The organism is Nonomuraea sp. NPDC004186, from assembly GCF_053603495.1.
Genome location: NZ_JBSGFQ010000077.1, coordinates 1 through 56,442, shown reverse-complemented (window position 1 = coordinate 56,442; position 56,442 = coordinate 1). Strand labels below are relative to the sequence as shown.

Annotated in this window: 51 protein-coding genes (1 of these 51 only partly in view); 19 read left to right on the top strand and 32 right to left on the bottom strand. The window is 70.8% G+C overall.

Annotated elements, in window-relative coordinates:
- Positions 1-1,678 carry the 3' portion of a N,N-dimethylformamidase beta subunit family domain-containing protein gene (locus ACWEPL_RS44070; RefSeq protein WP_452439708.1) on the top strand. 386 nt of this gene lie to the left of the window's left edge, so only the last 1,678 of its 2,064 coding nucleotides appear in the window; the start codon falls outside the window, past its left edge; it ends in the stop codon at positions 1,676-1,678.
- 167 nt (positions 1,679-1,845) lie between these two features.
- Here the strand turns inward: ACWEPL_RS44070 and ACWEPL_RS44065 are convergent, their stop codons facing one another.
- The gene (locus ACWEPL_RS44065; RefSeq protein ID WP_363974230.1) at positions 1,846-2,367 is read right to left on the bottom strand and encodes an antibiotic biosynthesis monooxygenase; all 522 of its coding nucleotides are present in this window, start codon (positions 2,365-2,367) and stop codon (positions 1,846-1,848) included.
- Entirely contained in the window at positions 2,364-2,924 is a 561-nt protein-coding gene (locus ACWEPL_RS44060; RefSeq protein ID WP_452439707.1) for an RBBP9/YdeN family alpha/beta hydrolase, read from the bottom strand. Before ACWEPL_RS44060 ends, ACWEPL_RS44065 begins: the two co-directional genes overlap by 4 nt.
- Positions 2,925-2,984: 60 nt before the next feature.
- On the opposite strand from ACWEPL_RS44060, the gene ACWEPL_RS44055 reads away from it, so the two are divergent.
- Positions 2,985-3,587, top strand: coding sequence for a TetR/AcrR family transcriptional regulator (locus ACWEPL_RS44055; protein ID WP_363974224.1), 603 nt, complete (start codon positions 2,985-2,987; stop codon positions 3,585-3,587).
- A gap of 138 nt (positions 3,588-3,725) precedes the next feature.
- On the opposite strand, the gene ACWEPL_RS44050 is transcribed toward ACWEPL_RS44055, so the two are convergent.
- Genes ACWEPL_RS44050 through ACWEPL_RS44035 form a run of 4 tightly spaced genes read right to left on the bottom strand, consistent with a single transcriptional unit; the run spans position 3,726 to position 8,263 of the window.
- Positions 3,726-5,654, bottom strand: coding sequence for an NAD-dependent epimerase/dehydratase family protein (locus tag ACWEPL_RS44050; RefSeq protein WP_452439706.1), 1,929 nt, complete (start codon positions 5,652-5,654; stop codon positions 3,726-3,728).
- Positions 5,639-6,586 carry a methionyl-tRNA formyltransferase gene (locus tag ACWEPL_RS44045; RefSeq protein ID WP_452439704.1) on the bottom strand — a complete coding sequence of 316 codons (948 nt, stop codon included), beginning with the start codon at positions 6,584-6,586 and terminating at the stop codon, positions 5,639-5,641. Before ACWEPL_RS44045 ends, ACWEPL_RS44050 begins: the two co-directional genes overlap by 16 nt.
- A complete protein-coding gene (locus ACWEPL_RS44040) occupies positions 6,583-7,272 on the bottom strand; it encodes a PIG-L deacetylase family protein (RefSeq protein WP_452439703.1) in 690 nt (229 codons plus the stop codon). The genes ACWEPL_RS44045 and ACWEPL_RS44040 overlap by 4 nt, the downstream gene beginning before the upstream one ends.
- Positions 7,259-8,263: an NAD-dependent epimerase/dehydratase family protein gene (locus ACWEPL_RS44035; RefSeq protein WP_363974213.1), complete on the bottom strand. Its 1,005-nt coding sequence runs from the start codon at positions 8,261-8,263 to the stop codon at positions 7,259-7,261. Before ACWEPL_RS44035 ends, ACWEPL_RS44040 begins: the two co-directional genes overlap by 14 nt.
- A 176-nt stretch (positions 8,264-8,439) precedes the next feature.
- Between ACWEPL_RS44035 and ACWEPL_RS44030 the strand changes: the two genes are divergently transcribed.
- The 3 genes from ACWEPL_RS44030 to ACWEPL_RS44020 all read left to right on the top strand — a co-directional run bounded on the left by ACWEPL_RS44030 (position 8,440) and on the right by ACWEPL_RS44020 (position 13,371).
- Complete coding sequence (locus ACWEPL_RS44030; RefSeq protein ID WP_452439702.1) at positions 8,440-9,588, top strand: amidohydrolase family protein; 1,149 nt, start codon at positions 8,440-8,442, stop codon at positions 9,586-9,588.
- A gap of 80 nt (positions 9,589-9,668) precedes the next feature.
- The gene (locus ACWEPL_RS44025; protein WP_452439701.1) at positions 9,669-12,473 is read left to right on the top strand and encodes a glycoside hydrolase family 2 TIM barrel-domain containing protein; all 2,805 of its coding nucleotides are present in this window, start codon (positions 9,669-9,671) and stop codon (positions 12,471-12,473) included.
- Between the two features lie 88 nt (positions 12,474-12,561).
- Positions 12,562-13,371, top strand: coding sequence for a class I SAM-dependent methyltransferase (locus ACWEPL_RS44020; RefSeq protein WP_452439700.1), 810 nt, complete (start codon positions 12,562-12,564; stop codon positions 13,369-13,371).
- An 88-nt stretch (positions 13,372-13,459) separates the two neighbouring features.
- Here the strand turns inward: ACWEPL_RS44020 and tuf are convergent, their stop codons facing one another.
- Together tuf and ACWEPL_RS44010 are read right to left on the bottom strand one after the other, a co-directional pair.
- Positions 13,460-14,635: an elongation factor Tu gene (gene tuf, locus ACWEPL_RS44015; protein WP_452439699.1), complete on the bottom strand. Its 1,176-nt coding sequence runs from the start codon at positions 14,633-14,635 to the stop codon at positions 13,460-13,462.
- A 967-nt stretch (positions 14,636-15,602) separates the two neighbouring features.
- The gene (locus ACWEPL_RS44010) at positions 15,603-15,950 is read right to left on the bottom strand and encodes a hypothetical protein (protein ID WP_452439698.1); all 348 of its coding nucleotides are present in this window, start codon (positions 15,948-15,950) and stop codon (positions 15,603-15,605) included.
- Between the two features lie 124 nt (positions 15,951-16,074).
- Between ACWEPL_RS44010 and ACWEPL_RS44005 the strand changes: the two genes are divergently transcribed.
- Both ACWEPL_RS44005 and ACWEPL_RS44000 read left to right on the top strand, forming a co-directional pair.
- Positions 16,075-17,289, top strand: a complete 1,215-nt coding sequence (locus ACWEPL_RS44005; RefSeq protein WP_452439697.1) for a helix-turn-helix domain-containing protein — start codon at positions 16,075-16,077, stop codon at positions 17,287-17,289.
- Between the two features lie 30 nt (positions 17,290-17,319).
- Positions 17,320-17,796, top strand: coding sequence for an NUDIX domain-containing protein (locus ACWEPL_RS44000; protein WP_452439696.1), 477 nt, complete (start codon positions 17,320-17,322; stop codon positions 17,794-17,796).
- Between the two features lie 293 nt (positions 17,797-18,089).
- Here the strand turns inward: ACWEPL_RS44000 and ACWEPL_RS43995 are convergent, their stop codons facing one another.
- Together ACWEPL_RS43995 and ACWEPL_RS43990 are read right to left on the bottom strand one after the other, a co-directional pair.
- Positions 18,090-18,503 carry a hypothetical protein gene (locus tag ACWEPL_RS43995; RefSeq protein ID WP_452439695.1) on the bottom strand — a complete coding sequence of 138 codons (414 nt, stop codon included), beginning with the start codon at positions 18,501-18,503 and terminating at the stop codon, positions 18,090-18,092.
- 190 nt (positions 18,504-18,693) lie between these two features.
- Positions 18,694-19,398, bottom strand: coding sequence for a hypothetical protein (locus ACWEPL_RS43990; RefSeq protein ID WP_363974200.1), 705 nt, complete (start codon positions 19,396-19,398; stop codon positions 18,694-18,696).
- A 480-nt stretch (positions 19,399-19,878) separates the two neighbouring features.
- Here ACWEPL_RS43990 and ACWEPL_RS43985 point away from each other — a divergent pair, with 480 nt between their 5' ends.
- The gene (locus ACWEPL_RS43985; protein ID WP_452439694.1) at positions 19,879-22,113 is read left to right on the top strand and encodes a hypothetical protein; all 2,235 of its coding nucleotides are present in this window, start codon (positions 19,879-19,881) and stop codon (positions 22,111-22,113) included.
- A gap of 214 nt (positions 22,114-22,327) precedes the next feature.
- Here the strand turns inward: ACWEPL_RS43985 and ACWEPL_RS43980 are convergent, their stop codons facing one another.
- The 6 genes from ACWEPL_RS43980 to ACWEPL_RS43955 form a co-directional block, all read right to left on the bottom strand.
- Positions 22,328-22,981, bottom strand: a complete 654-nt coding sequence (locus tag ACWEPL_RS43980; RefSeq protein WP_452439693.1) for a DUF998 domain-containing protein — start codon at positions 22,979-22,981, stop codon at positions 22,328-22,330.
- A gap of 93 nt (positions 22,982-23,074) precedes the next feature.
- The gene (locus ACWEPL_RS43975; protein WP_452439692.1) at positions 23,075-24,310 is read right to left on the bottom strand and encodes an RNA polymerase sigma factor; all 1,236 of its coding nucleotides are present in this window, start codon (positions 24,308-24,310) and stop codon (positions 23,075-23,077) included.
- Positions 24,303-24,635: a YciI family protein gene (locus ACWEPL_RS43970; RefSeq protein ID WP_363974909.1), complete on the bottom strand. Its 333-nt coding sequence runs from the start codon at positions 24,633-24,635 to the stop codon at positions 24,303-24,305. The genes ACWEPL_RS43975 and ACWEPL_RS43970 overlap by 8 nt, the downstream gene beginning before the upstream one ends.
- 96 nt (positions 24,636-24,731) lie before the next feature.
- Positions 24,732-25,217, bottom strand: a complete 486-nt coding sequence (locus ACWEPL_RS43965; protein WP_452439691.1) for an N-acetyltransferase family protein — start codon at positions 25,215-25,217, stop codon at positions 24,732-24,734.
- A gap of 61 nt (positions 25,218-25,278) precedes the next feature.
- Positions 25,279-26,220 (bottom strand): serine hydrolase domain-containing protein, encoded by a 942-nt coding sequence (locus ACWEPL_RS43960; RefSeq protein WP_452439690.1) that lies wholly within the window; start codon positions 26,218-26,220, stop codon positions 25,279-25,281.
- 29 nt (positions 26,221-26,249) lie between these two features.
- The gene (locus ACWEPL_RS43955) at positions 26,250-27,515 is read right to left on the bottom strand and encodes an MFS transporter (RefSeq protein WP_452439689.1); all 1,266 of its coding nucleotides are present in this window, start codon (positions 27,513-27,515) and stop codon (positions 26,250-26,252) included.
- 140 nt (positions 27,516-27,655) lie between these two features.
- On the opposite strand from ACWEPL_RS43955, the gene ACWEPL_RS43950 reads away from it, so the two are divergent.
- A complete protein-coding gene (locus tag ACWEPL_RS43950) occupies positions 27,656-27,937 on the top strand; it encodes a hypothetical protein (protein WP_452439688.1) in 282 nt (93 codons plus the stop codon).
- 788 nt (positions 27,938-28,725) lie between these two features.
- On the opposite strand, the gene ACWEPL_RS43945 is transcribed toward ACWEPL_RS43950, so the two are convergent.
- Entirely contained in the window at positions 28,726-29,919 is a 1,194-nt protein-coding gene (locus tag ACWEPL_RS43945) for an MFS transporter (protein ID WP_452439687.1), read from the bottom strand.
- Positions 29,920-30,133: 214 nt separating this feature from the next.
- Positions 30,134-31,378, bottom strand: a complete 1,245-nt coding sequence (locus ACWEPL_RS43940) for a hypothetical protein (RefSeq protein ID WP_452439686.1) — start codon at positions 31,376-31,378, stop codon at positions 30,134-30,136.
- A gap of 799 nt (positions 31,379-32,177) precedes the next feature.
- Here ACWEPL_RS43940 and ACWEPL_RS43935 point away from each other — a divergent pair.
- Positions 32,178-32,684: a DUF2690 domain-containing protein gene (locus ACWEPL_RS43935; protein WP_452439685.1), complete on the top strand. Its 507-nt coding sequence runs from the start codon at positions 32,178-32,180 to the stop codon at positions 32,682-32,684.
- 305 nt (positions 32,685-32,989) lie between these two features.
- On the top strand, positions 32,990-33,436 hold the full coding sequence (locus ACWEPL_RS43930) for a hypothetical protein (protein ID WP_452439684.1): 447 nt from the start codon (positions 32,990-32,992) through the stop codon (positions 33,434-33,436).
- A gap of 406 nt (positions 33,437-33,842) precedes the next feature.
- Here the strand turns inward: ACWEPL_RS43930 and ACWEPL_RS43925 are convergent, their stop codons facing one another.
- Both ACWEPL_RS43925 and ACWEPL_RS43920 read right to left on the bottom strand, forming a co-directional pair.
- Positions 33,843-34,184, bottom strand: coding sequence for a VOC family protein (locus tag ACWEPL_RS43925; RefSeq protein ID WP_355196072.1), 342 nt, complete (start codon positions 34,182-34,184; stop codon positions 33,843-33,845).
- A gap of 191 nt (positions 34,185-34,375) precedes the next feature.
- Positions 34,376-35,587, bottom strand: a complete 1,212-nt coding sequence (locus tag ACWEPL_RS43920; RefSeq protein WP_452439683.1) for a cytochrome P450 family protein — start codon at positions 35,585-35,587, stop codon at positions 34,376-34,378.
- A 673-nt stretch (positions 35,588-36,260) separates the two neighbouring features.
- Between ACWEPL_RS43920 and ACWEPL_RS43915 the strand changes: the two genes are divergently transcribed.
- Complete coding sequence (locus tag ACWEPL_RS43915) at positions 36,261-37,166, top strand: alpha/beta fold hydrolase (RefSeq protein ID WP_452439682.1); 906 nt, start codon at positions 36,261-36,263, stop codon at positions 37,164-37,166.
- A gap of 32 nt (positions 37,167-37,198) precedes the next feature.
- Here the strand turns inward: ACWEPL_RS43915 and ACWEPL_RS43910 are convergent, their stop codons facing one another.
- Positions 37,199-37,873, bottom strand: a complete 675-nt coding sequence (locus ACWEPL_RS43910; protein ID WP_452439681.1) for a TetR/AcrR family transcriptional regulator — start codon at positions 37,871-37,873, stop codon at positions 37,199-37,201.
- Positions 37,874-37,991: 118 nt separating this feature from the next.
- On the opposite strand from ACWEPL_RS43910, the gene ACWEPL_RS43905 reads away from it, so the two are divergent.
- Both ACWEPL_RS43905 and ACWEPL_RS43900 read left to right on the top strand, forming a co-directional pair.
- On the top strand, positions 37,992-38,195 hold the full coding sequence (locus tag ACWEPL_RS43905) for a hypothetical protein (protein WP_452439680.1): 204 nt from the start codon (positions 37,992-37,994) through the stop codon (positions 38,193-38,195).
- A gap of 53 nt (positions 38,196-38,248) precedes the next feature.
- Positions 38,249-38,638: a VOC family protein gene (locus ACWEPL_RS43900; protein WP_452439679.1), complete on the top strand. Its 390-nt coding sequence runs from the start codon at positions 38,249-38,251 to the stop codon at positions 38,636-38,638.
- A 130-nt stretch (positions 38,639-38,768) separates the two neighbouring features.
- Here the strand turns inward: ACWEPL_RS43900 and ACWEPL_RS43895 are convergent, their stop codons facing one another.
- The 4 genes from ACWEPL_RS43895 to ACWEPL_RS43880 form a co-directional block, all read right to left on the bottom strand.
- Positions 38,769-39,362, bottom strand: coding sequence for a hypothetical protein (locus ACWEPL_RS43895; RefSeq protein ID WP_452439678.1), 594 nt, complete (start codon positions 39,360-39,362; stop codon positions 38,769-38,771).
- 127 nt (positions 39,363-39,489) lie between these two features.
- Positions 39,490-40,590, bottom strand: coding sequence for an o-succinylbenzoate synthase (gene menC, locus ACWEPL_RS43890; protein ID WP_350727943.1), 1,101 nt, complete (start codon positions 40,588-40,590; stop codon positions 39,490-39,492).
- Complete coding sequence (locus ACWEPL_RS43885; protein ID WP_452439677.1) at positions 40,587-41,360, bottom strand: GNAT family N-acetyltransferase; 774 nt, start codon at positions 41,358-41,360, stop codon at positions 40,587-40,589. Before ACWEPL_RS43885 ends, menC begins: the two co-directional genes overlap by 4 nt.
- Positions 41,361-41,467: 107 nt before the next feature.
- Positions 41,468-41,974, bottom strand: a complete 507-nt coding sequence (locus ACWEPL_RS43880; protein WP_452439676.1) for an acyclic terpene utilization AtuA family protein — start codon at positions 41,972-41,974, stop codon at positions 41,468-41,470.
- A gap of 60 nt (positions 41,975-42,034) precedes the next feature.
- On the opposite strand from ACWEPL_RS43880, the gene ACWEPL_RS43875 reads away from it, so the two are divergent.
- Positions 42,035-43,105, top strand: coding sequence for a hypothetical protein (locus tag ACWEPL_RS43875; RefSeq protein WP_452439675.1), 1,071 nt, complete (start codon positions 42,035-42,037; stop codon positions 43,103-43,105).
- On the opposite strand, the gene ACWEPL_RS43870 is transcribed toward ACWEPL_RS43875, so the two are convergent.
- The 6 genes from ACWEPL_RS43870 to ACWEPL_RS43845 are packed head-to-tail and all read right to left on the bottom strand — an operon-like array spanning position 43,102 to position 49,320.
- Complete coding sequence (locus tag ACWEPL_RS43870) at positions 43,102-44,106, bottom strand: M24 family metallopeptidase (protein WP_452439674.1); 1,005 nt, start codon at positions 44,104-44,106, stop codon at positions 43,102-43,104. The genes ACWEPL_RS43875 and ACWEPL_RS43870 overlap by 4 nt on opposite strands.
- Positions 44,103-45,011: an ABC transporter ATP-binding protein gene (locus ACWEPL_RS43865; RefSeq protein ID WP_350727948.1), complete on the bottom strand. Its 909-nt coding sequence runs from the start codon at positions 45,009-45,011 to the stop codon at positions 44,103-44,105. Before ACWEPL_RS43865 ends, ACWEPL_RS43870 begins: the two co-directional genes overlap by 4 nt.
- On the bottom strand, positions 45,008-45,784 hold the full coding sequence (locus ACWEPL_RS43860) for an ABC transporter ATP-binding protein (RefSeq protein WP_350727949.1): 777 nt from the start codon (positions 45,782-45,784) through the stop codon (positions 45,008-45,010). Before ACWEPL_RS43860 ends, ACWEPL_RS43865 begins: the two co-directional genes overlap by 4 nt.
- Positions 45,781-46,659 carry an ABC transporter permease gene (locus ACWEPL_RS43855; RefSeq protein WP_350727950.1) on the bottom strand — a complete coding sequence of 293 codons (879 nt, stop codon included), beginning with the start codon at positions 46,657-46,659 and terminating at the stop codon, positions 45,781-45,783. The genes ACWEPL_RS43860 and ACWEPL_RS43855 overlap by 4 nt, the downstream gene beginning before the upstream one ends.
- Complete coding sequence (locus ACWEPL_RS43850) at positions 46,656-47,726, bottom strand: ABC transporter permease (RefSeq protein WP_452439673.1); 1,071 nt, start codon at positions 47,724-47,726, stop codon at positions 46,656-46,658. Before ACWEPL_RS43850 ends, ACWEPL_RS43855 begins: the two co-directional genes overlap by 4 nt.
- A 13-nt stretch (positions 47,727-47,739) precedes the next feature.
- On the bottom strand, positions 47,740-49,320 hold the full coding sequence (locus ACWEPL_RS43845; RefSeq protein WP_452439672.1) for an ABC transporter substrate-binding protein: 1,581 nt from the start codon (positions 49,318-49,320) through the stop codon (positions 47,740-47,742).
- 109 nt (positions 49,321-49,429) lie between these two features.
- Here ACWEPL_RS43845 and ACWEPL_RS43840 point away from each other — a divergent pair, with 109 nt between their 5' ends.
- Positions 49,430-50,083: an Lrp/AsnC family transcriptional regulator gene (locus tag ACWEPL_RS43840; protein WP_363974119.1), complete on the top strand. Its 654-nt coding sequence runs from the start codon at positions 49,430-49,432 to the stop codon at positions 50,081-50,083.
- A 4-nt stretch (positions 50,084-50,087) separates the two neighbouring features.
- Here ACWEPL_RS43840 and ACWEPL_RS43835 read toward each other — a convergent pair whose 3' ends face one another.
- The gene (locus ACWEPL_RS43835) at positions 50,088-50,432 is read right to left on the bottom strand and encodes a hypothetical protein (RefSeq protein WP_350727953.1); all 345 of its coding nucleotides are present in this window, start codon (positions 50,430-50,432) and stop codon (positions 50,088-50,090) included.
- A 356-nt stretch (positions 50,433-50,788) separates the two neighbouring features.
- On the opposite strand from ACWEPL_RS43835, the gene ACWEPL_RS43830 reads away from it, so the two are divergent.
- The 3 genes from ACWEPL_RS43830 to ACWEPL_RS43820 all read left to right on the top strand — a co-directional run bounded on the left by ACWEPL_RS43830 (position 50,789) and on the right by ACWEPL_RS43820 (position 56,332).
- A complete protein-coding gene (locus ACWEPL_RS43830; RefSeq protein ID WP_363974117.1) occupies positions 50,789-51,817 on the top strand; it encodes an alcohol dehydrogenase catalytic domain-containing protein in 1,029 nt (342 codons plus the stop codon).
- Positions 51,818-51,885: 68 nt separating this feature from the next.
- Positions 51,886-54,618: an ATP-binding protein gene (locus tag ACWEPL_RS43825; protein WP_452439671.1), complete on the top strand. Its 2,733-nt coding sequence runs from the start codon at positions 51,886-51,888 to the stop codon at positions 54,616-54,618.
- Positions 54,619-54,802: 184 nt separating this feature from the next.
- Positions 54,803-56,332: an MFS transporter gene (locus tag ACWEPL_RS43820; protein WP_452439670.1), complete on the top strand. Its 1,530-nt coding sequence runs from the start codon at positions 54,803-54,805 to the stop codon at positions 56,330-56,332.
- Positions 56,333-56,442 lie beyond the last annotated feature (110 nt).

Genomic DNA, 56,442 nt, shown 5'->3' with positions numbered 1-56,442 from the left:
GATCGAGGAGTGGGAGCTCGGCCTGCTCCGCTGGCTCGGCCCGGCGGGCTACACCGTCGACTACTGCTCGGGCCTGGACCTGCACGGCGGCCTCGACCTCCTCTCCCGCTACCGGCTCCTGGTCATCAACGGCCATGACGAGTACTGGTCGTGGGAGATGCGGGACGCGGCGGAGGCATTTGCCCGCCGTGGCGGAAATATCGCCATATTCTCCGGCAACACCTGCTGGTGGCAGGTCCGCTTCGAGGACAACCTCCGTACCATGGTCTGCTATCGCGACGCCACCGCCGACCCCATGGCCGCCACCGACCCCGGCAGGGTCACGGTCGAGTGGCCGAGCGACCCCGTCAACCGGCCCGAGAACACCCTCACCGGCCTCTCCTTCAGGAACGGCGCCGGCTGCTGGGTGGACTCGCGCGTCATGTCTCAGGAGTCCTACACCGCCAGATTCGCCGGCCACTGGGTCTTCGAGGGAACGGGGCTCGCGGACGGTGACACGTTCGGGAGAGGCGCGATCGGCTACGAGACGGACGCGGCCGACCTGGAATGGGTGGCCGGCGTCCCCCGGGCGACCGGTCGTGACGGCACGCCCCCGTCCTTCGTCGTCCTCGCCACGGCCGACCTGTCCCACTGGCGCCGCTACGGCAAGGGCGGGGCCGCCACGATGGGCCTCCACCGCCTCGGGTCGGGCACCGTCTTCAACGCCGGCACCATCAACTGGGGCAACACCGTCGACGACCCGACCCTGGCCACCATCACCCGCAACATCCTCAACCGCCTCTCCCACCCACCCACCACCCCCACCTGGGACCCCATCGGCCCCACCCCGCCGGTGGCCATCGCGGCCGCTTCGCCACCCTCGGCTCCTGCTCCACCTGCGGCCCTCGCCGACGCGCCGCCGGAGCGGGCGTCGGCCCTCGCGTCGCGGGCGGCCGGGGCCCTGTCGCCTCTCGCGGCGGTCAAAGCCGCGCCGTCGGCCTCCGACGTCGGCGCGTCGCCGTCCGATGAGGTCGCCCTGTCGGCGGCCGTCGAGCCGGGCGGTGCCGCAGCCGTGCCACCGTCCAGCGCGGCGGTCGAGCCGGGCAGTGCCGCAGTCGTACTGGCGCTCGTTTGCTGTGAGAACCGCCTCTACGCCGCGTGCCCGGACGGAACGCTCGCCGTTAGGGACGTATGCGGCCAGAACCTCCCGTGGCAGACGATCGACGCGACCGACGCGATCGCGCTCGCCGCACCCCGGGAGGCGCACGGCGGCCCGCCCGCCGGGCTGTACGGGGTCGCCCCCGACGGCACCATCCGTTACCGCGACCCCGTGCCGGCCCCGAAGCCGTGGCGGGACGTCAGCCGGGCGCCAGAGGGCACCATCGCCCTGGCCGTCGTGGACGAAGGGCTGTTCGCCGTCACCTCCGGGGACGAGCTGTGGCACCTGCCGATCAGGCGGCTCGGCGTCCACGACTGGAGGAGCGTCGGCCCGGCCGCCGGCGCGGTGAGCCTGACCGCGATGAACGGCCGGCTGTTCGCCGTCTCGGCCGACCGGATCCTCGTGCGGACGGCCGAGCGGCATGAGGCCGGTTGGAGCGACCTGGGCCCCGCCGAAGGGCACACCGTCCTGGCCGCCACCGCAGGACGGCTCATCGGCGCAGCACCCGACGGCGCCCTCCGCTGGCGGTCGCTGTCGTAGAGCAGGCGCCGACCACCGTCGCCAAGCCTGTCGACGAGCGGCCGCTCTGCGGAACGGGCACCCTGGTCGCCAGGGTTCACTGCCGGCACCCGGTCGTGCCGGCCGACGTGGCCGCCACCCTCGACATCGTCTCCAGGCCGGCTGGAGCGAGGAGGAGTCCGCCAAGCTCAGTCGTACAGCCAGGAGGCCAGGAGACGGCTGAGTCTTGGCATGACGATCCAGGTCATGAGTGCGGTGAGGACGGGCAGGAGCAGCGCGAACCGCAGCGGTGGTGTGAGGGGGGACAGGAGCGGTTCGGCGATGGTGGTGATGGTGAGCAGCAGGATGTAGAGGGCCGTGAGGGTGATGAGCCAGGTCTTCCAGCGGGCGGGCGGGCGTACGACCTGGCCGTCGGTGGGTGCGAACCAGCCGTCGAGGCCGGTCAGGTCGCGTTCGAGGGGTGGCGAGTCGACCAGGTCGGCCGACTCGGCGATCAGGGCGGCGCGGTCGGGTGAGGATCTCCAGGCGGCCAGTTGCTCGGCATCGGCGAAGCGGTAGACGATCGCGTACTCGCCGCCTCCCTCGGACGGGGGGATGACCGTCATGCCCTGGCTGCCGTGCGCGGCGGCCAAGGAGCGGACGCGTTCGAGGAAGGCCTCGAACTCCTGCTCTCTGCCCGCCCGCACCCGTCGGGTGACCAGGACGATCATGGCAGCAGGTCGGTGACCAGGGTGACGGCCTCGTGCAGCTCGCGCCGATCCTGGAGGCGGCTGAAGTGGACGCCATCGGGGGTGACCAGGGCCTTGGCGCCCAGGTGTTCGGCGAACAGCCGCACATGCTCGAGGGGGTCGGGCGTGAGCACCGGGTCGTCGATGGCGACCAGCACCCGGAACTGCCCGGCGGCGCGCCGGATGCGGTCCCAGCCGAAGCCATCCTGGAAGAACGGGGCGAGCTGGTCGTAGCCGACCTCGTGGGCCATGGAGGCGACCAGCACGACTCCGGCGTAGGGGCCCTCGCGGCCGACGTCGTGCTGCTGTAGCAGGCGGAGCAGGTTGACGCCGCCCAAGCTGTGCCCGACCAGGACGGTGTCGCGGGGGTCGTTCACCTCGGCGGTCACGGCCTTGAGCCAGGGTTCGGGCTGTGGCGCCTGAGGGTCGGGCATCTGCGGGACCCGCACGTCGTGGGGGCTCAGTTCGGCGGCCAGGTGGTCGTACCACGCCTGGTCGGGGGAGCTGGCGTATTCGTGCGAGATAACGACACGGCTCATGGGGTTCCAATCGAATCGCTACGTTTCGTTTCGATTGAAAAATAGGCTACGGTGATCTACATGTCAACCGAGCGCAGGGGCGGGCGCACCCGCAGCCCCGAGGCCCACCAGGCGGTACTGACCGCCGCCGCCGAACTGCTGGAGGAGCACGGCTACCAGACCCTGACCATCGAGAAGATCGCCGCGCGTTCCGGGGTCGCCAAAAGCACCATCTACCGGTGGTGGCGCTCCCGGCCCGAGCTGGTGATGGAGGCCTATACCCAGATCGTCGACCGGCGGATGCCCGAGCCCGACACCGGATCGGTGCAGAGCGATCTCACCGTTTTCGTCACCGAGCTCTATCGGGTGGTGAAGCATCCACTGCGCGTCCGCACGCTGCGCGGGCTGATGGCCGAAGCCCAACTCGACGAGGACTTCCGCGAACCGTTCCGCGCCTGGGTGAACAGCCGCCGCGCGATCGTGGCCCACCTCCTGGAACGCGGCATCGAACGCGGCGAACTCGACCCCGGCCTGGACATCGGCCACGCGACGGACCTGATCTTCGGACCGTTCTGGTACCGGCTGCTCGTGGAACACGAACCACTCGATCCCACCGACGCGGCGGCCCACGTGACCCGACTGATCAGGGGACTCGGACGAACACAAGGGTCAGAGGTTGAATGACGAGGTCAGCTTGCTCCAGCGCGGGTGCCGGGGACCAGCGGCCGGCCGCCTCGCTACGGCGCCGAGTTCGTCTTCGGTGATCGAGGGCGCCATGGTCCGCTTGGCGGTGGACCACTTGCCCGGCGGAGCGATCCCCGCCTAAGGGCGGTCGCTCTCGTAGGCCAGCCACTGCGCGAACGTGTGCAGCCCGTAGTCCGGCGTCACACCCTCCCGCCACCCCAGCTCGACCTCCGCCCGCTCGACGTTCACCAGCGGCCCGGGCGGCTCGTCGGACGTCTCGACGTCCATCGGTCGCACCGCCTTGGACACCGCCTCGGCCAGCTCGCCCATGCGCAGCCGCTTCCGGCCGGCGATGTTGTACACGCGCCCCGCAACCCCCCGTTCCAGCGCGGCCAGCACCGCCCCGGCGACGTCCTGTACGTGCACCAGCTGCACCGGACGTCCGGAGACAGGCGCGGGACGGTTGAGCGACGACCGCAGCACCAGGTCCGCCAGCGGCCCGCCCTGCGGCATGCCGGGCCCGTACGGCTCGCCCAGCCGCAGCACCACCGCTCCCGGCGCGGCCGCCTCCACCTGCAGCAGGGCCCGCGACAACGGCGTGGCGGCGGGCGACGCGGGTGTCTCCTCGTCCACCCACTTCCGCTGCGGGTAGACGTGGACCGAGCTGAGCAGCACCCCGCTCCGCCCGCCCGCGAAGGCCGCCCGCGCGAGCCGCAGCTCCTCCTCCGGGTCGGCGTCGGGGGACCAACCGAGGGCGCACACGTGCACCACCGGCACGCCGGAGTCGCCGGCGGCGAGACGGAGGCCCCGGTCGGCGAGCGCGTGCGCCAGGTGCTCCCGGACGAACGTCTCGGCACCGCTCACGGCCACCGTCGCAGACGGTCCCAGGGCCGCGATCAAGGGCACAGGGGACGGCGGGGTCACGACGCGCGGCGGGCGATCCGTCAGGGACGGCGACGGTACGGCGCGAGGCGGGCGGTCCGCCGGGCCCGTTCCCAGGCTCGCCTCCGGGCCCTGCCGCGCCGCGTCGTGCAGGCCCGCCTCCAGGCCCGCCCGCGCCACCTCGTGCAGCTCCGCCGACAGCCGCCCCAGCTCCCGCCCCGAGAGCTCGTGGCACAACCCGCCCGGCCCCATCGTGGCCAGCGCCTCGTCCACGACCCGAGCGTCCCCCAGCCCGCGACCTCCGTCCACGACCCGAGCGTCTCCCAGCTCACGGCCCCGATGCACGACCCCCATCGTGTACGCCGTCAGCCACAGCGCCCCATGCGCCCCCGCGCCCGCCCGCGCCACCAGCGCGCCCGCGTCGATCCCCAGGCCGGCCAGATAGTCCTCGCACCGCAGGTCCCGCCACCGCCCCGACCCCGGCACCCGTACGGCGCACTGCGCGACACCCCGCTTGAAGAACGGGATCACCGGCAGATCGTCCAGCACGGCGTCCTCGCCCAGCCCCGCCAGCGGGTCGTCGGTGAAGAAGCACGGCGAGCGGCGCACCCCCTGGAAGTCGTTGTCCACCAGGCTCGCCAGGTCCTCGTGCTCGGCCAGGCTGGGCACCGCCACGAACACCGGCACCCCGGCCTGCCGCAGGTACCGCCCCATGAGCACGTCGTCGGGCCACGTGTCGCCCCGGCCCGCGGCCCACTCCACGTACCCCTCGGCGACCTCCTTGGGCAGCAGCAGGGCGGCCACCGGCGTGTACTCGCCCGCCCCCGCCACCCACCGCGCCCCGGCCAGCGCCCCCTGGCGTACGGCGGCGCCGTTGCGCGAGTTCCAGAACGCGAACAGGGCGAGCGCGGCGTGCGGCATGGCGCGGGCGGCGCGCTCGGCCCGTTGGAAGAACGTGCTGGAGAGCACCATGTCGTCGTGCAGGAGGAAGTGGTGGGTGGAGTCGCCGGGAATGCTCGACCACGCCAGCAGCGAGGTGCGGAACGCCGAGGGCCGGCCGCCCGGATCGGGGTCGGTGACGACGTCGAGCACGTCCCCGGCCAGCCGCGCGGCCGCCTCCCTGCGCTGGGGATGCGCCATGACGGCCCCGCTCAGCCGCACGTTCCGATTCACGTCCCCAGGCATGCGCCAACCGTGAGCTCGCCCGACTCGACGAGGTCCAGGGCGTCGCGCCGGTCGCCGCCCTCCCACCGCACGTCGCGTACCACCAGCAGCCCCGACCCGCAGGCCACCAGCACGCCGCCGGTCCCGGTCGACCACACGGGAGCGAGCACGGTCCCGGCCGGTTCCGTGCCGCTCAGCTCGATGAGGTCTGCCCCAATGAGATCCGCGCTGTGGACGTACAGCCGCCGCCCGGAGACGGACGTGAACGCCCCCGGATAGGGCGGGGCCAGCGCGCGTACCCAGTCGTAGAGGTCGGAGGCGGGCCGGGACCAGTCGATCAGCCCGTCCTCGGGCCGCCGCTTCTCCCACCACGACCCGCCGGGCCCCTGCGGGCGCGCCACCACGCGGCCCTCCAGCAGCAGCGGGATGTACGTCGCCAGCAGGTCCACGTTGATCTCGGTGACCTTGCGGTAGACGGCGCCGACGTCGTCGCGCCGGCTGACCGTGAACTCCCGCTGGGCGATCAGGTCCCCGGTGTCGGCCCCCTCGTCCAGGAAGAACAGGCTGACCGCGCTCGTCTCCAGCCGCTTGATGATCGTCCACGGCAGCGCGGCCCGCCCCCGCCCCTCGGGCAGCCGCGTGGGATGCAGCCCGATGGACCCCAGGGGGCACGCCGACAGCAGAGGCTCGCGCACCAGCTGCGACCATCCCGCGATCACGAACAGGTCCATGTCCTTGACCAGCTCGTACGCCTGCCCGTCGTTGATGTCGGCCGTCTCCAGCAGCGGGATGCCGTGCTTCTCGGACGCCTCCCGCAGCGGCGCGAACCCGGAGCGGTGCTGCAGCGCGGGCGGGTAGCCGATCAGCAGCGACGGCGGGGTGCCCTGCGCCACCAGCACGTCCACCGCCGGCGCGGCGAACTCCATCCCGGTGGCGAACGCGAACGTCTTCACAGGACCTCCCTCAGCACCCCGAACGCCTCAGCGCGGGTGACGCCGATCTCCGCTCCGCGTAACGTGGCCAGCGCCGTCACCGAATCCTCGCTCCTGATGTGCGGTGAGGGCCGGTGCTGGCTCTCGTACGCCCGCAATGCCGCAAGCTTCGCGCCCATATAGGCGGATATATCGCAGTAAGCCGTCGAGCGGGGCATCGGCTCGGACGCCCACTGGATCTTCGACATCTCGTACATGAAGACGTTCGGCACCAGCCACTTGCCGAACTGCTGCGCGATCGGCCGGGCGGCGGCGAACCCGGCGTCGAAGACCGCGCAGTGGTCCTGGTCGTAGTCGGCGAAGCTGGGCAGGAGCAGCAGGTCGGGCCGCCGCTCGTTCAGGGCGTGCTCGAACAGGTCCACCAGCTCCCGGCGCGGCAGCGTGTCGAGCCGCTCGGTCAGCCCGCGGTCCCCGTACGCGATCTCGAAGGTGAAGCCGAGCAGGCCCCGCACGGCCTCGATCTCGTCCAGCCGCTGCCGGTAGGTCGTGGCGCCGGCCAGCCCGTAGTGGCGCATGCCGTCCACCGCCAGATACAGGACGTGCACCTCGGCACCGAGCTCGGCCTGCGCGGCCATCAGGCCGGCACAGCCCAGGACCTCGTCGTCGGCGTGGGGGGAGATCACCAGGACGCGGTCAAAGCGGCGCATTCACTGCCCTTCGGTCCTCGCGGGCGCGATAGTAGTCGGCGGTGGCCATGATGAGCTCGTCGAGGGTGACGCGGGGCCGCCAGCCCAGGTCGGTGGCCGTCCTGAGCGCCGGGATCTTGTGGAAGGACTCCGCCTCGGCGTAGTGCGGCCCGTGCACGGTCCGGCCGTCCACGCCGACGATGGGGGAGGGGCTGCCGAGCAGGGCCTTGACGCGTTCGGCGAGCTCCATGACGGTGACGGCGTTGGCCGGGTTGCCGACGTTGATGATGACGTCGTCGCCGTCCAGCGCCGCGTCCATGAAGCCGATGAGGAACGCCGTCAGGTCACTGGCCGCGATGAACGCCCTGACCTGCTCCCCGCCCGCGAACACCGTGATCGGCCGCCCGGCCAGGGCCTGCTGCACGAACGTGGGCATCACGAACCCGCCCGCCCGCGACTGCCGCGCGCCCGCCACGTTGAAGGGCCGGATGACGATGCCGCGTAACCCGTGCCGCCGGCTGTTGCAGACCATGGCCTCGGCCAGCGTCTTGGCGATGGCGTACTCGATGCGCGTGTTGTACTGGGTCGGCACGACGATGTCGTCCTTCTCGTCGAGCACGCCGCTGCGCCCGTACACCTCGGCCGAGCTGAACATGCACAGCGGCACCCCGGCGGCGGCGCACGCCTCGATGACCGGCGCGGTGCTGCCGATGATGTCGTGCCCGAGCCGCCCCGACCGCGACAGGATGCTGGCCGGGCCCACGTAGGAGGCGGCGTGGATGACGCGGTCCACGCCCGCGAAGTCGCCGCCGGAGGCCAGGTGGTCCTCCACGCGCTGCCTGATGACCGTGCAGCGCGGGTCGGTGTCGTAGTCCTCGCCGTCCACGACCGCTCCGGCGTTCGAGTCGATGATCCGTACGCGGTGGCCCGCCGCGAGGTAGGCGTCCACCAGATGTGAGCCGATGAATCCGAGACCGCCGGTGATGACTACTTCGCCACCTGGTACTCGCACGGACCCGCCTTTCCCGCTCGAGGAAAACGGTCATACTGGGACCTAGGCGGGATTAAAACAGTTTTCGTCTGTCTTGTCACCCATGGCCACAACTTTTCACCGCGGCGCGTGAACCCCTCCTGACGCGGGTAGCTCCCTATCCTGACCGGGTAGGGAGACCTGGGGAGACACCGCCGATGTCCAGTGAGCTCGACCTCATGCCCGCCGGCTTCGTGCGTGCCATCGAGGAGATGGCGCTGGTGGACCACCACGTGCACGGCGTCACGCCCCACGACCTGTCGCGCCGGGCGTTCGAGGAGCTGATCACCGAGTCCGACCGGCCGGTGCCGTCGTGGATGACCCCGTTCGACTCCCAGGTCGGCCACGCCATCCTGCGGCACTGCGCGCCGGTGCTCGGCCTCGACCCGTTCTGCACGCCGGAGGAGTACCTGGCCAGGCGCGCCCGGCTCGGCGCCGACGAGACCAACCGGCTGCTGCTGGGCGCGAGCGGCATCGGGCACTTCCTGGTCGAGACCGGCTACCGGGGCGAGGAGCTGCTCGGGCCCTCCGGCATGGCGGAGGTCACCGGCGTGCCGGCCGACGAGGTGGTGCGGCTGGAGGCCGTGGCCGAGCAGGTGGCCGCCGGCGGGTGCGGGGCGGGCGCGTTCGCCGACCGGTTCGCCGAGGCGCTGTGGGAGCGCACGCGTACGGCGCGCGGGCTCAAGAGCATCGCCGCCTACCGCTGCGGGCTCGACTTCGACCCCGCGCCGCCCACGCGCGAGGAGGTCACGGAGGCCGCCGGGCGCTGGTTGTCCGCAGGGGGCGGGCGGGTGTCCGATCCCGTGCTGCTGCGCCACCTCATCTGGACGGGGCTGGAGCGGGGCCTGCCGCTGCAGTTCCACATCGGGTTCGGGGACCCGGACGTGGACCTGCGCCGGTCGGACCCGCTGCTGCTGCGCGGGCTCATCGAGCTGGCCGAGCCGACCGGGGTGCCGCTGCTGTTGCTGCACTGCTACCCGTACCAGCGGCAGGCGGGCCTGCTGGCGCACGCGTACCCGAACGTGTTCTTCGACGTGGGGCTGGGCGTGAGCTACACCGGCGCGCGCAGCGTGGCGCTGGTGGCCGAGAGCCTGGAGGTTGCGCCGTTCGCGAAGCTGCTCTTCTCCTCCGACGGCTTCGGCCCGGCCGAGCTGCACTATCTCGGGGCGCTGCTGTGGCGGCGCGCGATGGCGCGGGTGGTCGGCGGGTTCGTGGCCGAGGGGGAGTGGTCGGTGGAGCAGGCGATGCGGGTGGCCTGGATGGTGGGCGCGGAGAACGCCCATCGCGTCTATGACCTCGGAGGGTGAAGGCGAACGATGTTCCGCCCATGTGTGGACAGAAAACTCATCGATGACGAAACCATCTCTAACCTCTAGGCTCGACCGCGATGGATCTCGAAACTTTCTCCCCCGGTTCGGGACTGCTCGAACCCCGGGCAGCTCTCCGCTCTGACGCGCCCGCCGTCGACCTCAACGGCACGTGGCGCTTCCGCCTCTCACCCACCGCGAACGTCCCTGACGACTTCGCCCAGCCGGCCTTCGACGACGCCGGCTGGGACGAGCTCCCGGTCCCGTCCCACTGGAACCTGCACGGGCACGGCGCCCCCGCGTACACCAACGTCGACTTCCCGATCCCCGTCGACCCGCCCCGGGTCCCGGACGAGAACCCGACGGGCGACTACCGCCGCGTGTTCGACCTGCCGGAGGGGTGGACGGGCGGCCGGCTGCGGTTCGAGGGCGCCGACTCCTTCGCCAGGGTCTGGCTCAACGGCCACGAGCTGGGCTTCTGGACCGGCAGCAGGCTGCCCGCCGAGTTCGACGCGGGGCCGTACCTGCGGCCGGGGCGCAACGTGCTGGCCGTCCGCGTGCACCAGTGGTCGGCCGCCAGCTACCTCGAGGACCAGGACATGTGGTGGCTGCCGGGCATCTTCCGGGACGTCACCCTCACCCGCTCCACCGCCGACGTCTTCGTGCGCGCCTCCTACGCGGACGGGCGCGGCACGCTCGGCTTCGAGGGCTCGGGCACGCTGAGCGTCCCCGAGCTCGGCGTCGCCGACCTCGCGCCCGGGGCGGAGGTGACGCTGGAGGTGGAGCCGTGGACGGCCGAGACGCCCCGCCTGTACGACGCCGTCCTCACCCTCCCCGAGGAGACGGTACGGCTGCGCGTCGGCTTCCGCACGATCTCCATCGTGGACGGCGTGCTCCTGGCCAACGGCCGCCCGCTGCTGTTCAAGGGCGTGAACCGGCACGAGTTCCATCCGGAGAGCGGCCGTACGCTGACGTACGAGACGATGCGCGAGGACGTGCTGCTGATGAAGCGGCACAACGTCAACGCCGTCCGGACCAGCCACTACCCGCCCCACCCCGACTTCCTCGACCTGTGCGACGAGCTGGGCCTGTGGGTCATCGACGAGTGCGACCTCGAGACCCACGGCTTCGGCATGATCGGCTGGCGCGGCAACCCCACCGACGACCCCCGCTACGCCGACGCGCTGCTCGACCGCATGCGCCGCATGGTCGAACGCGACAAGAACCACCCCAGCATCATCATGTGGTCACTCGGCAACGAGGCGGGCGTCGGCAGGAACCTGGCCGTCATGTCCGACTGGACCCGCGAACGCGACCCGTCCCGCCCGATCCACTACGAGGGCGACCGGTCCTGCGCGCACACGGACGTCTACTCCCGCATGTACGCCTCGCACGCCGAGGTCGAGCTCATCGGGCGGCAGGAGGAGGCGCCGCTGGACGACCCCGAACTGGACGCGCGGCGCCGCGGCATGCCGTTCATGCAGTGCGAGTACGCCCACGCCATGGGCAACGGGCCCGGCGGGCTGGCCGAGTACCAGGAGCTGTTCGAGAAGTATCCGCGGCTGGCCGGCGGGTTCATCTGGGAGTGGATCGACCACGGGCTCGCGCATCCGGAGTACGAGTACGCGTACGGCGGCGACTACGGCGAGCCCGTGCACGACTCGAACTTCGTCATCGACGGTCTCGTCTTCCCCGACCGCACGCCGTCGCCCGGGCTGATCGACCTGAAGAAGGTGTTCGAGCCGGTCCGGTTCGAGTTCGGGGACGGCGTGGTGCACGTCGTCAACGGCCACGGCTTCGCGGACCTGTCGCACCTGGAGTTCCTGGCCACGGTGGAGGCGGACGGGGAGACCGTCGCCGAGCACCGGCTGACCGTGCCCGCCGAGGGCGGCGAGGTCAAGCTGCCCGCCGCACCCGGCCTGGACTCGGGCTCCGAGGTGTGGCTCACCGTACGCGCGGTGCTGGCGGCCGACCAGCCGTGGGCCGGAGCGGGCCACGAGGTGGCCTGGGGCCAGGCGCTCCTGTCGCCGCTCATCGGCGAGGCCGTCGAGGGCGCGCCCGCGACGTGGAGCGCCGGGCTGGTCCGCGACGGCGGCGAGATCTCCGTGGGTTCCGCGGGGGACTCGGCCTTCGACCTGGAGACCGGGCGCCTGATCAGGCTGTTCGGCGTGGAGGTGGAGGGGCCGCGGCTCGGCCTGTGGCGGGCTCCGACCGACAACGACACCTACGGCGGGCTGGCCGGCAAGTGGCGCGGGCTCGGCCTGCACCGCCTCACCCACCGCGTGGACGAGGTCGAGATCGGTGACGCGCTGACCGTGCGCACGCGGGTGGCGCCGGCCGCGACCGACGCCGGCATGCGCGCCACCTACACCTGGACGGCCTCGGACGGCGGCCTGGAGCTGCGAGTGGACGTGGAGCCGGAGGGTGACTGGGCGGACCCCATCCCGCGCCTCGGGCTGGACATGACGCTGCCCGCAGGTGCGGTCGAGCACATCACCTGGTTCGGCAGAGGGCCAGGCGAAGCGTACCCGGACACCGGGATGGCCGCCAGGGTCGGCCGCTGGCGGGCGACCCTGGACGAGTTCCAGACGCCGTACGTGTTCCCGCAGGAGAACGGCCACCGGGCGGACGTGCGCTGGGCCGACTTCGGAGCCTTCACGGTGCGCGGGTTCCCGGTGTTCGGGCTGACCGCGCGGTCGTGGAGCGCCTTCGACCTGGACCGGGCGCGGCACCGGCCGGACCTGGTGCCGGGAGAGCGCGTGCACCTGGGCCTCGATCTGGCCCAGCAGGGCATCGGCACCGCCACCTGCGGGCCCGGCGCCCTTCCCGTCTACGACCTCAGGGCCGGGCGGGCGACGTTCAGGCTCCGCTTCGAGCCCAGCTGACCGACGGATCTGATCATGCGCGGCCCCTCCCTCGGGGACGCGCAGCCTTCGTGCTGACCGTTCACTGACGTTCAACGGGAGGAATGTGATGGATGCCAAGGAGTACCTGGCCGGTGTGTTCGACCGCGCGTCCGGGACGTACGAGCAGGTGGGGGTGCCGTTCTTCGCGCCCGTGGCCGCCGAGCTGGTACGCCAGGCCGCGCCGGGGCCGGGCGACCGCGTCCTGGACGCCGGCTGCGGGACGGGCGCCTCGCTCGTGCCTGCGGCCCAGGCCGTCGGCCCCACGGGGCGGGTGGTCGGGCTGGACCTCGCGCCCGGCATGGTCGCCGCCGCCACGGCCGAGATCGAGCGGTACGGCCTGAGCCACGCGACCGTCCTGCTGGGCGACGCGGAGCGGGCCGAGGAGCTGCTGCCCGGCGAGCGGTTCGATGTCGTGCTGGCCGGGATGATGCTGTACTTCCTGCCCGACCCGCTGGCCGCCGTACGCTCCATGACCGGGCTGCTGCGGTCCGGGGGCCGGTTGTCGGCCAGCCTGCTGGTGCGGTCGAGCCCGGTCGAGGTCGAGCTGCTCGGCCTGGTCGGGCGGGCGCTGGAGCCGTACACGTCGGGGGCGGGCGGCGCACCGTTCAGCCACACGCTGGGCTCGGCCGAAGAGCTGACCGGGCTGTTCGAGACGGGCGGGCTGGGCGGGGTGCGGCACGAGGACGTGGTGTTCGAGGTGGCCGTCGAGGCGGGGCAGGTGTGGGACTGGCTCTGGTCGGCCGCCCGCAGGGCCCCGCTGGAGGCGATCCCGGAGCACCTGCGCGAGGAGGCCCGGGCGGCCCTGGAGGCGGCGCTCCCCCAGGACCGCTTCGTGCTTCCCCGCACGGTCCGCTTCGCGACGGGCGTCCGCCCCTGACCGGACGCGCCCGGCCCTTCTGCTTCCGGGGCCGGGCGCTCCTTCCGGGGCCGGGCGCTCTTTCTGGGGCCGGGCGTGGCGCGGCCGGTCAGGCGTCGGGCACGGTGAGGATGGTGCCCGCGCCGACCGTCAGCCCGCCCTCGCGGATGGCGAAGCCGAGACCGGGCTCCAGCGCGACCGCCTTGCCCAGCTCGACTGCCACGTCCACCGTGTCACCCGGCTGGGCGGCGACGGCGCCGCTGAGCGTCAGCTCCCCGGGCACGTCCGTCGTCCGCAGGTAGAACTGCGGCCGGTAGCCGGACGCGATCGGCTTGCGCCGCCCGCCCTCCTCCGCGGTCAGGAGGTACACGCGGGCGGTGAAGGACCGGCGGGCGTGCTGGCTGCCGGGCGCCGCCAGCACCATGCCGCGCCGTACCTGCTCGCGGCGGATCCCGCGCAGCAGCACGGCCGCGTTGTCACCGGCCTCGCCCCGCTCCATCGTCTTGCCGAACGTCTCCACGCCCGTGACGACGGCGCCGAACGCCTCACCGAACCCGACCGCCTCCACCGAGTCACCGACCCGGACGGTGCCGCGCTCGATGGCCCCGGTGACGACCGTGCCCCGGCCGGTGACCGTGAGCACGTTCTCGACCGGCATGAGGAACGGCGCGTCCACGTACCGCACCGGCACGGGGATGTGCTCGTCCACCGCCTGGAGCAGCGCCTCGATCGACGCGATCCAGACCGGGTCGCCCTCCAGCGCCCGCAGCCCGGACACCCGCACCATCGGGACGCCGTCGTAGCCGTGCTCGGCCAGCAGCTCCTGCAGCTCCAGCTCGACCAGGTCGGTCAGCTCCGGGTCCGCGCCGTCGGCCTTGTTGACGGCCACGACCAGGTGCTCGACGCCGACCCGCTTGGCGAGCAGCACGTGCTCCCTGGTCTGCGGCATGATCCCGTCGTGCGCGGACACGACGAGGATCGCGCCGTCCAGCTGCGCCGCCCCCGTGATCATGTTCTTCACGTAGTCGGCGTGCCCGGGCATGTCCACGTGCGCGTAGTGGCGGGTGGCGGTCTCGTACTCGACGTGCGAGATGTTGATCGTGATCCCGCGCCGCGCCTCCTCGGGCGTGCGGTCGATCCGCTCGAACGGCGTGTACGTGGCCTGCCCGCGCTGCGCCAGCACCTTCGTGATTGCGGCGGTCAGCGTGGTCTTGCCGTGGTCGACGTGCCCCATCGTGCCGATGTTGAGATGCGGCTTGTTCCGTACGTAGGCCTGCTTGGCCATGGTTCCTTCCTTGAGACCTGGTTCCGTGTGACCCGTACTCGGGGCCGACAACCTCCCCCCGCCGGGTCACCTCAGGACTCACGGGAAGAGGTCAACGCTCCAGGCCGTCGCAGGCACGCTCAAGCACGCCCGGCACCGCGGGCGTCACAAGGAGAGCGTGCAGGAACATGAGGAACATAGTGCGATCCTCAGCACGCGACCGCAACCGAATATTCCCCAGGGGGTAGGTGGGCCAGCGCCACCCTCTCGTTGCCCATCTGGATGGCCGGCCTGCTGGAGCCCGCCCCGGTCAAAGGTCTTCGCCAATGCGGCGCTTCGCGCCAAAGGGCTCAGGCGTCCTTACCAAGGCGCCTGACGGCGCACCCCCCGCGCCTCCGGCGCCATCGCAGGCCCACCCGTTGACCGACGAGGCGGTGGGCCGACTGACACCCACCCCGGACCAGCATGCCTTTCGGGCTAAACGGAATCCTGGACAGCCCTCGCCCGATCCTGTGCGCACGAGATCGGGGGATTCAAAGCTTGGCGAGCAAATTTACTGCCAGTTGAGCGCAACCGGCGCAGGCGCGTGGGCTCGTTACTCGAAATGGCAATGACCAACCGCAGATTGGAAGGGGGTATGCATTCTGTCCGCACAGGGCTCGCTCCGCGTCCGATGGGACGGCATGTTGAACGGCCTCTCGGTCGTAGCCCGAGAGCCCCAGGCGCAAGCAGATGGTGTTCTCATCCGCCTTGGACCCGCCGGGATGAACAAGCAGATCATCCCAATGGAAGGACCACCTTCGAACCCTGCCGAGCAGGTCGTTCGGGCTGCCATCCAGTTCGAGAAGGGCGAGGGTGCCGTGGCGGAGTGTGGCGACCACTCTTCCGTGTTCGCCGATAAGCCAGATGCCGGCGTTTCGTGTGTTGATGGGGCTGTGAAGCAGTTCGACGACCTCGGCTCGGCAACCGGCTGTTCGCGGTGCCAGTTTCACAGTCGGGTGTCCTTCGCATCGGCGGGAAGCAGATCTTTGACTGCATCTGGCTCCGGCGGGTTCCTCCGGAGGTCGGCGTACCGGAAGGCGACGCGTTGAGCCGCCCGGGTTGCGTCGATGGTGGGGTGGCGGGCGTAGATGACGCGCTTGCGGCGCTCGTCCCAGCCTGAGCGCCACCAGAACAATTCACCGTCGCACCAGACGACCAGCCCGATCCAGACGGATACCAAGGTCAAGCCATAGCCGTCGTGTACGTCTGTGGGGATGCCCAGGGCCCTGAGGGCTTCGGCCAGCTCGTCGGCGGCCAGTTTCTGCGGTGAGAGATAGCGGTTTGGTGGTTTCATGAGCGGCCCTCCCCTTCCATCGGCGGTGACGTAGCGTGACGGTATGTGTCGGCTGAGCCGCGACCCCGGAAAGAAATTCCGGGGTATGCGGTGAGCGCCCGATGAGGATGAGGACATGCGGGGAATGACCAGCAAGCTGTCCATCGGCCAGCGCGTGGCCTGGTATCGGCGACGGCGAGGGATGGCTCAGGACGTACTGGCCGGGTTGGTGGGGCGCACCACCGATTGGTTGAGCAAGGTCGAGAACGACCGCATTAACCTGGATCGATTGTCCGTCATCAAGTCCCTGGCCAACGCGCTGGATGTCTCTCTTGGTGATCTACTGGCTGAGCCGCGCCTGTTCGAGTGGACTGATGAGAGCGGTGATCAGACCATCCCCGCATTGCGCGCGGCGATCACCGACTATCGGCAGCTTTCGCCGATGGCCGAGCTGATCCAGGCCGTAGAACCGCCGTGTCCGGCCGAGCTGGAGCGGATGCTCGGTGAGGTATGGCGGGCGTACCAGGGAGCCAGGTACAGCTACGTCATACGGACGCTTCCGGGACTCCTGGGCGAAGCGCATCACGCTGTGCGTGCCGTCGGGGGTGACACCCGCATGGCATCGCTGGGCGTGCTCGGGCAGGTTTATCACGCTGCCGCCAGCATTCTGACCAAGGTAGGCGAGGCTGATCTGGCGTGGATCGCCGCTGAGCGAGGACTGACCTTTGCCCGGGAGTCCGGCGATCAGCTCGTCACAGCTTCGTTGCTTCGTTCTGTGACGCACGCCTTGCTGTCCAACGGCCGCTACGAGGCGGCCAAGCAACTCACCGAGGACGCCGCCGAGCTTCTGTCTTCTGATCTTCCGCACGCCACGCCTGAGCTGCTGTCGGTGTACGGCACCCTGTATCTCGCCGGCTCCATGGCCGCGGCACGGGACGACGATCGGAATACGACGCGGTCCTTCCTAGCAGAGGCCCGGTGTTCGGCTGCGCGGCTTGGCAGGGACGCCAACCACGTTTGGACCGCGTTCGGGCCGACGAACGTCCGTATCCACGAGGTGGCGACGGCGATCGAGTTGGGAGACATTCAGGTCGCCGTGGAGCTCGGGCCGCGGCTGGACACCAGGGGGCTGCCGATTGAGCGCCGAGCCCGCCACGGGCTTGCCGTCGCCCACGCGCTGAGCCTGTGGAACCGTACCGACGCCGCCATGGCGGCGTTGCTGGAGGCTGAGATGATCGCGCCCGAGCAGGTGCGTCATCACTACCTCAGTCGCCAGCTCACGATGTCGTGGATCAGACGCCAGAAGGGCAAGCCCAGCTTCCAACTTGCTGCTCTTGCCCGACGGCTGCACATCGTATGAGGGCGGCTGCGGTCGCGTAAAGTCGAGGTCGTGAGCGATCAGGAGACCGTGCCGTTCGCCCAGGCGCGCGCCGCCGCAGGTGCGCTGTTCTTCGACGAGGCCGGCCACGTTCTGCTTGTCCGGCCAACGTACAAGTCCTACATGGACATCCCCGGCGGATATGTTGAGCCGGGAGAGACGCCGCATCAGGCGTGCGTTCGTGAGGTTCGCGAGGAGCTGGGCATTCAGCCGGCCATCGGCCGTCTCCTCGTGGTCGACTGGGCTCCTCATCCCCAGGAGGGGGACAAGGTCCTGTTCGTGTTCGACGGCGGCACCCTCGACGGCGACGTGATCAAACAGATCAGGTTCGCCGACAACGAGCTGAGCGCGTACGAGTTCCACCGCGTTGATGAGTCGGACGGCCTCCTGATCGAGCGTCTTGCCCGCCGCATCAATGCTGCCGCCACTGCCCGTGAGCGGGGAGAGACGGTTTATCTGGAGCATGGCCGGGCTGTCCCCACTGAGTAACCACCTCTGGAAGACCCCGGTCCGGGAGGGGCGGCGACAGACCATGTGGCGCTCGCCCGATGACAGTGAAGGGCGGCGGCACCGCCGTTTCGACGGAAGACACATCCCGATGGGCCGCCCAAGTCTTTGTTGAGGCACACATTCTTCCGAGTACGGCGCGTGAGTAGTTGGACCTGGTGAGGGACTACAAGGGTGCCTTGATAAGGAAGGCGGGCCCGCCGCAGGCATCACCGCAGAAACGCAGAAGGAGTCGATGACCTGGCCGCCGTCGCGTGCGCCGATAGCGAACGTCATCACGAAGGAGGGGGCAAAGAGACCGTGACGGCCGACAGCGAGTTGGTCTGTCGTCGGTCCCCGGCGGCTGGCGCGTCGTTCTTCTCCATCAAACACCCATACAGGGCGATTCCTCGTCTGGAACGGCTGGCGGTGGGGATCGGCCGGGGTCGCTGGTGGATGCTGGCGGCCATGTGGGCGGCGGGTTCGCGCAGGCCGGCCGGCTGCAAGATCGCAGCCACCGACCTGGTCAGGCCGCTGCCGCGCAGGCGGAGCGACACTACGGTGCGGCCATCGGGGACGAACTGCGCCCACCAGGCCAGGAAGATCTCCCAGGACCCAATGCCCAGCTTGGTCATATCGGTCACCAGTGAGGGGAACTGCCAGACAATGGCGCCAGACTTGCGGCTGATCCGGTTGAAGGTGATGTTCACCGAGGGGGACGGGAGAAAGTCGGCGTAACCCTGGCACTCCCGGGAACCGCAACGTGGCGTCGGCGGCGTGGAGAAGGGGGCAACAGGCCAGGGTGAGGGTGAAAGTGCGGGACCTGGACGGGCTGCTTCGCGTCCTGGAGCATCAGACCAGTGAGGGTTGTCCAACCTGAATTCGCAGGTCATGGGTTTGTCAGACCGTCCATCGCGGGGCGTACTCCAGGTGGATGTCCTGCCCGCCGCCTGGATCCAGATTCGGCCAGTAGAACAGCCGGCAGACGTGATAGTTGCAGGCGCCCGAGATGTACAGCGAGGTCGCGGCGGCGGGCGGCCCTTCCTTCGCCACGGCGAAAAAGTGGCGGGCCGGCTGCCGAAACGCCGCGGTGCTGCCGGTCAGAAACAGCGTCTCGGCGTGCACGCGCTGGTGGAGTGCGTCCTTGTTCTCCTGGTAGTTCAGGGCCCGGTAGTCGATCTCCTCGTCGGCGGGCAGGTCGGTGTCCGGCACACTTGCCGTCCGGATCTCGCCCGGAAGGTTTCGGGCGGTGATCCGCTTTCGTACCTGCTTCCAGCGGGAGGGCGGGAACTGCAGCGAGTGGTGGACCAGCACGAGATCAAGCGGCCGGTCCGGGCACCTCTCCTCCATATCCCAGTCGGGGTTGATCCCAGGGGCGGCCGGAGTGGCGCGCATCGGCAAGTAGACCAGAGAGCGTGGCGATCGGGCCGCGAGCAGCCACAACGCGCCGATCCGTCGGCCATCCGTCCGGTCCACATACATGTGATACTGACTACCGGTGTCGTAGAGTGCCCCATTGCCCAAAGGTTTGGCCGGGCGGATCACCCGGAGCTCCGAGGCTCCCAGCCGCACTCGGTGAATGATGATCTTCACCTGCACGATCATCGGTTCCTTTCGTCCTCAGGCTGCCTGTGCGATCCAGTGGTTCTGAAGGACGGCGATGGTCTTGCACAGGTGGCCGGGCTTGGAAGGGCTGCAGCGCGGAGCTTGACATGGGAGCGGTTGGGGCACGATCGAACAGCACCTGAAGCTCCTGGTTGTGACGGTGAGGATTGTGGTGATCAACCCGTTTACCAGGAGCTTCTTAGAGCCACCAGCCGAACGCCGCCATCGCGATCATGATGTGATCAGGGCACGCGTCCTGGAGGATGGAAAACATTCAGTGAGCCGTGCTGAGGAACGAAGCACGATCGTCGATCGCCCCTCGGCAATCTACGGCGGCCAAGCATGCCGTGGCGAATCGTAAGGGCTGCATCTGTGAGTCGATGTGGCCATTCGTACACGCCCCTGCCCTACCCGGGTTACGTCCCGTCGAGTGGTGTGGATTGGCCCTATCGCGGAGGCGACGCGGCTTGGTCTCATGTCATGGTGATGTGGAGAGGGCGCGTCAAGGGTTGGTGGCTGATCGTCGGCGCGGCGGTGGCGACGTCGGTGGCGGCGTTCGCCGAGTCGGAGCTTCCCGCCGGGGTGGGCGCGGTCTTGGTCGCTGTGATGGGGGCCGCAGCCGGCGTGGTGTCCGGGCGGGGCAACCGGCTGGTGGAGGCGCCGACGGCGCGCGAGCGCGGGCTGGTGGTGGCTCGGCGCGGCAGAGTTCCCCGCATCCGCGATATCGATGATCTGTCAGTCGTGCGCGTCCATAGTGCGGGCGGTGATGCGTTCCCCGCGTTCATCCCCAGGGACAGAAGCGGCGAGATCGAGTCGGCCCTGGCCTCACACCGTTTCGTCCTGCTGGTCGGGGACTCGACCGCGGGGAAGTCACGTGCGGCGTTCGAGGCGCTGCGTGAGAAATGCCCGCGTCACCGCCTGCTCATCCCGGATCCGGAGAGCGGGGAAAGCCTGGCGGCCGCCTTCGAGACGGCCGAGCCCGTGCGGCCGTCGGTGATCTGGCTGGACGATCTCGAACGCTACCTGACCTCGGGAAGCGCCCTCCCGAACCAGATCAGGAACGTGATCGTCGGGAAGCCGGGGGTGCTGGTGGTGGCCACGATCCGCACCCATGAGAGGGCCCGCTTCCGGGGGATCGAGGCGTCCCCCGTTCCGGAGGCGGCGGTGTTCGGCCTCGCCCATGAGATACGGCTCGACCGCCGGTGGAGCGCCGCAGAGCTGCGCCGGGCGTCCGAGCACACAGAGGACGAGCGCATCGCCCAAGCGATCGAGTCATCCAGCACGTACGGAATCGCCGAGTTCCTGGCAGCCGGACCGCGGCTCCTCGCGACCTGGAAGGACGCCCGTTCTCCCGAAGGGAACCACTCCCGAGGCGCGGCGCTGGTGGCCGCCGCTGCCGACGCCTTCTGCGCGGGCTGGACCACTCACCTCCCGGCTCCGGCCCTGCGTGACCTCCACGAACACCACCTGCTCGACCTCGGGGGCGCCCGCGCCCGTCCCGAGCCTTGGGAATCCGCTCTGGCCTGGGCAACGAAACCGATCTTCGCCACCAGCAGCCTCCTGGTCCCCAACCACGACGGCACCGGCTACCGGGTTTTCGACTACCTGCCCGAAGCGATCGACTCCGAACGCGGGACCAGCGGGATCGCCCAACCGGTCTGGGACACGCTCATCGTTCACGCCGACCCGGCGACCTGCGTCGACCTAGGCCGGGCCGCCCAGCAACGGACCCAATGGGACGCCGCGACATCCGCCTTCCGCAAGGCGGTCGACGGCGGTGCCCTCGTGGGCGCGATCGGCCTGGCGGAGATGTCCGGTGACGCCAACCGGCATGCCGAGGCCGTCGACGTCCTCAGATCGGCGCTGCGGTCCGCGCCGCCTGACACCGCTCCGGACGACCTCTTCGAACTCACCCTTCAGCTGGCCTGGTGGACGGGGCAGTCCGGGGACCTCGACCGGGCGGTCTCCCTCTCCACCGAAGCATACGAGGGCTTCCTGGAACTCCACGGAAGGATCCACCCGGCCACGATCCAAGCCAGACGGAACCTGATTCGCTGGACCGGCCACACCGGATCGGCCGCCGACGCCCTCGCGATGGCCAGGGAGCTCCTGGATACCGGACAGACCCTCTGGGGGCCGGAGCACCGTCAGGTGCTGGGTCTGCGATTCGAAGTGGCCTGCTGGGCGGAAGCCGACGGGCCGCAGGCCGCCGAGCGCGCCTGGCGCGAACTCAACGACGATGCCACCCGTCTACTCGGTGACCATCACGCCCTCACCAACGACGCCCGCTGGAACCTGGCCGACTGGGCGACTCGAAACGGTGACCGAGAGACCGGTCTTCGCCTGCAGAGAGAAGTCATCGAGGGCTGCGTGGTCCTCTACGGTGCCGACCACGCGCGCACCCTGACGCGCATCATCCAGCTCGCCGCCATGCTGGGACACGCCGACCGTACTGAAGAGGCCCTGACCACGGCCACCGCCGCCCGCGACGACTGCGCTCGCGTCCTGGGACAGAACCACGAACTCACCCACTGCGCCGCCTACCAGCTCGCCCTGTGGACCGCTCTCTCCGGAGACACCGACACCGCACAGGTCGCCTTCACGAGCCTTCTCGCCGTGCTGCCGGAAGGCCATCCACTCGCCGGACTATGCGCCCGCCAAACAGCCGAAGGCCCGGGCTCGACCACTGACTACTACCTGCCCCCTGACTGGTGACCGCCACGACGAGACACATCGACGTCGCCGGACGGCCACAGACGTGACTCCACGGACGAATCCCGGAATGCCCCTGAACGCCACGCACAGGGTGGTGCGGGTCGAGAGGCCAGATGGGCGCACAGCGAGGCAGCCCAGCAAGACGGCGAGGCTCAGCCGTTCCGCCGCCGTCCAGGTGGGTCATGTCGTCCTGCCACATGTCGAATTTCGCCGATCAGCGTTTCCCGAGCCGAATGGACAAGGCGGCAAGCCAGGCGGAGATGAGTATGGCGCCGGCGGCGAAGCGCAGGCTGGCACTGTCCTCGCCCCACGGCGGCACCGTGAGGACGAACGTGGCCAGGCTGCTGACGACGCTGTAGGCCATCCAGCCACGGCTCGCGAACCGCCGCGCGAAGACGAGCCCGGCCACGATCAGCGACAGGAACGCCGTCGCCCCGAAGACCGTGTGCAACATACTGCCGGTGCTGAGGCGCTCCGGCAGCCCGGCGGGGGCACCGGCCGGCCAGCCCAGTGCGGGATCGGGCGCGAAGACTCCGCCGCCGACCATCGCCACGCCGTACGCGCCGATCAGGATCGGCCCGATGAGCGAAGCGGCCGCTCCCGCCACACCGGGACGGGCGGCCCGCCGTACGCCGAGCGCGAAGGCGCACGCCAGCAGGCCCGTGAGCACGAAATTCGCGGTCTGCAGCCAGCCCAGGTCGCCGAGCGTGAGAGCGCTCAGCGCGTGCCGCCGCAGGTCGAATCCGGTCCGGGTGAACGCCTGCGTGAACGACACGACAGGGAACAGGACCCCGGCGACCGCGCCGCAGCCCAGCAGCAGCGCGGCCCCGGTCGCAGGGGAGGTCGTGGGCTCGGTAACGGTGCTCATCGTGGATCCTTTCGCGGTTGGTGGTCATCGCTTCGCCGTACGGCATGACCACGAACGGGATGCGGCCGGATGGACAGCCGCCCGCGAAATTCCTCAGGACTCCTCGACGGCGGCCAGGCGGCGCCGCAGGTGGACGCGCTCCGGCTCGCTCCCGGCCGCTTCCAGGGCCGCGCGATAGGCCGCGGCGGCCTCGGGACGGCGGCCGAGCCGGTGCAGCAGGTCGGCGCGCGCCACCAGGTACGGGTGATAGCCGCGCAGCCGCGGCTCGCAGGCCAGCTCGTCCAGCAGTGCCAGGCCCGCCTCCGGGCCGTCGCGCATGGCCACGGCCGCCGCCCGGTTCAACGCGACCACCGGGGACGGGTCGAGCGCGAGCAGCACGTCGTACAGGGCCACGACCTGCGGCCAGTCGGTCGTGGCCAGGTCCGCCGCCTCGTCGTGGAGGGCGGCGATCGCGGCCTGTACGCCGTACACACCGGGCGGGCCGCCGCTCAGCGCGGTCACGACCAGCGCCGAGCCCTCCTCGATCAGGTCCCGGTCCCAGCGGCCGCGGTCCTGCTCGTCCAGCAGCACCGGCTCACCGTCGGGACCGGTACGGGCCTCGCGGCGCGCGTGGACCAGCAGCGTCAACGCCAGCAGCCCGGCGACCTCCCGCTCGGAGGGCAGCAGCCGGCGCAGGATGCGCGCCAGCCGGATCGCCTCCTCGGCCAGGTCCAGGCGCTGCAGGTCGGGGCCGGAGCTGGCGGCGTACCCCTCGGTGAAGATCGAGTAGATCACCTGCAGCACCCCGGGCAGCCGCTCCGGCAGCTCGTCCGCGCCGGGCACGCGGAACGGGATGCGGGCCTCGCGGATCTTCTTCTTCGCCCGGACGATCCGCTTGGCCATCGTCTGCACCGGCACCAGGTACGCTCGCGCCACCTCCGGCGTGGTCAGCCCCGCCAGGCAGCGCAACGTCAGCGCCCCGCGGTCCTCGGCGGGCAGCGCGGGGTGGGCGCAGGTGAAGAACAGCTGCAGCCGCTCGTCCGGCAGCTCGCCGCCGTCCGCGTCGGCCGGAGGGGCGTGCGCCGCCCGCTCCGCCTCCACCTGCAGGATGGCCAGCCGCGCGGCGAAGGCCTGGTCGCGCCTGAGCCGGTCGACCGCCTTGCGCCGCGCCGTCGTCATCAGCCACGCGCCCGGCTTGGGCGGCACACCCTCGACCGGCCAGTGCTTCAACGCCGCCTCGATGGCGTCCGAGGTCACCTCCTCGGCGAGGTCGAGGTCACCGAAGCGGCGCACGAGCGCGGCCAGCAGCCTGCCGCGCTCCTCCCGGAAGACCGCCTCGACCTCATTCATTGAAGTCGGCGACCGGGCGCACGACCACCGACCCGCCGCCACGCGCGCCCGGGCAGCGGGCGGCCCAGTCGAGCGCCACGTCGAGGTCCGGTACGTCGATCACATAGAAACCGCCCAGAACCTCTCGCGTCTCGGCATACGGCCCGTCGATCACGGTCCGCACCCCGTCCCTGTCCACGCGCACGGTCGTGGCGGTCACCAGATCGGCCAGCGACTCGCCGGACACCCAGATCCCCGCCTCCCGTACGGCCTTGTCGTAGGCCATCCAGTCCTCGAAGGTGCACTGCTCGTCCTGGTCGGTGGTGGCGGCGTTGATCAGCATCATGTACTTCACGGTGTCCCCTTCATGGGTGAGTTCGGCGTACGGCAGGCTCGCCGTACACCATCACCACGAACGGCCCTCCGCCAAATGGACAACTTCTCATAGAGAGGTTGCGGGCTCCAGAGAGCGGGTCAGCCGCACCCCTTCTTCGAGATACCCCAGAGCGGCGTAGAACCGCCGGGCGGTCGTGTTCGCCGCCCCCGTCTCCAGGGTCAGGTGACGCAGGCCCTGCTGCCGGGCCCAGTCCTCGGCGGCGGCCATCAACCGCCGGCCCACTCCCGTACGTACGGCTCGCGGATGGACGGCCAACTCGCCGACGTAGGCGTCCATCGCACCGGTGAAGTGCCGCTGGCGCTGGACGGACACCACGCCGACGACCTGTGAGTCCCCACCGTACACGGCGACGAACACCGCTGCCCGCTGCGCCTCGGCCGCGGCGAGGGACCCGGCGAGCCACTCCCGCGCCGCCCGGGCGGCACCCTCGGAGTCACGCCACGCCGCCACACCCTCGGCGAGCCGGGGAGCCAGCGCCAGGACGCCTTCAAGATCGTCATCGCATGCGGGCCGAATCCGGACCTCGTTCATGAACGGCAGCATGCCAGGCGGAAGTCCTCCGAAAAAACCCCTGATGGACAACCGGATCTGGCTATTCGCCTGCTGCCACCACCGCGTCGAGAAGCAGATTGAGCAGCACCGTCCGACGTTCGGTGTCGTCGGCGATCGCGAGGAACACGATGCTCCAGCCCAGGTCGGGCAGCCGGGCCTGCATGGCCCGCAGCCCCGTCCAGCCGCCCCCATGCCGGTAGACGCGGTGCCCGGCGTGCGAGCGGACGCCGATGCCCCAGGCGTAGTCGATCGGTGTCCCGTCATCGAGGCGGCCTGGGATGTGCATGAGGGCGGAGAGGCCGAGCTCATCGGCATTGAGCGCCTGGCTCCACCGCAGCAGGTCACCGGCGGTGGTCCACACGCCGCCGTCACCCAGTGACAGCGGCGCCGGGTGTTCAGGGGACAGCGGTGCCGCACCGGGAGGCGCGGGAGCGGGTCCGGCCCAGAAAAGCGTGTCGCTCATCGACAGCGGGGCGAAAAGCCGGTCCCGCGCGAAATCCGGAATCGGCTGACCGGCAGCTCGTGCCGCCGCAGCGGCGAGGCAGACATATCCCGCGTTCGAATAGGCATAATTGCCGCCCGGCCTGCCAGGGAGGGCGGGAGATCGGGTGAGGGCCTGGATGACGCCTTCGCTGGTCCGGTCGGCATCGCCGGCCAGAATGGCGTCGATGTCACGATCGTCGGGCAGAGCCGCAGTGTGATGGAGAAGCTGCCGGAGCCGGATGTCATCGGCCCATGAAGGCAGCTGGGGAAGCCAGCGCGATAAAGCGGACTCGAGGTCCAGCGCACCTTCTTGGACGAGCAACGCCACGCATGCGGCGGTGATTTGCTTGGAAAGGGAGGCGGCGTAGATCGGTGTGGTGCCGATCAGCGTCTCGCGCCTGGCAGTCAGCCCCTGCGCGTGAAAAGCCGGCGCATTGTCGCGTCGCTGGAGCCCGACCACGATTGGTTCGTCATTCCGATATCCGGCTTCGGCGACCATGGCTTCTATTCGCTTCTCAGCGAGGTTTCTCACTGAAGATCACTTCCAGTGGCAGTCTCGGTGGTCACCCGTGCCCCTCGGAAGAGCACCGGGAGCCACAGGAGACATGCCAGCAAGGGGACCGCGGCGTAGGTGGCCATGCCCACACTGGAGCCCAGCCCGTCCATGAGCGCGCCGAGGACGAGATAGCCGATGCCGATGAGCGCCGACTCCACGAATGCGATCATCGACAGCAGGCTCGCCCGGTGGCGCGACGGCACGGACTCGTTGAACACGTTGTCCACGATCACGGCGGTGATCTCGGGAATCCCGACCAGGGCCAGGAACGCGGCGATGGTGACCCAGACAAGGCCGAGGCCGCTCAGACCGAGTGCCGCGGCGAGCGTCAGGAGGGACACCGGGACTATGACCCGGTACCCGATGCGCCGGTCCGCGCGGTCCGACAGCAGCGGAGTGAGCCCGCCGGCGAAGAATCCCGCCGATATGACCACGCTGACCAATGCGGTGCCCGCTCCCTGATCGGAGAGGGTCTTCTGCGCAAAGATGATGTACGGCGTCAAAGTCGCATGCATCAATCCGGACACCACGATAAGCGTCACGAGCGCCGGCGTGGCGACCCGAAGCATCGCCCGCCATGCTGTGGCGTCGCCGTGCTCCTCCTCGGCTCCGTCCTGCTCGTCCACCGCGTCCGCGCCGCGGATCTCGGGTACCCGTGACATCAGCACCACCACGGCTAAGGTGAGGCACGCCGCCGAACCGACATAGACGACTCCCCAGGAGATCTGCTGAAGTTGGCCGCCGAGGACGATGGCGGCTCCCGAGGTGACCGTCCCGAGCATGGTGAACCGGGACTTGATCTTGACGTAGCTGGCCGTTGCACCACGACGCACGAGCAGGTCGTACAGCAGGGCGGTGTCCGAGCCGGACACACATGCCATGCCCACGCCCTGCCCGATGAACAGCGCCAGGAACACCCAGTAGTCGGAGAACGTCCCCTGGCCGAGCAGACATCCGGCTATCAGCAGCTGGCCGATCACGATGCTGGCACGCCTGCCGATTCGGTCGGCGATGACCCCCGTCGGCAACTCCGCAAGTCCGCTGACCAGGTAGAGCAGTGTCTGCAATAAAGCCACTTGCTCGGCGGAGAAGCCTCGCTGCTGAAGGAAGAGGACGAATACGCCGCGCTGGAACAGCGTGTTGGCGAGCACGGCGTATACGTAGAACGGGCGCGTGACACTTCGTGCTGCATTGTCGGCTGCAGCCGACCCGCCAAGGGCCTCCGTGGTGCCGGTCATGCTGCGGGCTCCCGGGTGACTCCGATGATCATTAGTGTTGGGCCTCCGCCGCCGACCGGAACCTCCAGTCCATACTTCGCGCAGGATATCGGGCCGGCCATCCGGGAACCGTTGCCGGCGCCGCCGCACAGGAAGACCGGGTGGTCAAGGCCGCGTTCCGCGACTTCCCCGAGGTCGGTGAAGAGATGGCCGTCCATGTTCAGACCCGCGTCGATCCGCTGATCGTCCAGCATGGCCTCAACGGCGGTGAAGCCGCCAAAGGAGTGGCCGAACATGCCGACCTTGTCGAGATTCCACCCGCGCCTTCCCGGCTCGTCGAGGACGAACCGGGCATCGCCGAGGCGCGCTTCGGCCGCCTTGCCCAGCTGGTCCATGGGGATCTCAACGGGATCGCGGCCCGGATCGGGAGGCTGGGCATGTGACGGGCCAGATGCCACCACGCCACGTCGCGCGGGTCCTCCTCGCTGTGCGCGAGCTGGCGGGACAGGTACGTGAGCCAGCGGCCGACCTGCTCCGGGGTCCAGGTGTGCTGCGGCCGGAAGGGCTGGGGCGGGTTGCCGGCGGGCCCGCGCGTGCTCACCAGAGCGGGGATGAGCTGGTCGGCCTCGCACATCGACCGGTTCAGCTCGGTCAACATGTCCGCTCGGGCGGTGCCGGGCAGCTCGTCCAGCCCGTGGATGACGGGCAGCACCTCGCCGCGCCACGAGCGTCTCAGGGACGTCCGGGCCGAGGCTCGCCGCGCACAGCGGGGGGTAGTCCGTCGCCAGGCTGTCGGCCAGCCAGTCCTGTAGCCGGGGATGTACGCGGTCGTCCCAGCGTGCGGCCGATACCAGCACCGGGACGGGCTCCTTCGGCCGCCGCGTGTTCAGCAGTTCGAACTCGAGCTGCACGGCCAGAGTGGTCTTCCCGGCGCCCGGGCCGCCCAGCGAGCGCAGGGCGGTCTCCTCGCGCCACTTCTCGGTCACCAGGCCGGTGAGGATGTCTTTCGCGACGGCCACGTCGGCGGACGTGGGTGCGGACGCGACCGCGCCACGCTTACGGCGCGACAGGGACGGCACCCACCGCAGCAGTCCGTCGCTCAACGTAATCACGCTGGCGGCGGCCGTCAGGACCTGTGCGGTTCCGACGACTGCCCCGATGGTGCCGGGAAGTTGCGAGGCAAGGAACAGGAGCGCGATGGCCAAGCCCAAGAGGAAAATACCTACCGCCGTCAACACCGCGGGTTTGTGTTTCTGTCGGTGGTGAGCGACCACGAAGCTGCCGCCATGAGGAGGGCGGTCAGACCGCCGCAGATCATCGCCGTCGAGACCGAGAAGGCGTCCACGACCTGACCGCCGGCCAGCGCCCCGAGCGCGAACGTCGCCTGGAAGGAGGAGGTGAAGACGACCGTGGCGGCCTCCGGCGTCCCCGGCGCGGCGTTCATGAACCAGGCCTGGGAGCAGACCGGGACGCCCCCGTAGGCCAGCCCCCACAGGACCACCAGCACGACGGCCCCGGCGGTGGAGGTGCCGGCCACGGGCAGCAGCAGCGTGGCCAGGGCGATCAGGCCGCCGCAGGCCAGGAAGGCCGCTCGTGGGGCGGTCGCGACCGCCCTGCTCGCCAGGAAGTTCCCGGCCGTCCCGGCGATGCCGTACGCCAGGAGGGTGGCGCTGATGGCGGCCGGGTCGAGGTGGGTGACGTTCTGGAGGAAGGGGGTGACGTAGGTGTAGGTGCCGAAGTGCGCCAGGACGATGAGGAACGTGGCCAGCAGGGCGATCCTGGTACCCCGTTCGCGCAGGAGGCCGAGCAGGACGCGGCCGCTGGTGACCTCGTGGGCGGGGAGCGGCGGCAGCAGCATCAGCAGGGCGATCAGTACGACGACCGACAGCGCGGCCAGGACGAGGAAGGCGGTTCGCCAGCCGGCGAGGTGGCCGATGAAGGTGCCGGCCGGCACGCCGAGCACCGAGCCCAGGGGGACGGCGGAGAAGATCAGCGCGGTGGCGGTGCCGACCGAGCGCGGCGGCACGAGGCGGGCGGACAGCCCGGCCCCGATCGACCAGAAGCCGCCGATGGTGAGGCCGACCAGCACCCTGGAGACCAGCATGATCCAGTACGAGGTCGCCACCGCCGCCAGGACGTCGGCGACCGCGAGCACCGCCATGAGCGCGCACAGCATCACCCGGCGGTCCAGGCGGGCGGTGGCGAGCGTGACGGCGGGTGCGGCGATGGCGGCGACGATGCCGGGCAGGGTCATGGTCAGCCCGGTGGTGCCATCGGAGATGCCGAAATCGGCGCCGATGTCGGTCAGCAGGCCGATGGGCAGGATCTCGCTGGTGACGATGGCGAAGATGCCCAGCGTGAGCGAGGTGACCGCCAGCCAGCTGATGAGCGGTGGGCGTGGCCGGGCTTGGGTGATCGTGGACATGGTTCCGTTCGGGTTGGGACCGTGGGGTTGGGAACCAGCCAAGCAGCGATGGGGGAGCGGATACCGGCAGGTTTCAGACCACACCATGCCGTGACGACATCAGCCCCAAATGCCGAAGGGCCCGCCCTCCACCGCATGTACACCCTTTGAGGAATGCGGCACCAGTCGGCGAGACACGAGGAAGCTGAGGTCACCTACCGTTGGAAGGCATCGATCAATGCCGCCTTGCGACGAAAGCATGCTCGTGGTCGGTGTCCTCGCCGACGGAGCCCACGGCCCACATGTCGGAGGTGCCGGGGATGGCCGCGATGGCGGCGTGACCGCTGCCACCGGCGCTGATGCCCTCGCTCGTCCACGACGTGCCGTCGTAGTGGAGGAGGAGCGCGACACCTGGCTGACGGGGGTCGGTACCGCTCGCCCACAGGTTGTTCTTGCCGAAGGCGGTCAGGCCGTGCAGAGCACCCTTCAACGGTGGCAGTTCCACCCGCTGCCAGGCCGACCCGTTCCAGTGCATGACGAGCGGCGTGGGGAGGGATCCCGGGGTCTCCGCCCCCTCCTCGCCATCTGAGGTCGGGCGGCAGTTCGCTGGGGGATACATCTCCGGGTCGTAGCCCCCGATCGCGCCGACGGCCCAGACGTCCGTCGGCGTGATCGCCAGCACGCTCTCCAGGCGACCTCCGGGGACCTCAGGAACGGACATGTCCTGGTTGTAGCTCCACCTTCCGTCCGGAGACATGTGGGCGACCGTCGGCCTGGTGCCCTGGCAATCCTCCCGAGCCCGCCGGCCGACCGCCCAGACATGGCCGTCCTTCAGCGCGACCGCCTCGAACACACCGTCCGTCCCCGACCGCATCCGCCGGAACCTCTTACCGTCCCATTGGATGGCGAAGGCTCCGTCAGGGCCCGAACCGACGATGACCGCACGCCCCTTCCCGGTGGCCACGTCGTACGGTCGGTAGCCATCGGTCACTCCAAAGGGGCGCGGTGTGGCCCAGACGCGACCGTCCCAATGGGAGACGCCCCCGCCTGAGGGCGAACTGCCCACGAGCCAGATGTCGTCCGGTCCTGCCACGTCGAACGCCCGCACGCGAAGTTCGCTGTCCTCAACCGGGATCCTGGTCCAGACCGAGCCGTTCCAGTGAACCAGGACAGGCACTCCATCCTCGTCCTCGGCACCCGCTTCGAAGCCGGCCGCCCAGGCGTCTTCCGGCCCCTTGGCGAGCACGTCGACCAGTGCCGATGCCCCCTTCAACCCGGCGCCAGGGATGCTCCTCCACCGCGTCGAGGGCGTGACCGTCTCGGTTGGTGTGGGGCCGGCCCCCGCGCTTGCCATGGTGGTTCCGGGTACGGACCTCACCGGCGCGTCGGCGGAGGAAGGCACCCGCGGCCTTCCGGCCGAACATGCGGCCAGCAGGCCCAAGCAGGCCGTCACGGCGACGAGACCCCGTACGATCTTCATCGCACACATTATGCGGATCCCTGGACCTGCCAGTGTGATCTACAACCTCGGGGCGAGGAACAACCGCTGATGGCTGTCCTGCGTTCCCCGACCTCGGAGCTCAGCGGCCCCCCGGGTCCAGATTTCCGCCGACGAGCTGACCGACCTCGTCGGGACGGTCGTCGGCCCCAGCGCGGCGACGGGTTCGTGCCGCACCCGCCGGCATCGCGTCTGCGCCATTCGTCCACGGCAGGGGAACTGGATGCGCTGGACCTCCTGGTCTCCCGGAGGACGGCATCCGGCCGGCCGTCTTCGCCGGCGACCACAGACCGTCATTACCACCTGGCGGTAGGCGCACGTGTGTGAGAGGGCCGAGTGGGCCGGCGCAAACCGTACCCGAGCGACTGATCCGACGAGCGGTGGGCGCCGATCGAGCCGGTGATCATGGTGTGGAAGGCCGCGCCTCGGCACCGGCTTCTACGACAGCCGTCTCACCACCGATGTTCGGATCATTTCTCAGTCGGCCTGCTCCGTCCGCGCGCCGACCCGCGCTATCGGGGGCCATGGACTGGCAGGGCCGAGAACTCCGGCTGCGGCAAGGTCGCCCCATGGATGCGTACCGACGTCCCCAGCGCCGGCCATCAGCCCGTTTTCGGCCTGTCCAAAAGAAGTTGCGCCAGTGTGCACTTCGACACAGACCGGCGAGCCGCACTGTTGCAAGGGTGGATCTCGAAAGGCCAGACGCCCAAACGGCGGAACAACGGGCCGGGCGATGCAGTCTGACAAGCAGGCCCGCCGTCGCTTTATGAGTCACGGCACCATGACGTCGATCACCAAGACGATGGCCGTCTTCGGCACGAGCGCCGCGCTGGCCAGTGGTCTCCTGACCACCGGTCTGACGAACGGTGCGGCCCAAGCCGCCTCCCTCCCTGCCGCGAGGACCGCAGGGTCGGCGAGCGCTCACCCGTACGACGGAAAGGATCCGTACAGCAGCGGGTGCGCCCGCTCCAGGGTCAACACCGGGAAGAAGGCCTCGCTCAGGAACGAGGTCGGAGACCGCCTGGGCACGATCCGGCTGTTCTACTCCCGCCAGTGCGGCACCAACTGGGGCGAGGTGTCGGTCGCCGCGGGCGCTTCCGGCACCATCACGGTCTACACCGGCACCAAGAGCAGATCCTTCACCTACCGGCCCGGGAACGGCGGGCACCACTGGGGCAACATGATCTACGCCCCCAGCGGCATCTGCGCCAAGGCCACGGGCACGGTGACGGCCGGGGTGGGCCGCGCCAACAAGGGCAGCGGCACCACAGCCAAGGCCTGCGACTGAGCCACGTGGGCGCTCCGCGTGGCGCGCGGGTCCCGGCGAGGCCGATGGACCGGCTCTGCCCCACGCCGACGTGATCAGCGGAGGCGGGATCACCACGATCGGCGCTGTGTTCAACGACGCCCCCGTCAACCGCGTCGCCCGACGCGACGATGACGTGGGTTGCGCAGCTCCCCGTACGTGGTTGGGGCGCGCGGCTGCGCCTGCAGGTCGCCCATGAAGGGGTGAACGGCCTCCGCGCAACTGCCGGCTTTCGCACGCCGGCCCGGAAACCCCGTATCAGCCCTCAGACAGCAAGGAGGAAATCCATGCGCACGTTCCAGCTCATTGGCACTACCGTCGCTGCCGTTTTCGGAGCGACCATGCTGGCCGGTCCGGCGGCCCAGGCCGCTCCCGCGCCTGCCACCGCCGCGGCGCGGTCCGCCTCCGCCGCTACGGCCGACAACACCGCGATGATCCTGGCGGAGGCCAGCATCAGGTGCGGCAAGGGCCTGGGTGGCAAGAGGAAGGTGAACTTCAGCTGGGAGAAGGGCAACGCCACCACCAAGATCTATTTCAACAACCACTGCAAGAAGGGCAAGAAGATCACTGCGGCGGTGGTGAGCCGCAATTACCGCGTCGACCACTGGCAGTACTGGTGCAGACCGCTGGACACCAATGGCCGGACCAAGGGGAACAAGAAGTTCTCCAACAGCGGCTACACCGTCTGGAAGGTCCTTCGCGGCCACAAGAACAGGTACTGCAAGGTGCAGTAGTCCGGTCGCCCTCCTCGATGTGCCCCTTGCGCGGTCAGCCGCACCGCGCAAGGGGCGCGTCAGGTTCGAATACCGCGCCATGATCGCCAGGATCCGGGTGAGCGTCGACGCCACTCCTGTCTCGGAGTTCGGCGACGTCCATGCGACGACGCAGGAGTGGATCTTCCAGGCGGTCTTCCAGTTGCTGGGCGAGCAGCCGCTGGTCGCCGACGTGCGGGCCACGCTGTTCCGGGCGCTGTCCACGATCCAGGGGGGTCTCGGTCAAGCAGGACGCGATCGACGCGGCGGGGCGCAACGGGACCGCGTTCGTCTACACGGGAGCCCCGGGCATTACCGGGACCAGTGCCGGCGCCGCGTGGGTCGCTCGCACCCGCGCGACCGCCATCGATGTCCTCAGAGGGTGGCGTCAGCTCGGGCCGCCGCCGAAGCTGATCTCATTGCCGTCCGTGTCCCGGTAGGTCACCTTGGTCGCGCCACCGTCGTACCTCTCGCGCTTCGCGGGCTCGATGCCTCGCCGGGCGATCTCGGCGACCCGTCCGTCGAGGTCGTCGACGAACGACAGCACCAGCGCGTTCCCTGCCCGTTGTGGATCTTGCACGATGTAGACGTACCGGTGTTCGGCCACCTCCCACACCGCCTCGATGTCGTTCGGCAGGAACGACGGCGGCCCACCGAAGAACTGCTCGTACCACGGCAGCGCCGCGGCATAGTCGGTGACGGGTACGCCTGCGAACAGATCGAGCGTCATGTGGTCATCCCTACGTCGTCGATGGGTCGCCGGTACTGACTTCGGCAGCGCCGGAAACTCATCGTCGTCCGCCTCGCGATGATCTGAGTCAAAGCCGCCCGGTTCCCCGGCCGCGGTGCGAGGACAGGGACCCCCATTCCACGTCGATGGTGCCATGCCGGACATCTCCCACGAAGAGGCGGACCGGGCCCTTAGCGGAGGAGCACGGGCAGCGTCGTGGGACCCTCGGTGATGAGTGACGAGGTGTACGGGATCTCGCCGGGCTCGACCGCCAACCGGAGATCGGGGAACCGGCCGAACAACGACGCCAGCGCGATACGTGCCTCGAGCCTGGCCAGCGGCGCCCCCAGGCAGAAGTGCGGACCACGGCCGAATCCGAGGTGCGCGTCCGGCTCCCGTACCGCGTCGAACCGCGGCGCCTCCCCGCCGAATCTGGCCCTGTCCGTCCCGGTGCTGGAGATGCCGACCATGATGGGCTGGCCCGCCCCGACTGTCACCCCGCCGAGCCGCACCTCCCGCAGCGGATACCGGAACATGACGCTGATCACCGAGTTCCTGCTGCGCAGCGTCTCCTCCACCACCTGCTCCCAGGCGTTCTTCGCACGCGCGAAGACCAACTGCTCCGGGTCCGAGCACAGCGCGACGACCGTGTTGGCCAGCAGGTGAACCGTGGTCTCGTGACCGGCGATGAGCACCAGCCACAGGATCCACATCATCTCGCTGTCGGACAGGCGGTCGCCGTCGTCCTCCTGCGCACGTATCAACCCCGTGGTGAGATCGTCGCCCGAGTCGTCACGCTTGCGCTCGATGAAGGCGGCCAGATACCCCAGCAACCCGGCGTTGGCGGCGAGCATCTCCTCCGGCGAGGTGGTGTGCTGCAGCAGAGTGTGGCTCCAGTCGCGGATCTGCTGCTGCTCACCCTGCGGCACCCCGAACAGCTCGCAGATCACCATGACCGGCAGCGGCTCGGTGAACAAGCGCACGAGGTCCACCGCGCCGCTCTGGCCGGCCATCCGGTCCAGCAGTTCGTCGGTGATCCGCTGGATGCGCGGGGCCAGTCCCTGTACGCGGGCGGGGGTGAAGGCCCGGTTGATGAGTCCCCGCAGTCTCCGGTGGTCCGCGCCGTCCTGGGTCAGCAGGTGCTCTCCCTCGATGAGCTGGCGCAGCGGCCAGTCGGCCGGGATGGTGCCGTCGTTCAGCGCCGTGAAGTTCGCCGGGTTCTTGCTGAACAGCGTGTCGTCGTTCGTCAGGACCTCGTTGACCAGTTCGTACGAGGTCACGAGCCAGGCGGGCACCTGGCCCGGCAGCTCGACGCGTAAGATCGGCCCGCTCTGGTCGAGGTAACGGCGGAGGGTCGCGGACGTCCGCTCCGACGGCACGGGGATCTGGAGAGGAGTAGCCATGGATTTCCCCACTGTGGGATGAATGTCCCCCTCACTTTCCGCGTTGGGTTCGACCGGGCCAAGTCGTGAACGTTGTCACTGTGGAGCCCTCAACCTCTGCCGCTTCCGCCATTGCGGAACGTGAAGGTCTGCTCGGAAGGCCGTGGCGGAGCTCCGGTCGTCCGAGCGGATGAGGGTCCTCAGCTCGCTCATCCGGTCCCAGGTGTTTCCCGGGATCATCGGAGTGGAGGGCGGTGGGTCCGGAAGGGGCGGTGTGGCGCATGTTCACGCTCCCCGGCGCCCGCGTGGTCCTGGTCGACGGCCGGGGCGGCGCGACCTGGACCGTCGAGAACGGCACGGTGGTCGTCATCCCGCTGGGCTGCTTGTCCGAAATGGACCGCGGCCGTCATCCCGCTGGGCTGCCTGTCCGAAGCGGGCCGCGGTGCCGTCGGCGAGCAGGGGCGCGCTGCCGTGGACCTCGTTGCCGCTGATGGCGGTGGCCCTGGCGGTGTTCCTGGCCGACGGCGACGCCCTGCCGTGGGCGGTTATCTCGGGGAACGGGCCAGGTCGCTGGGCGGTATGCCGCGGGAACCTGGGGCAACTGAGCCGAGGCCCGGCGTGCCTCAGCAACACAAGACGAGACGTTTCGTCTCGTGATATGGTCGCTTCGAACCCCACCCATGAGGAGTGAGCCATGGCCCGACCGACCGACCCGAGGACCGGCGGACTTCGCCACGCTGAGGTCTTCGTCGAGGTCGCGGACGGTTACCGGCTCTGGGTGGAGGCGACCGGCGATCCGGAGCGTCCCGCCCTGCTGCTGGTGATGGGAGCCAACGCGAGCGGGCTGACCTGGCCCGACGAGTTGGTCGAGCTGCTGTCCCGCGACCACTTCGTCGTCCGCTACGACCACCGTGACACCGGACGCTCCACCCATGCCTTCCACGAGCGTCCCTACCCGATCCGGGCGCTGGCCGACGACCCGATCGCGGTCCTCGACGCGCTGCGGATCGCACGTGCTCACGTGGTCGGGATGTCGATGGGCGGCACCCTGGTCCAGCTGCTCCTCCTCGACCATGCGGACCGGCTGATGAGCGCCACGATCTTCGGCTCCGCGCTGATCGGCGGAGCGGCCCCCGACCCCGGCATCTCCGACGACGGCCTGCCCGGGCCCGACCCCCGGCTGCTCGCTCTGTGGGAGAAGCTCGGACAAGAGCGCGACCCGGAGGCGGAGCTGCGCTGGCGCGTCGAGCACTGGAGGGTCCTCAACGGCGGCGTCCTGCCCTTCGACGCCGAGGAGTTCGCCGAGCTCGAACGCCGGATCGCCGCCCACGGCGGCACCTGGCGTAACTCCGCCGCCCATGCCCTGGCCGACCAGTCGGGCATGGAGCGCGGGGCCGAACTCGCGAACGTCTCGGTGCCCACCCTGGTGATCGACGCGCCGGAGGATCCCGTCGCCCCGCCGCCGCACGCCGCCCGGCTGGCGCGCGCCATCCCCGGCGCCACTCTCGTCACAGTGCCCGGTCTCGGCCACGCATTGCCCCACGCGGTCGTGCCGTCCCTCGCGGCGACGATCACCACTCACACCGGTGGGCGGCCCTGACGTAAGAGAGCCGTTCACCGGCGTCGGCGGGTTCAGGTGGCGAAGTCGGCCAGAGCGGGCTCCAGCAGATCGAACGCCTGGGTGGCTTCCGCGCCGATGGTGCGGGCGATCTCGTCGTTGGAGCGTCCGGCCAGGGTGAGGTCCTGGATGCGTTGGAACAGGATGCGGTGAACGGTGCCCAGGAGCCCGGCGGCGGTCCGGACGGTGATGTCGTCGGGAGTGGTGCCGGTGGCCTCGGCGAGGGCTTGGGTGAGGCGATGTTCGCGCTGGTCGTGCAGGCCGCGCAGGCAGATGGTCAGGGTGGGGCTGTCGGCGATCATGCGGGCGAAGGCCGCGCCGGAGAAGCCGGCGACCGGGTCCTGGGCGGCGATGGCGTCCTGCAAGGCGCGGCGCAGCGCGGTCAGGGCGGATTGCCCGGGCTGCCGGGTGGCGACGGCCTGGGCCAGGGCGGCGGTGAACTCCTCCTGGTGGTCCAGGGCCAGGTCTTCCTTGCGGGCGAAGTAGTTGGTGACGGTCTTCTTGGCGACGCGGGCGGCGGCGGCGATCTCCGCGATGGTGGTCTGTTCGAAGCCTTGGGCGATGAACAGCCGGGTGGCGTGGTCGGAGATGAGCTGCCGGGTCTCCTGCTTCTTGGCCTCCCGCAGGCCGATGGGCGACTCGAGCGGGGCAGGGTCGCTGGCGGTCTGGGCCGGAGTCTGGGTAGCCATGGGGAAATATTACCCCCGTAGCATTTTTATGTTGACACCCCTGAGCCGTCTGGGCTAAATTTACGCCCGTCGTAAGTTTGCGACCATGGAACGCCGACCGGAACGAAGGAGAGTGCCCATGCGCCACCTCGACCCCGCCGCCGAGCAGGCCATCCCCGCGATCGACCGCACCGATGTGCTGACCGGGCAACTGGGCCACCACCGGCCGGAGCAGCCCCTCAAGCGCGGCGACGACCTCCGCCACCTGCCCCCCGACCGTGCCGTCCGCGGGCGACGCGAGCCCCGTGTCGCCCGCAACATCCCCCGCCGCCGCGGCTACTGACCCGCGTCGACCTCACGCCTCCGTCCCGGCTCCGACCCGACAGGGAGACCTTCTTGCAGATCATCGCGTCCACCGTCTCGCTCACGATCGACGACATCGCCGCCTCCCAGGCGTTCTTCACCACTCACCTGGGCTACTCCGTTCAGGCCGCCGCCGACGGCTTCGTCTCCCTCACCCGTACCGATGCGGTGGACATCGTCCTGCTCGCCCGCGGCATCCAGGTCCTGCCGCCTGAGCAGCGTGATCAGCACGCGGCGGGCCTGATCCTGGCGTTCACGCTCGACACCGGCCTGCGGGACCAGGAGAAGCGGCTGCGTGACGCCGGGGTCGAGATCACGATGCCGCTGCGCGAAGAGCCCTGGGGCGAACGCCTGTTCCAGGTCACCGACCCCAACGGCGTGATCATCCAGTTCGTCGAGTGGGCCACGCCCGACAACGCCTGAGGACGCCGTCGCCAGATGGCGCGCCTCCTGCTCGACCGGCCCGGGCCGCGTCGCGCGGGGCGGCTACGAGATCGCGCTGCACGGGCTCGACCGGAGCCGCCCAGGAGCCCGCGAGCGACCAGCCAGGCACCTAGGATGATCGTCGCCGGAAGTAGTGCACGGCCAGGATGGCGAGCAGCGGGCCCCAGGCGGCCAGCGGCGCGTACGTGACCCAGAAGGTGACCGCCTGCCAGCCGTGCACGATCAAACCCTCGGGGCTCCCGTTGATCATCCGGCCGAAGGCGAACATGACCAGCGCGTACGGGAAGACCAGCAGCACCGTCGCACCCAGGCCGGCAGGGACGACGGCCGCCAGGACCGGCACCCGGCGGCCGCCCAGCCCGGGGATCCAGCGCGGCCACACCTCACCCCACCGGGCGACCAGCCCGACCGTGAGGAACGCCGTCGCCTCGCTGACCACGCTGAGCGCGACGATGTACCACCACTCGCCGTCGATCAGCACCGGCCCGTGGCCGGGCGGGGGAGCCCCGCCGAACTCCAGCAGCGGCGCGCCGAAGATGAAGGCCGCGATCCGCCAGATGCCGGAGGGCAGCGGGGTCAAGGTGGTGGCGTAGGCGGCCCACACGGCCCAGCGGGGCACGCCCACTGCCGTCCGGCCGTGCAGCTTGGCCAGGACGGCCGGAAGCCGTCCGGTCCGTGGTGTTCCGCCGAGGGTGGTGGTCATGCGGGGGCCTCCGGTCAGGCAGGTGGTGTTCGCGTGGCGCGTTCCGATGCTCGCCGCCGCAGCGTCCGTGAACATCCCCCACGTGGGGGACTCGTCTTGACCACCTGCCAGGCCGTGCTGCCCAGGGTCAGAGCGTGATCCACTCCGTGCTCGTGGTCACCGCGTCGAGCACCTCCGGGATCGGGTCCACGCCCAGGCCCGGCCCCGCGGGCACCTCCAGATGGCCGTCGGACAGCTCGAACGGCTGGGTGATGTCGGTGGAGTAGTAGCGCCGCGAGCCCGAGGTGTCGCCGGGCAGCGTGAAGCCCGGCAGGGCGGCCAGGGCCACGTTCGCCGCCCGGCCGAGGCCGGTCTCCAGCATGCCGCCGCACCACACCGCGATGCCGTTCGCCCGGCACAGGTCGTGGATGCGCCGGGCCTCCAGGTAGCCGCCGATCCGGCCGGGCTTGATGTTGACGATCGAGCACGAGCCGAGCGCGATGGCGGCGGCCGCGTGCTCGGCCGACTCGATCGACTCGTCCAGGCAGATCGGCGTCTTGAGCTGCTTGGCCAGCCTGGCGTGCTGCACGAGGTCGTCGTTGGCCAGCGGCTGCTCGATCAGCAGCAGGTCGAACGCGTCGAGCCGGGCCAGGCGGCGGGCGTCGCTCAGCGAGTAGGCGGCGTTCGCGTCGACCTGGAGGAGCACGTCGTCGCCGAACCGCTCGCGCACGGCCCGGACCGGCTCCAGGTCCCAGCCGGGCTCGATCTTGAGCTTGATGCGGACGTACCCCTCGTCGAGGTAGCCCCCCACGGCGTCGAGCAGCTGCGGGATCGAGTCCATGATGCCGACCGACACCCCGCACGGAACCCGCGTGCGGGAGGCGCCGAGGAAGCGGGCGAACGACTCGCCCGCCGTCCTGAGCTGCGCGTCCAGCACCGCCGTCTCCAGCGCGGCCTTCGCCATCCGGTGGCCCTTGATGGGCTCCAGCGCGCGGCCGACGTCGTGCACGTCCAGCGTCTTCGGCAGCGCGGGCAGCAGGAAGCGCCGGATCACCTCGGCCGCGCCGTCGGTGTACTCGGAGGAGTAGAGTGGCTCGTCCATGGCCACGCACTCGCCCCACCCCTCGGCGTCCGGCGTCACCACCCTGACCAGCAGGACGTCGCGGGCCGTCTCCGTGCCGAACGACGTGCGGAACGGCGCGACCAGCGGCATGGCGATCCGCCGCAGCTCAACTCCAGTGATCTTCACTTCTTCTCCACTACGTAGTAGGACTTCCCGGAGAACCCCGTGACCGCGCGGCCCTCGGCCATCAGGCCGCCCAGCACGTCGCGTACGGCGTGCCGCCACGCCTTGGCCGTTCCCGGGTCGGCGCCGCGCAATCCCGCGATGTCCGCGGGCACGGCCACCAGCACCGTGCCGGCGTCCACCGGACCGGCCACCGGCCGCCCGCCCACGTCGGCGAGCCCCACCACGGCGTCCGGCGGCGGGCCGTCCGACGGTCGTGCCGAAGCATCCGGCCGCGCCACAGCCTCCACGCGCGGGTCGGACAATGTCCAGACGGCCAGGAGCCGGTCGGACTCGTCGCCCTGGTTGATCGCGTCGTCCATGACCCCGTAGAAGCAGGGCAGGTACTCGCGGGGCCGGGCGCCCAGCTTGGCCAGGTTGAAGTGGGCGTTGCGGCGCATGAGCGGATCGTACGTCCAGGTGATCCGCTCCAGCCCGCGCTCCAGGGCCCACCGGCGCTGGTGCAGCTTGAGCGCGAACCCGATGCCCCGCCCGGCCGCCGCCCCCGTGACATGGGAGTGCAGGGCGTTCCCGCTGGCCAGGAACCCGACCGAGCCGCCCACCAGGCGGCCGCCCTCGAAGGCGCCCGCCACGTAGCCGCCCGCGTGCGCCAGGGCCCGCATCAGCTCGATCGTGATGGGCGGGGCGCCGGTCCCGAAGTGCCAGATGTCGTCGAACAACGCATCCACCTGCTCGAACTCCGCCATCTCATGGAGCTCCCTGACCTCGACCAACCTGCCGCTCCTCGTCTCGGACGTTTCCCAGGCGACGGTATTCGATGGCGGGGCCGCCGCGATTCGTCCGGGTTCACCAAGCCGGGGCCGGGCTTTGGTGGAAGCGGCTAACAGGGTGTGATGAGGAGCCTGCTGGGGGCCTCCTGGCTGAGGCGTACCGACTCCAGGGGGATGGCCCCGGCCAGGCAGGCGCGTACGGTCTCCGCCCGCACGTCACCGGCGAGCGAGCTGCGGCCGTCGCGGCGGATCTCCACCGCGCACGGCCCCGGCTGCGCGGCCATGACGAGGCCCGCGGCGGTCGCCCCGGCCAGCGCGCCCGGATCGCTCCCGGTCCAGCCGTAGTGCCACATGCCCGCCGCCACGACGGGCGCCGCGGGGCAGCAGTCCGGCGCGGTGGCCACCACGTCGATCCCCTGGAGCAGGGCCTCGGCGATCTCCTCCGCGCACGTCGCCACGAGGGTGCCCACGCGCAGCCCGGGAAAGCCGGGCATCGGACCGCCGGCTCCGTAGATGAGCTTGATGCCCGTTTCGAGGGGTCCGGGGCCGCCGTCGTGCCAGCCGCAGATCACCATGTCGAGCGACCCGGCAGATCTCCACGTGCCGATGCGCAGCATGATTCTGGACTACCCTTGACCGTGGATCATCACACACCGTCACGAGCTAGGGTGACGCGAGTGGAAGATGAGATCGCGCGGGTGCTCGGCGGCGCCGACGCCGTCGTCGAGCCGCTCACGCACAACCCGCTGAACGCGGTGACCGGCGGCATCTGGCGGGTGCGCAGGGGGTCGAGGTCGGCGGTGCTCAAGGTGCTGACCCGCCGCAAGGAAGGCGGCGCGGGGTGGGGGCACTCCGACGATCCGCGCCACTGGAACTACTGGCGCAGGGAGGCCGACGTCTACGCCGACGGCCTGCCGGGGCTGTGGGCGGGCTCGGGGGTGGCCGCGCCGAAGCTGCTGGAGCTGGTCGAACGCGACGACGGCGACCTCGCGCTGTGGACCGAGGACGTGGCCGGGCGGCCCGGCACCACCTGGGACCTCGGGCGTCACACGCTCTTCGGGCGCCAGCTCGGCCTGGCCCAGGGGACGGCGGGCCGGGTGGAGCGGCCGTGGTCGAGCCGGTCGTTCCTGCGCGACTACCTGGGCTCGAAACCGGTCCCGTACGAGCTGCTGGAGGACGACGCGGCCTGGCGGCACCCCCTGGTCGCCGAGAACTTCCCGCCCGGGCTGCGCGGGGAGCTGGTGCGGCTGCACCGGGACCGGGAGGAGTTCCTGGCCGTCCTGGAGTCGCTGCCGAGGGCGCTGTGCCACCTCGACGTGTGGCCGAGCAACGTGATCGACCGCGACGGGGAGAGCGTGCTGGTGGACTGGGCGTTCGCGGGCGACGGCGCGCTGGGCGAGGACGTCGGCAACCACATCCCGGACAGCGTGTTCGACCTGTTCCTGCCGGCCGCTCTGCTGCCCGCGCTCGACGCGGCCGTCCACGGGGCGTACGTGCGGGGGCTGCGGGATTCCGGCTGGCGCGGTGACGAGCGGCTGGTGCGGCTGGCGGTGTGCGCGTCGGCGGTCAAGTACGACTTCCTGACCCCGCTGATGCTGGCCCGGGCGGGGGAGGCGCAGCTCGACTACGGCGGCGCCACGCCCGTGGACGCGGCCCGCCGGTTCAGGGAGCGGGGCGAGGCGCTGATGTTCCTGGCGGGATGGGCCGACGAGGCCCGCAGGCTGGCCGAGGCCGTCACGCTGCCTTAGCGGTCGAGGACGTGCAGGGTGTGCGGGTACGCGCCCAGCGGCACCGGCCCGTCGTCCGCGCACACCACCACGTCCGCGACCCGGGCCCCGAACAGTTCGGGCACGTAGATGGCGGGCTCCAGGCAGAACACCATCCCCGGCTCGAACACGGCGTCCTCGCCCGGCCACGGCCCCTCGTCATGCCCCAGCCCGATGCCCCGGCCCACGTGCGCCGCCGCGAAGTGCCCGTACCCGCTGCCGTCGATCACCTCGCCCACGGCCCTGGCCACCTCGTCCACCGGCACGCCGGGCCGCACGGCCGCGAGCCCGGCCCGGTGGGCGGCCAGCACCACCGAGTACATCGCCTCGAAGTCGTCCGGCGGCTCCGCCACGGCGAACACCCTGGACACCTCGGCGCAGTAGCCGCCCCACCGCCCGCACACCGCCACGGCCAGCGCGTCCCCGGGGTTGATCACGCGCTCCCCGGGCACGTGCGCGGGAAGAGCCGTGTGCTCCCCCGCCGCCACCCGCAGTGACAGCAGCTCCTCGCACCCCGACTCGGCCAGCAGCACCCGCAGCCGGTAGGCCATCGCCCGCTCGGTCGCCCCGAACCAGGCCAGCTCCAGCGCCTGCCCCAGCACCCCTTCCGCCGCCGCCACCGCGCGGCCGACGGCCTCGACCTCGTACGGTTCTTTGCGCAGCCGCAGCGGCCACAGCACCGAGGAGGCGGGCACGAGCTCGGCCTCGATCGCCAGCCCGAACAGCTCCCGCACCCGCATCTCCGGATCCACCCCGACCCGGCGCGCCCCCGCGGGCACCACCCCGGCCGGATCGCCGGTCTCGGCCACCACGTCCTGCGTGACCACCAGGTACGCGCCCTGACGGTCCCCAAGAAGGCTCCCGAGGAAGCGGGCGTCCGGCGAGGGCCGCAGCACGAGGGCCTCCACCCCGGCCTCGTCCATGGCCGCCCGCACCGCCGCCAGCCGCGCCGCGGCGGCCCGCGGCCCGGGGACGGGGGTCACTTCGGCTCGTGCAGCCAGCAGGCGACCGGCCCGAACTCCGGTTCCTTCACGCGGCACACGTCCATCACGGACGGGCACCGCGGGTTGAACCGGCACCCTCCCGGCGGGTTCGCCGGGTCCGGCACGTCACCGGCCAGCTCTGCGGGCAGCACCCCCATCCCGTCCGGTTTGGGGATGGCCTGGAGCAGCGCCTTCGTGTACGGGTGCTTCGGGTCCGCCCACACCTCGGCCGTGTCGCCCACCTCGACGATCTTGCCGAGGTACATGACGGCGATCCGGTCGGCGATCAGCCGCACCACGGACAGGTCGTGGCTGATGAACAGCAGCCCCGCGCCCGAGTCCACCGCCAGGTCCCGCATCAGCCTGGCCACCTGCGACTGCGCCGAGGCGTCCAGCGCCGAGATGGGCTCGTCGCCGATCAGCAGCCGGGGCCGGGCCGCGAGCGCCCTGGCGATGGCGATGCGCTGCCGCTGCCCGCCGGAGAACTCGTGCGGGTGCCGGCCGGCGAAGTCCCGCGGCAGGCCGACGCGTTCCAGCAGGTCGGCGGGGGAGGTGGCGGTGTCCTGCGAGGTGCGCAGCCCGTCGGCGATCTGGTCGCCGACCCGCCGCCGGGGGTTGAGGGAGGCGTACGGGTCCTGGAAGACCATCTGGATCCCGGTCAGCTTCCTGCGCCGCAGGCCGAGCGGCGTGACCGGCTGCCCGTCGAACGCGATCGAGCCCGCGGTGATCGGGTTCAGCCCGCAGACGGCGCGGGCCAGCGTCGACTTGCCGCACCCGGACTCGCCGACCAGCCCGACGACCTCGCCGGGGTTGACCGCCAGGCTGGCCCCCGCCACGGCCCGCACGGCGGGACGCCCGGGGGAGCGGTGCTCGACGACCAGGTCGTCGATGGCCAACAGAGTCATTGCGCCTCCGCGTCGGGTAGGGACTCCAGCAGGGAACGCGTGTAGGCGTGCTCGGGCTCCCGCAGCACCCGCCCGCGCGGCCCCGACTCCACGACGAGGCCGTCCTTCATCACGCTCACCTCGTCCGCCACCGCGGACATCACCCCGAGGTCGTGGGTGACCAGCAGCACCGCCAGCCCCAGCTCGTCGCAGAGCCCGCGCAGCAGCCGCAGCACGCCGGCCTGCACGGTCACGTCGAGCGCGGTGGTCGGCTCGTCGGCGATCAGCACCTTGGGGGAGCAGGCCAGCGCGATGGCGATGGCGATGCGCTGGCGCATCCCGCCGGAGAACTGGTGCGGATAGCGCCCGTACGCCTCCTCGGCGCCCGGGATGCGCACCTTGCCCAGCAGCTCCACCGCCCGGGCCCGCGCCTCGCGCTTGTCCAGCCCCAGGTGGTGGCGCATGTGCTCGGTGAGCTGCTTGCCGATGGTCAGCATGGGGTGCAGGCTGGTCGCCGGATCCTGGAACACCATGGCGACCTCGCCGCCGCGCACCCGGTTCAGCTCCTTGGGCGGCAGGGTGAGCAGGTCGCGCTCGCCGAGCCGGATCGCGCCCGTCACGCGGGCGCCGTGCGGCAGCAGCCCGAGCACGGCCAGGCCCGTCATCGTCTTGCCCGAGCCGCTCTCCCCGGCCAGCCCGTGCACCCGGCCGGGCTCCAGCGCGAGATCGACGCCGCGCAGGATCTCCTTGCCGCCGATCGACATCTTCAAGTCGGTGATGTCCAGCGTCGTCACAGCGCACGCTCCTTGATCGCGCGGGCCGTACGGGGGTCGAGCGCGTCCCGCAGGGTGTCGCCGAGGAAGTTGAACGCCAGCACCACCGTCAGGATCGCCAGCCCCGGGAACGTCGCCACCCACCAGCTGTCGAACACCTCCACGCCCGAGGCCACCATCGCCCCCCACTCGGGGGACGGCGGCTTGGCCCCGAGGCCCAGGAACGACAGCCCGGACAGCAGCAGCAGCGCGGTGCCGATGTCCAGCGTGGCGAGCACGAGGATGGGACCGGTCACGTTCGGCAGCACGTCCACGCGCAGTGACCGCCACACCGAGAAGCCCAGCAGCCGCCCGCTCAGCACGAACTCCCGCTCGCGCACCCCCAGCACCAGCCCCCGGGTGACGCGGGCGTACGCGGGCCAGGCCACGACCAGCACGGCCAGCACCGCGTTCGTCAGGCTGGCGCCCAGCGCGGCGGCCACCACCATGGCCAGGATCACGGTCGGGAACGCGAACACCAGGTCCGCCAGCCGCATGATCGTCTCGTCCACCCACCGGCCGAAGTACCCGGCGCAGGCGCCGAGCAGCCCGCCGATCAGCACCGACAGCACGACCAGCAGCAGCGTCAGCGGGATCGACACCCGGGCCCCGTACATGACGCGGCTCAGGATGTCGCGGCCGAGCTGGTCGGTGCCGAACCAGTGCCCGGGCCCCGGCGGCGCGAGCCGCGGCAGGTCCTGGGCGAGGGGGTCGTGCGGCGCCAGCACGGGGGCGGCCAGCGCGATGACCAGCCAGGCCACCGCCAGCACGGCGCCGACCACGGCCAGCGGCTGCCGCCACGCCTCGGGCAGCCGGGCAAGCAGGCCCCTGCGGGCCAGAGGGTCCCGCCGTCTCATTGCAGCCTCACTCGGGGATCGATGACGCCGTACAGGACGTCCACGATCAGGTTGATGACCAGGTAGACGACGCCGACGACCAGGCCGACGCCCATGACGGCGGGCAGGTCGAGGGTGGTGGCGCTCTTGTACGCGTACTGCCCGACGCCGGGCCAGGCGAAGATCGCCTCGACCAGCACGGTGCCGGACAGCAGGCTGCCGAACGCCAGGCCCGCCACGGTGATGATGGGCACCAGGGCCGAACGCAGCACGTACCGGAAGAGGATCACCCGGCCGGGCAGGCCCTTGGCCCTGGCGGCGCGCACGTAGTCCTGCCCCAGCACCTCCAGCACCGCCGAGCGCGTGAAGCGGGTGAGCAGGCCGATCGTGTAGAGCGCCAGGACCAGCGCGGGCGTCACGAGGTGCCCGACCGCGGAGGAGAACACGTCCCACCGGCCCGCCACCAGCGCGTCCACGGTCTGCAGCCCGGTCACGGCCGGGACCGCGCCGTTGAGCGCCGCGTCCACCCGGCCGCTGCCCGGGGTGAGCTGCAGCCGGTAGAAGAACACGTAGAACGCCACCAGCGCGAGCCAGAACGTCGGGACCGAGATGCCGATGAGGCTCAGCACGCGCAGCGCGTGGTCCGACAGCCGGTCCCGGCGCAGCGCGGCGATCACGCCGAACGCCACGCCCAGCACCAGCGACACCAGGATCGCCGCCCCGGCCAGCTCCAGCGTCGCCGGGACGAACTCGGCCAGGTCCTGGCTGACCGGCCGGTGACTCTGCTGGCTGGTGCCGAGGTCGCCGTGGACCAGGCCCTGGAGGTGGAGCGCGTACTGCTCCCAGAGGGGCTTGTCCAGGCCGTGCTCGGCCCGCCACTGGGCCACGATCGCCGGATCGCCCAGCGCCCGCTGGCCGAGGTTCGCGGCCACGGGATCGCCGGGCACCAGGTTCGTCAGGACGAACGTGACGAGCGTGATGCCCCAGGCCATCAGGACCGCGAGCAGGATGCGCCGGATCAGGAAGCGGACGAGCGGATGGACCCCTCTCGTCCGGCTCCGGCGGGGTTCGCCCGGGATGTCGGACACCTGCGAGGCTCCCTTACTTCACGCCGAGGTCGGCCACGTCCACCGTCCACACCGGGTGGTACTCGAGGCCGGTCACCGACGCCGCCGTCACGATGTTCTGGCTGGGCTGGATCAGCGGGACGAACGGGCCCGAGGCGTTCAGCTTGGTCTGCACGTCCACGTAGGCGGCCTTGCGGGCGTCGTCGCCGATCGCCGTGGCGGCCTTGTCACCGGCGGCCTCGATCTCCTTGGCCGCCCCCGCCTTCCAGCCGGCCCGCAGACCCACCGTCTTGCCCGGCAGGAACGCCAGGTAGTCGCTCGGGTCGGGGTAGTCCGGGCCCCAGTACCACAGGCCCATCTCCTCCTTGCCGTTGCGGTAGTTGTCCAGGGCCGTGGTGACCGGCGCGGGCTGCAGGTCGACCGTGATGCCGACCTCCTTGAGGTTGGCCTGGATGCGCTCGGCCAGCGGCTGGAAGGACAGGCCGTTGACGGTCAGCTCGCTCGGGTACTCCAGCTTGACGGTCGGGTTCGACACGCCGCTGGCGGCCAGCGCCGCCTTGGCGCCCTCGACGTCCCGCTTGGCCGCCTGGTCGGCGGGCAGCGCGCCGAGCAGCTGCGACGGGATGACACCCGGCGCCTGCGCCGCGCCCTCGCCGGCCAGCTCCAGCAGCCCCGCGTAGTCGACGCCCTTGCGAACCGCCTCCACGAACTTGGGGTTCGTCGTCGTCTTGCTGATCGCGGAGTCCTGGTTGGCCAGCAGGAAGATGACGTTCGCCGAGGCGGTCTTCTTGACCTGCAGGGTCGCGGGCATGCCGGTGACCTGGTCGCCCGACAGGTTGAGGGCGATCTGGCTGTCGCCGCGCTGGACGTTCAGCTTCTGCGTGGCGGCCTCGACGTTGCGGATGACGACCTTGTCGTAGGCGGGCTTGGCGCCGTAGTACTTGGGGTTCGCCTTGAGCGTGACCTGGCTGCTCACGTTGAACGACTCGATCTGGTATGGGCCGGAGCCCGCCGAGGCCGAGTTCAGGTACTGCTCGGCCTTGTCCTGGGCGTCCGTGGTGGCGCCGTGCTCCTTGGCGACCTTGCTGTTGAGGATGCCGAGGGCCGGGTTCGGCAGGATGTACGGCAGCGCCGGGTTGGCCGCCTTCGACGTCAGCGTGATCGTCGAGTCGTCGGTCTTGGCGACCTCGACGCCGTCCAGCAGGAACGACGGCGTGCCCTTCATGTCCCGCACGCGCATCAGCGAGAACACCACGTCGTCCGCAGTCAACGGCGATCCGTCCGCGAACGTGGCGCCCTTCTTGAGCTTGAGCGTCAGGATCTTGCCGTCCTTGCTCAGCTCGTACGACTCCGCGAGCGCGGGCACCGGCTTGGTCACGTCGGCGCCGTCGAACGTCAGCAGCGTCTCGTAGACGGCCTTGCCGACGATCAGGCCCGTCGGCTCGTACGTGCGGCCCGGATCGGCCGTCTTGAGGTCGAAGGACGTGTCGATGACGAGGGTCTTGCCCCCACCGCCGGACGCGGCGGGAGTCTGGGAGCCGCCGCCGCTACCGCAGGCGGCCAGGGCGAGTGCACCGGCGAGCAGCACAGCCGCCGTCTGCGAGCGGGTCGCCATGATGGGTCCTCCAAGATTTGGACGTTCGGCAGGAAGATGTCGAGGATTGTGCGGCAGAACGTCCAGGCACTGTGCGGTCGGTGAGACGTATATAAAGGTCAGTGAGGTAATGATGAGTGAAATTTCCAGAAATGGTGTCGGCGGCGGCGGTCAGCCTGGACGGATCGGCATCGGTCTCGAGCTTGACGACATCCACATGAAGATCCTCGAGGTCCTGCGCGAGAACGGCAGGATCTCGGTGGCCGCGCTGGCCGAACGGGTGGGCATCTCCCGCGCGAACGCCTACACGCGCTTCGAGGCGCTGCGCGCCGACGGCGCGATCAAGCGTTTCACCGCCGAGATCGACCACGTGCGGGCCGGGCTCGGCATCACCGCCCTGATCTTCGTGACCGTACGCCAGCAGATGTGGAAGCAGTTCAGGGCCGAGCTGGCCCGGATGCCGGAGGTGGAGTACTGCGCGATCACCACCGGGCAGCACGACGCCATGATCCAGGTGCGCGTGTCCGACGTGGCCGCCGTGCACACCATGGTGACCGACCGGCTGGCCAACATCCCGGCGGTCAAGGCGACGGAGACCGTGTTCATCCTGGACGAGGTGCTCAAGCGGCCGTACGTGCTGCCCAGCGACCGCGACCGTGATCGCGACCGGGCCCGTCCGGCGCGGCGGCCCGTCCAGGAGGGGGCGCAGGGCGGCGTGCCGCTCGGCAAGATGCGCTTCGTCGGCGCCGCCGAGGGCCGCGCCGCCCTCCGCAAGGACGACTGAGTGATCAGCCGACCTCCCTGCACACGCTCACGTGCACCGTGTCGTCCCCGTCGAAGCTGAACTCCTCCACCAGGCGCAGCAGCCCGTCGTCCCCCTTCTCGATGCGGCTGCTGCTCTGGCCGCCCGCCTTCCCGCCGGCCTTCAGCGCGTGCGCGTACGAGATCGCCACCTGGGCGTCGTCACGCATGCCCACGAAACGCCCATGGGTCACGGTGTCGCCGGAGTAGCTGCCCCACACCACCCCGTCGGACTCCTGGTACAGGAACTCCGTCGGGCTGTCCGGGTCGACTGCGCTCGCGGTCGAGCTCACCATCACGAATTTGCGGCCGTTGAGATTCACGCCCGTCATGGTGGCCCACATTCCTGAAATATCAGCATCCGTCTGGACGGATCGTGAGGAGAGCGGTCAATGATCGACAATCCGTCCAGCCGGAATCGTCACCCTGGGGGCCCGTACGCGAACCCTTCCATGGAGGAGGCCCGCCACCGCGGACCATGCGGGACCTGCGCAGTCTCGCCAGAACGTCTACCAGCGCGTCACGGCCGCTCCGGACCGCTGGGCCTTCACCGTACACGACGGCCCCCTCCTCGTCCTCAAAGCCTGGCAAACCCGCTCTGACCAGGTTCGACGGCCGATGGACAGGAAAGGGGGCGCGGGAAGGGCCTCGCCGCGGGGCCGCTGCTTCCGTAAGAAGAGGAGACGGCATGTCTTCTTCTGCCACACACCGTGCCGTACAGGTCGCCGAGCCCGGCGGGGACATGTCTCTGGTCCGGGTGGACACCCAGGAGCCGGGCCCGGGCCAGGTACGGGTCACCGTCGAGGCGTGCGGGGTGTGCCACTCCGACGCGCTGATCATCGCCGGACACATCCCGGGCACCACGTACCCCGTCACGCCGGGTCACGAGATCGCGGGACGCATCGACACGATCGGCGCCGACGTCGCCGGCTGGTCCGTCGGTGATCGCGTGGCGGTCGGCTGGTACGGCGGCAGCTGCGGCCACTGCGACGCCTGCAGGGAGGGCGACGGCATCCTCTGTCCCGAGCTTCAGGTGCCGGGTGTCGCGTACGCCGGCGGGTTCGCCGACTCCGTCGTGGTGCCGGCCGTCGCCCTGGCCGCGGTCCCGGACGAGCTCACGGCGGTGGAGGCCGCGCCCCTGGCCTGCGCCGGCGTGACCGTGTACAACGCGCTGCGGCGCAGCTCCGCGCGTTCCGGCGACACCGTGGCGATCCTCGGTCTGGGAGGCCTGGGGCACCTGGGTGTCCAGTTCGCCGCGAAGATGGGCTTCGACACCATCGCGATGGCCCGCGGCCCCGAGAAGGCGTCGCTGGCCCACAAGCTCGGCGCGGCCCACTACATCGACACCGCCGCCGAGAACATGGCCGACGCGCTGCAGGCCCAGGGGGGAGCCAAGGTGGTGCTGGCGACGGTGACCAACGCCGCGGCGATGTCACAGACGATCGACGGGCTGGGCCGCCGCGGCGAGCTCATCATCGTCGGCGTCGACATGGAGCGGCTGGACATCACGCCCCTGCAACTCGTGGGCGCGGCCAAGCGGGTGCACGGGCACGCTTCCGGCATCGCGGTCGACACCCAGGACACCATGAGGTTCGCCGCCCGGAACGGCGTCCGGGCGTGGACCGAGGAGGTCCCGCTGGAGGAGGCCGGTGCGGCGTTCCAGAAGATGCTCTCCGGCCGGGCCCGCTTCCGCATGGTGTTGACCACGGGTAACTGATCACGGTGGCCGGGCTGGAGCGGCGGGCTCGCTTTGTCACAGGTGCCGGTGCTTTCTATGCTCGGCGTGTGCTGGGGAGAGACGACGAGAGCGAGCTGCTTGAGTCGTTGCTGCGGCACGCCGCCGAGGGACGCGGCGGCGGAGCGATCCTCCACGGCGAGCCGGGGATCGGGAAGACCGCGCTGCTGTCACACGCCACGGAGCGGGCCGAGGGGTTCCGGGTGCTCCGCGCGGTGGGCGTCGAGCCGGAGGCCGATCTCGCGTACGCGACGTTGCACCAGCTCCTGCTCCCCCTGCTCGGGCGGGCCCACGAGCTGCCGGACCCGCAGGCGCAGGCTCTGCGCGTCCTGTTCGGGCGCGCGCACGGCACGCCACCCGATCCGTTCCTGGTGGGTCTGTCGACCCTGTCGCTGCTGTCCCTGGCGGCCGGGGAGAAGCCGGTGTTGTGCGTCGTCGACGACGCGCACTGGGCCGATCGGCCGACGCTGAAGACCCTGGCGTTCGTCGCCCGGCGGCTGGACGACGAGCCCATTGCGGTGGCGCTGGCCGCGCGTGCCGACGAGGGCCACAGCACCGAGCTGCCCGACCTGCGCCGCATCCCGCTCGCAGGCCTCGAACCCGAAGCGGGCAGAGCGCTGCTCGCCGGGCGCGCGGGCGGGCGGCGCCTCAGCGAGGGTGAGCAGGACCGTCTGCTGGCGATCACCGGGGGAAATCCCCTGGCCCTGCTCGAGCTTGCCGGAAGGAGGATCCCGCCGGAGGGGACACCGGAGCCGCCGGCCATGACCGACCGGCTGCAGCGGTCGTTCCTGGCCAGGATCCGGGCGCGGCACGTCGAATCACTGCCGCTGCTCCAGCTGATCGCCGCCGACGGCTCGGGCAGCGTCGAGACCATCGAGAAGGCGGCCACCTCGATGGGGATCGCCGCCGACCTGCTGCACCGCGCCGAGCTCGACGAGCTGCTGACCTACGACGGGCCGCGGCTGGCGTTCCGGCATCCGCTGATCCGATCAGCGGTCTACCACAGCGCCACGGGCAACCGGCGCGTCGCGATCCACCGCGCCTTCGCCGCGGCCTTCGACACCCCGGCCGACCAGCACCGCCATGCCTGGCACCTCGGGCAGGCCGCCGTCGGGCACGACGAGCACGCCGCCGACCAGCTCGAGCGCTCGGCCGAACAGGCGGCCCTGCGCGGGGGCCCGGCCGCGGCCATGGCCTCGCTGTCGCGGGCGGCCGAGCTCACGGTCGACGGCCCGCGCAGGGGACGGCGGCTGTGGACCGCCGCGCACGCCGCCGCCCAGGGCGGGTTCACCGCCGCGGCTGCCGAGCTGCTCGATCAGGCCGAGCGCGAGCCCTCCCTGGAGGAGGCGGACCGGATCTCCGTGGCCGTCATGCGAGCCATCGTGGCCGAGTTCGCCGGCTCGCCCGATGACGCGATGGACCTGATCAAGCCCTGGATCCCACGCGTCCTGCGGATCGACCGGCGCCGCTTCGCCCCGACCGTCGCGATGTACGGCAACCTCGGTGTCCGCGCCAACCGGCCACAGGCCTGGGCCGACCTCGCCGGCTGGCTCGACGAGATCGGGCCGGCCCCGGAGGACTCGGACGACCCGGAGGACGCGATGCTCCTGCTCCTTCGGAACGCCGGCCGGGCACGAACAGGCCGCGATCCAGGACCGGCCGTACGCGACCGCGCGATGATCGAGTCGCTCACCGATCCGATCACGATGACCCTGGCCGGGTCGATCACCCGGGCGCTCGGCGACCATGAGCTGAGCGGGCGCCTGTTCCGCAACGCCGGGCAACTGGCACGCCACAGCGGCGCCCTCGGCGCGCTCGCGTGGAACCTCGAGTACCAGGCGGCCGACGAGATCTCGCGCGGCAGGCTGGGGCTCGCCGAGGCCCACGCCGAGGAGGGCTGCCAGTTCGCCGCCGAGGTCGGCCAGCCGAACACGGCATGCCGCAACCGAGGGCTGCTCGCGCTGTCCGCGGCCATCCGGGGCCGGGCTGACGCCGGTGAGCTGGCCGCCGGCGTGCTGGCCGAGGCGAGCGACCGCGACCTGGCCGACGCCATGTTCTACGCCAGGCGGGCGCTCGGGCTCATCGAGCTGGTCGCGGGCAGGCATCGCGAAGCCGTACGGCACTTCGGGGCGGTCGGTGCCTGGGACGCCGACGCGCCCCCGGATCTCGTCATGGCCATCGTCCCCGACCTCGTCGAGGCCCTGGTCCGCGCCGGCGAGCGGGATCGGGCCGCCGCGGCCACGGCCCGCTACGCGCGGTGGACCGAACGCATCGCCTCGCCGGACCTGGGCGCGCTCGCGGCCCGCTGCCAGGCGCTGGTCCACACCGACGGCGGCGCCGAGGCCCACTACGCCGAGAGCCTGCGGCTGCATGCCAGGTCGGACGCTCCGCTGGAGCACGCCCGGACGGAACTGCTGTTCGGCGAGCAACTGCGGCGCGAGCGGCGACGTTCCGAGGCCCAGGAACACCTGCGCGCCGCGGCGGAGACCTTCCGCCGCATCGGCGCCCTCACCTGGGCCGAGCGCGCGCTGGGCGAGCTGCGCGCCACCGGGGAGTCGGCCCGGACCCGCGCGCCCGAGGCGGACACGCTGAGCACGCTCACCCCACAGGAGCTGCGCATCACGCTGGCCGTCGGAGAGGGGCTGACCAACCGGGAGATCGCCGGGCAGCTGTTCCTCAGCCCGCGCACCGTGGACTACCACCTGCGCAAGGTCTTCCAGAAGGCCGGCATCACCTCGCGGGCCGAGCTCATGCGGCTGGTCCTCGCCGAGCGATCCGCCTGAGACCGGCGATTTCACTGATTCGGCGGCCGCCTGGGCCTTCCTAACGTTGGGGCGTCCATTCCCTCGCGGGTCATGACGATGTCGGCCGGCGCGGCACACGACTGCCCGCGCCCGCAAGCCCGTCGTCGGCCCTGGAGCGGGCCGGACGGCTCGCTCCCAGAACATTCACCGAAGGAACACGTTCATGTCTTCCGCGGATATCGACGACGGCCGGCGCGCCGGTCTCAAGCAGTGGCTCGGGCTGGTGGTGCTGGTCCTGCCCGCCATGTTGCTGTTCATGATGCTCACCATCCTGTTCCTGGCCATTCCCCAGCTGGCCGCGGAGCTCCGGCCGACCAGCACCCAGTCTTTGTGGATCATCGACATATACGGGTTCCTGATGGCCGGGCTGCTGGTCACCATGGGCACGCTGGGTGACAGGATCGGTCATCGCCGATTGCTGATCGCCGGCGCGGTCGTCTTCGCCCTGGTCTCGCTGGCCGCCGCGAACACCTCCGACCCCGCTCTGCTGATCCTGTGGCGAGCCGTTCTGGGCGTCGCGGCCGCCACCCAGATGCCCGCCACCCTGGGCCTGATCTTCGCCACGTTCGCCGACGCGCGGCAGCGGGGAGTCGCCGTCGGCGTGTGGTCGGGCGGCATCTCGGTGGGCACCGGCCTCGGACCCGTGCTCGGCGGGGCGCTGCTGGAGACGTACTCCTGGCGTGCGGCGTTCCTGGTGGCCGTGCCGGTCATGGTGGTGGTGGCGATCGGCGCCCTCCTGCTGCTGCCCGACAACCGCAACCCGGCGGCGGGCCGGCCCGATCTGTTCAGCGTGGCGCTGTCGCTGGCGACACTGCTGCCCGTCGTCTACGGTGTCAAGGAGCTGGGCAAGGCGGGCACTCTCGCGACGGCGCTGGTGAGCATCGTGGTCGGGCTGGCGTTCGGAGGGTGGTTCGTGCTGCGCCAGCTGCGGCTGCCGGAGCCGCTGCTGGATGTGCGGCTGTTCGCCCACCGCGCGGTCAGCGGTGCGCTGGGCGTCTTCCTGCTGGCCGCGATCGCGCTCGGCGGGGTGTACCTGCTGGTCACGCAGTACCTGCAGCTGGTGGAGGGGCTCTCCCCGCTGCAGGCGGGGCTGTGGGTGCTGCCGGGGGCGGCCCTGCTGGTGCTGGTCTCGACGGTCTCCCCGATCCTGGTACGGCGGGTCCGCCCGGGGTATCTCATCGCGGCCGGACTGGTCGTACAAGTGATCGGCTACCTGATGCTCACCCAGGTCGGCGCCGTCGGCGGACTGCCGCTGCTGGTCGCGGGCTTCATGGTGCTCTATCCGGCGGTCGCGCCGTCCATGGCGCTGACCACCAACCTCGTCGTGGGCTCTGTGCCGCCGCAGAAGGCGGGCGCGGCCTCCGGGCTCGCGACAACCTGCAGCGACCTGGGCATCTCGCTCGGCATCGCCGTCATCGGCAGCATCGGCGCCGCCGTCTACCGTAGCCGGATCAGTGGCGAACTGCCCGGCGGCCTGCCGCCGGAAGCCGTCGTGGCCGGCAGCGACAGCCTCGACGGCGCGGTCTCGGCGGCACGGGGGTTGCCGGGCGAGCTCGCCGCGCAGGTCCTCGCCCCCGCTCGTGAGGCCTTCGCGGGCGGGCTCAACGTGGCGGCCGTCGTCGCGGCGGTCATCGCGGGCGGCGCGGCGATCCTCGCGCTCCTCCGGCTGCGCCACATCCCGCCCACCGGCTGAGAAGGGAATTCACCATGGTGTCGATGCGGGGGGCGGCGGGGGGACCCCCCGGGACCGCCGGGTGTTTCCCGGGGGGGTGGCGCGGAGCGCAGGTGGGGGGCACCGGGGGT

Coding starts and splice junctions, on each gene's coding strand:
- ACWEPL_RS43915 (WP_452439682.1), top strand. CDS start 36,261: ATGGCCCGACCGACCGACCCGAGGACCGGCGGACTTCGCCACGCTGAG.
- ACWEPL_RS44010 (WP_452439698.1), bottom strand. CDS start 15,950: ATGAAACCACCAAACCGCTATCTCTCACCGCAGAAACTGGCCGCCGAC.
- ACWEPL_RS43965 (WP_452439691.1), bottom strand. CDS start 25,217: ATGAACGAGGTCCGGATTCGGCCCGCATGCGATGACGATCTTGAAGGC.
- ACWEPL_RS44050 (WP_452439706.1), bottom strand. CDS start 5,654: ATGCCTGGGGACGTGAATCGGAACGTGCGGCTGAGCGGGGCCGTCATG.
- ACWEPL_RS44005 (WP_452439697.1), top strand. CDS start 16,075: ATGACCAGCAAGCTGTCCATCGGCCAGCGCGTGGCCTGGTATCGGCGA.
- ACWEPL_RS44020 (WP_452439700.1), top strand. CDS start 12,562: ATGGATGCCAAGGAGTACCTGGCCGGTGTGTTCGACCGCGCGTCCGGG.
- ACWEPL_RS43960 (WP_452439690.1), bottom strand. CDS start 26,220: ATGGTCGCCGAAGCCGGATATCGGAATGACGAACCAATCGTGGTCGGG.
- ACWEPL_RS43935 (WP_452439685.1), top strand. CDS start 32,178: ATGACGTCGATCACCAAGACGATGGCCGTCTTCGGCACGAGCGCCGCG.
- ACWEPL_RS43975 (WP_452439692.1), bottom strand. CDS start 24,310: ATGAATGAGGTCGAGGCGGTCTTCCGGGAGGAGCGCGGCAGGCTGCTG.
- ACWEPL_RS43980 (WP_452439693.1), bottom strand. CDS start 22,981: ATGAGCACCGTTACCGAGCCCACGACCTCCCCTGCGACCGGGGCCGCG.
- ACWEPL_RS43990 (WP_363974200.1), bottom strand. CDS start 19,398: ATGATCGTGCAGGTGAAGATCATCATTCACCGAGTGCGGCTGGGAGCC.
- ACWEPL_RS43955 (WP_452439689.1), bottom strand. CDS start 27,515: ATGACCGGCACCACGGAGGCCCTTGGCGGGTCGGCTGCAGCCGACAAT.
- ACWEPL_RS43840 (WP_363974119.1), top strand. CDS start 49,430: ATGATGAGTGAAATTTCCAGAAATGGTGTCGGCGGCGGCGGTCAGCCT.
- ACWEPL_RS43845 (WP_452439672.1), bottom strand. CDS start 49,320: ATGGCGACCCGCTCGCAGACGGCGGCTGTGCTGCTCGCCGGTGCACTC.
- ACWEPL_RS43970 (WP_363974909.1), bottom strand. CDS start 24,635: ATGATGCTGATCAACGCCGCCACCACCGACCAGGACGAGCAGTGCACC.
- ACWEPL_RS43820 (WP_452439670.1), top strand. CDS start 54,803: ATGTCTTCCGCGGATATCGACGACGGCCGGCGCGCCGGTCTCAAGCAG.
- ACWEPL_RS44060 (WP_452439707.1), bottom strand. CDS start 2,924: ATGAGCCGTGTCGTTATCTCGCACGAATACGCCAGCTCCCCCGACCAG.
- ACWEPL_RS43930 (WP_452439684.1), top strand. CDS start 32,990: ATGCGCACGTTCCAGCTCATTGGCACTACCGTCGCTGCCGTTTTCGGA.
- ACWEPL_RS43940 (WP_452439686.1), bottom strand. CDS start 31,378: ATGAAGATCGTACGGGGTCTCGTCGCCGTGACGGCCTGCTTGGGCCTG.
- ACWEPL_RS43920 (WP_452439683.1), bottom strand. CDS start 35,587: ATGGCTACTCCTCTCCAGATCCCCGTGCCGTCGGAGCGGACGTCCGCG.
- ACWEPL_RS44065 (WP_363974230.1), bottom strand. CDS start 2,367: ATGATCGTCCTGGTCACCCGACGGGTGCGGGCGGGCAGAGAGCAGGAG.
- ACWEPL_RS44055 (WP_363974224.1), top strand. CDS start 2,985: ATGTCAACCGAGCGCAGGGGCGGGCGCACCCGCAGCCCCGAGGCCCAC.
- ACWEPL_RS44030 (WP_452439702.1), top strand. CDS start 8,440: ATGTCCAGTGAGCTCGACCTCATGCCCGCCGGCTTCGTGCGTGCCATC.
- ACWEPL_RS43865 (WP_350727948.1), bottom strand. CDS start 45,011: ATGACTCTGTTGGCCATCGACGACCTGGTCGTCGAGCACCGCTCCCCC.
- ACWEPL_RS43985 (WP_452439694.1), top strand. CDS start 19,879: ATGGTGATGTGGAGAGGGCGCGTCAAGGGTTGGTGGCTGATCGTCGGC.
- ACWEPL_RS43830 (WP_363974117.1), top strand. CDS start 50,789: ATGTCTTCTTCTGCCACACACCGTGCCGTACAGGTCGCCGAGCCCGGC.
- ACWEPL_RS43855 (WP_350727950.1), bottom strand. CDS start 46,659: ATGAGACGGCGGGACCCTCTGGCCCGCAGGGGCCTGCTTGCCCGGCTG.
- ACWEPL_RS44040 (WP_452439703.1), bottom strand. CDS start 7,272: ATGCGCCGCTTTGACCGCGTCCTGGTGATCTCCCCCCACGCCGACGAC.
- ACWEPL_RS43925 (WP_355196072.1), bottom strand. CDS start 34,184: ATGACGCTCGATCTGTTCGCAGGCGTACCCGTCACCGACTATGCCGCG.
- ACWEPL_RS43880 (WP_452439676.1), bottom strand. CDS start 41,974: ATGCTGCGCATCGGCACGTGGAGATCTGCCGGGTCGCTCGACATGGTG.
- ACWEPL_RS43905 (WP_452439680.1), top strand. CDS start 37,992: ATGCGCCACCTCGACCCCGCCGCCGAGCAGGCCATCCCCGCGATCGAC.
- ACWEPL_RS44025 (WP_452439701.1), top strand. CDS start 9,669: ATGGATCTCGAAACTTTCTCCCCCGGTTCGGGACTGCTCGAACCCCGG.
- ACWEPL_RS43895 (WP_452439678.1), bottom strand. CDS start 39,362: ATGACCACCACCCTCGGCGGAACACCACGGACCGGACGGCTTCCGGCC.
- ACWEPL_RS43835 (WP_350727953.1), bottom strand. CDS start 50,432: ATGACGGGCGTGAATCTCAACGGCCGCAAATTCGTGATGGTGAGCTCG.
- tuf (WP_452439699.1), bottom strand. CDS start 14,635: ATGGCCAAGCAGGCCTACGTACGGAACAAGCCGCATCTCAACATCGGC.
- ACWEPL_RS43910 (WP_452439681.1), bottom strand. CDS start 37,873: ATGGCTACCCAGACTCCGGCCCAGACCGCCAGCGACCCTGCCCCGCTC.
- ACWEPL_RS43945 (WP_452439687.1), bottom strand. CDS start 29,919: ATGTCCACGATCACCCAAGCCCGGCCACGCCCACCGCTCATCAGCTGG.